A 55,074-nucleotide genomic window follows, 5' to 3' on the forward strand; every position below is an offset into this window, starting at 1 on the left:
CCCGAGGCCCAGGTGGCTTCGAGCAGCACGTCGACGAAGGGCTCGTTGACCGGCCGGTCGCTCGCGAGTTGCAGGAAATAGCCGCCGCTCGGGCGGCGTTGCAGGGTGATGTTGACGCCGCCCAGCGCGGGGCTGAATTCCAGCCCGGCGTTCTTGAACGCCTGCGGCGCGGCGATGTTCGCCTTCAGCGAGGAGATCTCTTCCGGGGTGATCTCCGGAACGTCGATCTCGGCGCGCAGCGGTTCGCCCAGCGCCGATTGCACCTGCACGCGGCCAAGCGCGAGCGCCAATGCATCCGGGGAAGCCAAGCCGAACGTGACCGCTGCCGCCAGGGCCAGCGTAGACAGCCGAAGCTTCGGAAGACTCATCTGTTGCGGCGTCCCCACTGCTCGTTTGAGAGGCAGTCTTGTTCTCTTCATGCGGCCCATTGCCTGAGGCTTAAATCGAAAAAGGACCATAACAGCAACGTCTTAGACTGACAAGCTGAGACACCGCTTAACGTCTGTGGAACGCTTGCACACAGCTTGATGCCGACGTCCTTGTTGTCCCGCGACAACGAGGTGTAACGCGGCGCTACAACCGCGGATGTCAAGAAAAAAGCGCCGCTGGGGCGGCGCCCGGCAGGTCGTCAGGCGTCCAGCAGGATCCGCAACATGCGGCGCAGCGGCTCGGCCGCGCCCCACAGCAGCTGGTCGCCGATGGTGAAGGCGCCGACATACTCGGGACCCATCGCCAGCTTGCGGATGCGGCCCACGGGGATGTCCAGCGTGCCGGTCACGGCCACCGGAGTCAGGCCCTGCAGCGTGGCTTCGCGGGTGTTGGGGACCACTTTCGCCCAGGGGTTGTCGGCCGCGATCATCGCTTCGAGGTCCGCCACCGGCACGTCCTTCTTCAGCTTGAAGGTGAGCGCCTGCGAATGGCAGCGCATCGCGCCCACGCGCACGCAGAAGCCGTCCACCGGGGTGCCGGGAGTGCCGAAGCCCTCGCCCTGGCCCAGGATCTTGTTGGTCTCGGCGCCGGCCTTCCACTCCTCGCGCGAGGTGCCGTTGCCCAGGTCCTTGTCGATCCAGGGGATCAGCGAGCCGCCCAGCGGCACGCCGAAGTTGGCGGTCTCGTCGCCGGACATGGACTGCTGGCGCGCCAGCACCTTGCGGTCGATCTCCAGGATCGCGGACTTGGGATCGTCGAGCAGTGCGCGCACTTCGGCATTCAGCGTGCCGAACTGGGTGAGCAGTTCGCGCATGTGCTGGGCGCCGCCGCCGGACGCGGCCTGGTAGGTCATGCTGGTCATCCACTCGACCAGGCCGGCCTTGTACAGCGCGCCCACGCCCATCAGCATGCAGCTCACGGTGCAGTTGCCGCCGATCCAGTTGCGGCCGCCCTTGCCCAGGGCGTTCCTGATCACGGGCAGGTTGACGGGGTCCAGGATGATGACCGCGTCGTCCTTCATGCGCAGGGTGGAGGCCGCGTCGATCCAGTGGCCGTTCCAGCCCGCCGCGCGCAGCTTGGGGAAGACCTCGGTGGTGTAGTCGCCGCCCTGGGCGGTGATGACGATGTCGCACTTCTTCAGCGCGTCGATGTCGAAGGCGTCCTTGAGCGTCTTCTCGTTCTTCGCCTGCGCCGGGGCCTTGCCGCCGGCGTTGGAGGTGGAGAAGAACACCGGCTCGATGAGGCCGAAGTCGCCTTCGGCCTGCATGCGGTCCATCAGGACCGAGCCGACCATGCCGCGCCAGCCGACGAGGCCGACCAGCGGTTGTTGTCCGTTCGTGAGTTTCATCGGTGCGCGCCTTTCAGTTTGAATCTGGTCCCCCGGCTCGTCTGGGCCGGGGGAGGGCGCGACGAACCGGAGCTTGCTAGCTCTTGGTAATCGTCTTCTTGGTGATGGCAGCCACGACCGCGTCGCCCATTTCGCGGGTGCCGACCTTGCGGGTGCCATCAGAAAAGATGTCCGCCGTCCGCAGGCCCTGCGACAGCACGTCCTTCACCGCGGACTCGATCCGGTCGGCGGCCTGGGGCTGGTTGAGGGAGTAGCGGAGCATCATGGCGGCAGACAGGATTGTAGCCAAAGGATTAGCAAGCCCCTTGCCGGCGATGTCGGGGGCGCTGCCGTGGGACGGCTCGTACAGGCCCTGGCTGGACGCGTTCATGCTGCCGGAGGGCAGCATGCCGATCGATCCGGTGAGCATCGCGGCTTCGTCGGAGAGGATGTCGCCGAACATGTTGCCGGTGACCACCACGTCGAAGGACTTGGGCTGCTTCACCAGCTGCATCGCGGCATTGTCCACGTACATGTGGTCCAGCTTCACGTCGGGGTACTGCTGGCCCACCTCGCTGACGACGTCCTTCCAGAACTGGAAGGTCTCCAGCACGTTCGCCTTGTCGACGCTCGTGACCTTCTTGCTGCGCTTGCGCGCGGCCTGGAAGGCGACGTGCGCGATGCGCTCGATCTCCGGGCGCGTGTAGCGCATCGTGTCGAACGCTTCCTCGGCGCCGGGGAAGTTGCCGTCCGGGGAGGTGCGGCGGCCGCGGGGCTGGCCGAAATAGATGTCGCCGGTGAGCTCGCGGATGATCAGGATGTCCAGGCCCGCCACCAGTTCCGGCTTCAGGCTGGAAGCGTGCGTGAGCTGCTCGTAGCAGATCGCCGGGCGGAAGTTCGCGAACAGGCCCAGGTTCTTGCGCAGGCCCAGGATGGCCTGCTCGGGGCGGAACTGGCGCTCCAGCTTGTCGTACTTCCAGTCGCCCACGGCGCCGAACAGCACGGCGTCGGCCGCCTTGGCGAGCTTCAGCGTGGCCTCGGGCAGCGGGTGGCCGTGCCTGTCGTAAGCCATGCCGCCGACATCGGCGAATTCCAGCTCGAACTTCAGGTCGAGGACCTTCAGGACCTTGACGGCTTCGTCGACGATCTCGGTGCCGATGCCGTCACCGGGGAGGACTGCGATTTTCATGGGGAGCTTCTTCTTATCCGTGGAGGGTGTGGGTCAGCCACGGCTTGGTGGCCAGGCGCTCGGCTTCGTAGGCCTTGATCTTGTCGGCCTGGCGCAGCGTGAGGCCGATGTCGTCGAAGCCGTTCAGCAGGCAGTAGCGGCGGAAGGCCTGCACGTCGAACGGGATCTCCTCGCCCTGCGGCTTGACGATCACCTGGCGCTCGAGGTCCACCGTGAGCTCGTAGCCGGGGAAGGCGGCGACTTCGTCGAACAGCTTCGCCACGGTCTGCTCCGGCAGCGCGATCGGCAGCAGGCCGTTCTTGAAGCAGTTGTTGAAGAAGATGTCGGCGAACGACGGGGCGATCAGGGCGCGGAAGCCGTACTGCTGGATCGCCCATGGCGCGTGTTCGCGCGAGGAGCCGCAGCCGAAGTTCTTGCGCGCGATCAGCACCGAGGCGTTCCTGTAGCGCGGCTGGTTCAGCACGAAGTCGGGATTCGGCTTGCGGGTGGCCGGATCGGAGTCGGCTTCGCCGTGGTCCAGGAAGCGCAACTCGTCGAACAGGTTGTCGCCGAAGCCGGACTTGGTGATCCGCTTGAGGAACTGCTTGGGGATGATCGCGTCGGTGTCGACGTTCTCGCGGTCGATGGGCGCGACGAGGCCCTTGTGGACGACGAATTTTTCCATTACTTCTTCGCCTTCTCTTCGATCTTGTCGCCGACCTTCTGCACGTCCTGGCCGAAGCCGCGCATCGTGTTGCAGCCGGCCAGCAGCAGGGCAAAGGCGACCAGGGTGGCGGTGGTGATGGCTTTCATGGGTTTCTCCTCAGGCGAACTGCCGGACGTCGACGAAATGGCCATGGACCGCGGCGGCGGCCGCCATGGCGGGGCTCACGAGATGCGTGCGGCCGCCGGCACCCTGGCGGCCCTCGAAATTGCGGTTGCTGGTGGAGGCGCAGCGCTCGCCCGGGTCCAGCCGGTCGGCGTTCATCGCCAGGCACATCGAGCAGCCCGGCTCGCGCCATTCGAAGCCCGCGGCCTTGAAGATCTGGTCGAGGCCTTCGCGCTCGGCCTGTTCCTTCACCAGGCCCGAGCCCGGCACCACGAGGGCGGCCTTGATGTTGGGCGCGACCTTGCGCCCCAGCTTCTTCACCACGGCGGCGGCTTCGCGCATGTCCTCGATGCGGCTGTTGGTGCAGGAGCCGATGAACACCTTGTCGACGTAGATGTCGTCCATCGGCTTGCCGGGTTGCAGGCCCATGTAGCTCAGCGCGCGCTCGATCGCGTTGCGCTTGTTGGCGTCCTTCTCCTTGTCGGGATCCGGCACGCGGCCGTCGATGGTGGTGACCATCTCCGGCGAGGTGCCCCAGGTCACCTGCGGCACGATCTGCGCGGCATCGAGTTCGACCACGGTGTCGAACTTCGCATCGGCGTCGGAGAAGAGCGTGCGCCAGTAGGTCACGGCCTGCTCCCACTCCACTCCCTGCGGCGCGAGCGGACGGCCCTTCACGTACTCGGCGGTCTTCTCGTCGGGCGCGACCATGCCCGCGCGCGCGCCGGCCTCGATCGCCATGTTGCACACCGTCATGCGGCCTTCCATCGTCAGGCCGCGGATCGCGGAGCCGGCGAACTCGATGGTGTAGCCGGTGCCGCCGGCGGTGCCGATCCTGCCGATGATGGCCAGCACGACGTCCTTGGCGGTCACGCCGGGAGCGAGCCTGCCCTCGACCTTCACCAGCATGTTCTTCGCCTTCCTGGCGAGCAGGGTCTGCGTGGCCAGCACGTGCTCGACTTCCGAGGTGCCGATGCCGTGCGCCAGCGCGCCGAAGGCGCCGTGCGTGGAGGTGTGCGAGTCGCCGCAGACGACCGTCATGCCGGGCAGCGTCGCGCCGGACTCCGGGCCGATCACGTGCACGATGCCCTGGCGCTTGGACAGGAAGGGGAAATAGGCCGCCGCGCCGAATTCGCCGATGTTCTTGTCCAGCGTGGTGACCTGCTGCTTGGAGATCGGGTCGTCGATGCCGTCGTAGCCGCGCTCCCAGCCGGTGGTGGGCGTGTTGTGGTCGGCGGTGGCGACCACCGAGCTGATGCGCCACACCTTGCGGCCCGCTTCGCGCAGGCCCTCGAACGCCTGCGGGCTGGTCACTTCGTGCACCAGGTGGCGGTCGATGTAGAGGATGGAGGTGCCGTCTTCCTCGGTGTGGATGACGTGCTCGTCCCAGATCTTGTCGTAAAGCGTGCGTCCCATGGGAGATTCCTTTGGTGAAATTCTATGCGGCGAGGAGTTCGCCCTTTTCGGCGCGCTCCCGCAGGTGGTCGACCAGCAGGCGGGCGGTGAGCGGCAGCGTGGAGAAATCGCGCGCGACGAGGCGGATGTCGCGCGTCGCCCAGGCGTCGGTGAGGCGCACGCACTCCAGGTCGCCCACGCCGTGCATCAGCGTGAAGGCGCGGCGCGGCATCACGCCGACCCCCAGGCCGTTGTGGATCATGCGGCACATCGCGTCGAGGCCGGTGACGTGGATGCGCAGGCGGATGCTGCGCCCCGCGGCGGCTGCGGCTTCACGCATCGCGAGGTAGATGGAACTGTTGGAGTGCAGGCCGACGTGGTCGAACTCCAGCGTGTCCTCGAAGGCCACGGCCTCCTGCTTCGCCAGTGCGTGGCCGCGCGGCACGATCAGCACCAGCTCGTCGTGCCGGTAGGCAAGGGTCTGCAGTTCGTGGCCGCCGGCGGAGGACACGTTGCAGATCCCGAGGTCGGCCGCGCCTTCCTGCACGGCGCGCAGCACCTCGGTGGACAGGTGTTCCTCCAGGTCGATCTTCACCTGCGGGTGGTCCTGGCTGAAGGCGCCCAGGTCTTCCGGCAGGAACTGCACGATGGCGGAGATGTTCGCGTGGATGCGCACGTGGCCACGCACGCCGTCGGCGTACTCGGAGAGTTCCGCCTGCATCTTCTCCAGGCTGAACAGGACGGAGCGCGCGTGGTGCAGCAGGCTCTCGCCGGCGGGCGTGAGGTTCACGCCGCGCGTGTGGCGATACAGCAGGGGGGTTTCGAGCGTCGCCTCCAGGTCCGACAGCCGCTTGCTCACCGCGGATGCCGCGATGAACTCGCGTTCGGCGGCGCGGCCGATCGAACCCAGCTCGCAGACAGCCACGAACAGCTGCAGCGAGGTGAGGTCGATCCGGCGGGCGAAGGAACGTTCGGAGGGGCGCATGGGGCACAGGGCATCGCATCCCGCGATGACTTGGGCCCATTTTCCCTCAATGCGGGGTTTGCCGTCATCGCGATCGGCGATGCCCGCTTTCGTCGTTCCCGCGAAGGCGGGAATCCAGGGCATTCAAGGAAAAGCCGCCCGCGGGCGGCTTCCTGGATGCTCTGGGTCCCCGCCTGCGCGGGGATGACGTCAGTCCCGCGCCGCCAGCCAGCGGTTGGTGCGCAGCGCCAGCAGCGTGCAGAGCGCGCCGGACAGCAGGTACAGGCTCACCGCCACCAGCCCGTATTGCGCCGACAGGTACAGCGCCACCAGCGGGGCGAAGGCCGCGCCGATGAGCCAGGCGAGGTCGGTGGTCAGGGCCGAGCCGGTGTAGCGGAAGGCCGGCAGGAAGTTGGAGGCCATCGTTCCGGCGGACTGGCCGTAGGACAGGCCCAGGAGCACGAAGCCCGCCAGGATGAAGGCGTCCTGCCCGAGGTCGCCGCCGCCCAGGAGCCAGGGCGCGCCGAGGCTGAAGATGCCGATGGCGGTGGCGAGGGCGCCCAGGGTGTTGCGGCGGCCGATGCGGTCGGCGATCCAGCCCGAGACGGGCACGGCGACGATGGCCAGCAGGCCGCCCGCGAGCTCCACCCTCAGGAACTGGCCGATCTCCTGCTGCGAGTACAGGTTCACCCAGGACAGCGGGAACACCGTGACCAGGTGGAACAGCGCATAGGAGGCCAGCGCCGCGAAGGCGCCGATCACCACGTTGTGGCCTTGCTGCGTGAACAGTTCGCGCACGTCGCAGGGCTCCAGCTCGTTCGCCTCGAGTTCGCGCTCGTATTCGTGCGTCACCACCAGGCGCAGGCGGGCGAACAGCGCCACCACGTTGATCGCGAAGGCGGCGAAGAAGGGGAAGCGCCAGCCCCAGGCCACGAAGTCGGCGCTGGAGAGGTTGCCCCACAGATAGGCGAACAGGCCGCAGGCGACCAGGAAGCCGATCGGCGCGCCCAGCTGGCCCAGCATGGCGTACCAGCCGCGGCGACGCGGCGGCGCGTTCAGCGCCAGCAGGGAGGGCAGGCCGTCCCAGGAGCCGCCGAGGGCCAGGCCCTGGCCGACGCGGCACAGGGCGAGCAGGGCGATCGCCACGAAGCCGGCGCTGGCGTATCCGGGCAGCAGCGCGATCGTCACGGTGGAACTTCCGAGCAGGAACAGCGACGCGGTCAGCTTGACCCCGCGGCCGAAGCGGCGCTGCACCGCCATGCCCAGGAGCGTGCCCACCGGCCGGACCACGAAGGCCAGGGCCAGCAGGGCGAAGGCGTACAGCGTGCCGTCGAGGCGGGAGGCGTTGGGGAAGAAGACCGCCGGGAACACCAGCACCGAGGCGATGGCGAAGACGAAGAAGTCGAAATACTCCGAGGCCCGGCCGATCACCACGCCGACGGCGATGTCGCCGGGGGCGATGCGCGCTGCTTCGGGAGAGTTGGCTGGGTTGGCGCCGTGGGCGCCGGTCAGGGGGGAGGACAGGGGGTTCAGGGAGGCGGTGGCTGCGTGGGACATCGGACTTCGGGAGCGGGAACGGGGAACCTGCGGGGGAGGGTGGGACAAAATGTCCAATGTTTGACCTGCCTCAATAAGGATACATTCGCGCTCGAAACGCAATCCGCGTTTACCCCAGCGTGTTGTCATCCTGATGCCATTCCCTGCCTTCCGCCATCCGCTCGCCCGCCTGGGCGCACTCGCGGCCCTGGCCCTCCCGCTTTCCGGCTGCAACTGGATCGTCATGAAGCCGCACGGCGACATCGCCGTGCAGCAGGCCGACCTGATCGTCACCTCCACCCTGCTGATGCTGCTGATCATCGTCCCGGTGATCGCGCTGACGCTGTTCTTCGCGTGGAAATACCGCCAGTCCAACACCGAGGCGACCTACACGCCCGACTGGGACCACTCCACGCGGCTGGAACTGGTGATCTGGGGTGCGCCGCTGCTGATCATCATCGCGCTGGGCGCGATCACCTGGATCTCCACCCACAAGCTGGATCCCTACCGGCCCCTGGACCGCATCGACGCCCAGCGCGCCGTGCCCGCGGGCCCGAAACCGCTGGTGGTGAACGTGGTCGCCATGGACTGGAAGTGGCTGTTCCTGTACCCCGAGCAGGGCATCGCCACCGTCAACGAACTGGCCGTGCCGGTGGACAGGCCGGTCGAATTCCGCATGACCGCCTCCACGGTGATGAACACCTTCTACGTACCGGCGATGGCGGGCATGGTGTACGCGATGCCGGGCATGCAGACCGAATTGAACGCGGTGATGAACCGCATCGGCACCTACGAAGGCCTGTCGGCCAACTACAGCGGCGAGGGCTTCTCGGGCATGCGCTTCAAGACGCTGAGCCTGTCGGATGCCGATTTCGCGGGCTGGGTCGAGGGCAACCGCAAGGGCGGCGAGGCGCTGACCCGCGCCACGTACCTGCAACTGGAGAAGCCTTCGCACAAGGATCCGGTGCGCCGCTACGCGAAGGTCGACGAGGGCCTGTACCAGGCGATCCTCAATCGCTGCGTCGACGGCAAGAAGATGTGCATGAACGACATGATGGCCATCGACGCCGCCGGCGGCGGCGGCAAGGGCAACGTGGGCGGCGTGCACCGCGAGTCCACCGCCCGCGGCGAGCGCACGGTCGTGGCCGCCTTCTGCACGCCCGACAACCCCCTGGGCCTGCCGACCACCTCCCCGTCCGCCCTCGCATCGCAGTAAGAACATGACATTGACGGAACTGATCTTCGGCCGCCTCGGCTGGGCGTCCATCCCCTTCCACGAGCCGATCCTGATCGCGACCTTCGCCGGCGTGGTGCTGGGCGGCCTCGTGGTCCTCTTCGGCCTCACGAAGTACCGCCTCTGGGGTCCCCTGTGGCGCGACTGGATCTGCAGCATCGACCACAAGAAGATCGGCATCATGTACATGGTGCTGGGCATCGTGATGCTGCTGCGCGGCTTCGCCGACGCGGTCATGATGCGGATGCACCAGGCCATGGCCTTCGGCGACAACGCCGGCTTCCTGCCGCCGCACCACTACGACCAGATCTTCACGGCGCACGGCGTCATCATGATCTTCTTCGTGGCCATGCCGCTGGTCACGGGCCTCATGAACTACCTCGTGCCGCTGCAGATCGGCGCGCGCGACGTCGCCTTCCCCTTCCTGAACAACTTCAGCTTCTGGATGACCACCGGCGGCGCCGTGCTGGTGATGATGTCGCTGTTCATCGGCGAGTTCGCCACCACCGGCTGGCTGGCCTATCCGCCGCTCTCGGGGATCCTCGCGAGTCCGGGAGTCGGGGTCGACTACTACATCTGGGCCCTGCAGGTCGCGGGCGTGGGCACGACGCTCTCCGGCATCAACCTGATCGTGACCATCGTCAAGATGCGCGCGCCCGGCATGAAGATGATGAAGATGCCGGTGTTCACGTGGACCTCGCTGTGCACGAACGCGCTGATCGTCGCCACCTTCCCGATCCTCACGCTGACGCTGGTGCTGCTCTCGCTGGACCGCTACGCCGGCACCAACTTCTTCACCAACGAGCTCGGTGGCAACCCGATGCTCTACGTGAACCTGATCTGGATCTGGGGCCACCCCGAGGTCTACATCCTGGTGCTGCCGGTGTTCGGCGTGTTCTCGGAGGTGGTCGCCACCTTCAGCCGCAAGCGCCTGTTCGGCTACGCCTCCATGGTGTACGCCACGGTGGTGATCACGATCCTGTCCTACCTGGTGTGGCTGCACCACTTCTTCACCATGGGCTCGGGCGCGAGCGTGAACTCGTTCTTCGGGATCACGACCATGATCATCTCGATCCCGACCGGGGCGAAGATCTTCAACTGGCTGTTCACCATGTACCGCGGCCGCATCCGCTTCGAGGTGCCGATGCTGTGGACGGTGGGCTTCATGATCACCTTCGTGATCGGCGGCATGACCGGCGTGCTGCTGGCGGTGCCGGCGGCCGACTTCGTGCTGCACAACAGCCTGTTCCTGATCGCGCACTTCCACAACGTGATCATCGGCGGCGTGGTGTTCGGCATCTTCGCCGGCATCAACTACTGGTTCCCGAAAGCCTTCGGCTACAAGCTCGACGACTTCTGGGGCCGCGTCTCCTTCTGGTTCTGGCTGGTCGGCTTCTGGGTCGCGTTCACCCCGCTGTACGTCCTGGGCTTCATGGGCGTGACGCGCCGCGTGAGCCACTTCGAGGATCCGTCGCTGCAGATCTGGTTCCAGATCGCCGCCGTGGGCGCGGGCCTGGTGGCGATCGGCATCGCGGCCTTCCTGGTGCAGCTGGTGGTGAGCTACCTCAAGCGCGAGCAGCTGCGCGACGTGACGGGCGACCCGTGGGGCGCGCGCACGCTGGAGTGGTCCACCGCCTCGCCGCCGCCCGACTACAACTTCGCCTTCACGCCGGTGGTGCACGACACCGACGCCTGGCACGACATGAAGCAGCGCGGTGCCCGGCGCCCGACCGCCGGCTTCAAGCCGATCCACATGCCGAAGAACACGGGAGCCGGCTTCATCATCGCGATGATCGCCACGGCGATGGGCTTCGCGCTCGTGTGGCACATGTGGCTGGTGGCCGGCATCGCGTTCGCGGTGATGATCGCCGCCGCCGTGATCCACACCTTCAATTACGACCGCGACTTCCACATCGAGGCCGATGAAGTGACGCGCAGCGAGGACGCGCGCACCCGCGCCCTGGCGGCGGCCTGAGGAAACAATATGTCCACTGCCACGATGACCGCGACCGGCGCCGCGCCGGTGTTCTACGACGACGGCAGCCACCATCCGCAGCAGGGCACCCTGCTGGGCTTCTGGCTGTACCTCATGAGCGACTGCCTGCTGTTCGCGGTGCTGTTCGCCACCTACGCCGTGCTGGGCGGCAGCTATGCCGCCGGCCCTTCGGGCGCCGACCTGTTCGACCTGAAGCTGGTGGCGGTGAACACGGGCCTGCTGCTGTTCTCGTCGATCACCTACGGATTCGCCATGGTCGGCATGCAGCACGGCCGCAAGACGCACCTGCTCGCCTGGCTGGCGATCACCGGCCTGCTGGGGCTGGGCTTCCTGGGCATCGAGCTCTACGAATTCGCGCACCTGATCCACGAAGGTGCCGGCCCGCAGCGCAGCGCCTTCCTTTCCAGCTTCTTCGCGCTGGTGGGCACGCACGGCCTGCACGTCGCCTTCGGCACGCTGTGGCTCGGCGTGCTGATGCTGCAAGTGCGCAAGCTGGGACTCACGCACGAGAACAAGCGCCGCCTCATCTGCCTGTCGATGTTCTGGCACTTCCTGGACGTCGTCTGGATCGGCGTCTTCACCTTCGTCTACCTGATCGGGACCCTGCGATGAGCACCCACGATTCCCACGCCGAAGCGCACCACGACGACCTCGGCTACCACGCGACGGTCAAGGGCTACGCCATCGGATTCGTGCTGTCGGTCGTGCTGACGGCGATCCCGTTCTGGCTGGTGATGACGGGTGCGTTGCCGAAGCAGGCCACCACGTTCATCATCGTGGCCTTCGCCGCGGTGCAGATGGTCGTGCACATGATCTACTTCCTGCACATGAACGCCAAGGCGGAAGGCGGCTGGTCGCTGCTGGCGCTGGTGTTCACCGCGGCGCTGGTGGTCATCATGCTGGCCGGCTCGATCTGGGTCATGTACCACATGAACACGAACATGATGCCGGTGGACGCCCACCAGATGCGCAACATGCCTTGACGGCCATGGATCCGGTGCAAAGCCCGCGACGGCGGGGGCTGATCGCGGTGATGCTCGCCGCCTTCGTCCTCGCCTGCGCGGGCTTCGTCGCATTGGGACTCTGGCAGGTCGAGCGCCTGGGCTGGAAGGAAGCGCTGATCGCGCGCGTGGAGCGCAACGTGAACGCGGCGCCGGCGCCGCTGCCGGTGCCCTCGCAGTGGCCCGCGCTCACGAAGGAGGACGAGTACCGGCGCCTGCAGGCCAGCGGCCGCTATGACTTCGACCGCGAAGTCCTCGTCGCCGCCAATACCGAACTCGGCGCCGGCTTCTGGGTGCTCACGCCACTGCGCACGCGCGAGGGTCCGTGGGTGCTCGTCAACCGCGGCTTCGTCCCGCCGGAGCTGCGCACGCAGGTGCCGCGCGGCGTGCCGGAGCAGTCGGTCACGGGCTTGCTCCGGTTCACGGAGCCGGGCGGCCGGCCGCTGCAGAAAAACGATCCGGCCGCGGGCCGCTGGTATTCGCGGGACGTCGCTGCCATCGCCGCGAAGCAGGGGCTGCAGGGCCCGGTCACTCCCTTCTTCCTCGATGCCCGCGCGGAGCCGGGCGCCCGCGACTGGCCGCGCGCCGGCCTCACCGTGCTGCAGTTCCGCAACCATCACCTCGTGTACGCGCTCACTTGGTTCGCGCTGGCCGCGATAATGGCCGCCGCCATCGCCTACCTGCTGCTGGACGCCCGGCGCGCCCGCCGGCTCGCGAGGGACCCATCCCGTTGCTGACGCAAGCTCCCGATTCCACCCTCCTGCGCGCCGAGGCGGGCACGGCGCCCGATCGCCTGGCCCACCGGCGCAACCTGATGCACCTGGTGGAGCTGCGCTGGATCGCGGTGGCCGGCCAACTGCTGACGATCCTCGCGGTGCAGTACCTGCTGGCCGTGCCGCTGCCGCTGCGCGAGATGCTGACGCTGCTGGCGGTGCTGGCCCTGTTCAACCTGGCGAGCTGGTTGCGCACGCGGCTGGCGCTGCCGGTGGTGAATGCCGAATTGCTGGGCGGCATGCTGGTCGACGTTGCCGTGCTCGCGGGCCAGCTCTATTACTCGGGCGGCGTCACCAATCCCTTCATCTTCCTGTTCCTGCTGCAGGTGGCGGTGGCCACGATCCTGCTGCGGCGTCCCTACGTGTGGGCCATGGTGGCCGCCAGCGTGTTCGCGTTCGGCACGCTGACGATGTGGCACTGGCCGCTGGCCCTGTCGGGCCTGCCGACCTCGGACCTGCCGGTGCACTACGTGGGCGGACTGCTGCTGTGCTTCGTGCTGAACGCGGCGCTGCTGGTGATCTACGTCGGACGCATCTCGCGCAACCTGCGCCAGCGCGACGAGGCGCTCGCCAAGCTGCGCCAGCGCGCCGTGGAGGAGGAGCACATCGTCCGCATGGGCCTGCTCGCCTCCGGCGCGGCGCACGAGCTCGGCACGCCGCTGGCGACGCTGGCCGTCATCCTGGGCGACTGGTCGCGCATGGCGCCCTTCGCCGGCGAGCCCGAGCTGCGAGAGGAGATCGAGGAGATGCAGCGCCAGATCGCCCGCTGCAAGGCCATCGTCTCCGGCATCCTCAGCTCCGCCGGCGAGACCCGCGGCGACCACCCCGAGAAGACCACGCTGCACGGCTTCCTGGACGGCACGCTCGCCGAGTGGCAAAGCACGCGCGCCGCGACGCTCGACTACCGGCGCGAGGGCCCCGACCTGCCCATCATCTCCGACACGGCGCTGCGGCAGATGATCGGCAACATCCTCGACAACGCGCTGGAAGCCGCGCCGGGCGCGCCGCTGCGCGTGCGGGCGGAATGGGACGAGGACACCCTGACCCTGCGCGTCCGCGACCGCGGGCCGGGCTTTCCGGACGCCATGCTGGAGCGCCTGGGCACGCCCTACCAATCGAGCAAGGGGGCCCCGGGCCGCGGATTGGGCCTGTTCCTGTCCGTCAATGTCGCGCGGGCGCTGGGGGGACAGGTCGCGGCGCACAATGTGAACGGGGGCGCCGAAGTGACGATCACGCTGCCGCTGGCCGCCCTCACGCCGGAAGAGGAAGACCGCGACGATGGACGCTGAACGGGACCTGCTGGTCGTCGAGGACGACGACGCGTTCGCGCGCACGCTGCAGCGCTCGTTCGAGCGGCGCGGCTACCGCGTGCTGCGCGCCTCCGGCCTCGAGGGCGCGCGCAAGCTGCTGGAGGAGCATGCGCCGGCTTACGCGGTGGTGGACCTGAAGCTCGCCGCCGGCGACTCGGGCCTGGCCTGCGTGCAGCTGCTGCACGAGCACGACCCGGAGATGGTGATCGTGGTGCTGACGGGCTACGCCAGCATCGCCACCGCGGTGGAGGCCATCAAGCTCGGCGCGCGGCACTACCTGGCCAAGCCGGCCAACACCGACGACATCGAAGCCGCTTTCACCCGCTCCGAAGGCGATGCGGAGGTGGAGCTCACCGAACGGCAGACCAGCATCAAGACGCTGGAGTGGGAGCGCATCCACGAGACGCTCGCCGAGACCGGCTTCAACATCTCCGAGACCGCCCGCCGGCTGGGCATGCACCGGCGCACGCTCGCGCGCAAGCTGGAAAAGCAGCGGGTGAAATGAAGGCGCTCGCGGCGCTGCTGCTGACGCTGGCGGTGGTCGGCGGGGCAGCCGCGCAGGAACGCCGCAATGCCTTCGACGATCCCTTCCTGCCGGTGACCTCCGCGCTCCCCGGCTGCCCGGTGCCGCGCGGGCCCGGCTTCACCGAGGACGAAGTGCGCAAGGAAGCACATGTGCGCGCCCAGCACGGCACCAGCTGCTACCGCGCGGGCCGCTGCCGGCTGCCGAACTCCTATCTCTACGACAAGGAGATCGTCCCGCGCGTTCAGCAGTACCTGCGCATGGACGGACGCTTCGACGACACCAGCGTGTGGATCCTCGGCGAGCGCCGGCTGGTCACGCTCATGGGCTGCGTGAGGACGGCGAAGCAGAAGGAGGAGATGGAGAGGGCGGTGCTGCTGGTGGACGACGTGATGGGCGTCGTGAATCACTTGATGGTGGGGACGGGGGAAAAGCCGAAATACGAGGTGGCCAGGTAACTGCTTAGGGTGGGCAAGCTTCGCTTGCCCACCATCGACGGCCGCGCGGCGGGCAAGCGAAGCTTGCCCACCCTACAAACAACGACCAGGCCAACAAAAAGGCCCGCCGAAGCGGGCCTTCCAGGACGCAAAGCCGGATCAGCGCTTGCCGATCGGCTGCACGTCGCGCTTGGTCGCGCCGACGAACAGCTGGCGCGGACGGCCGATCTTGTACTCGGGGTCGGCGATCATCTCGTTGAGCTGGGCGATCCAGCCGACCGTGCGGGCCAGCGCGAAGATCGCGGTGAACAGCGAGACGGGGATGCCGATCGCGCGCTGCACGATGCCGGAGTAGAAGTCGACGTTCGGGTACAGCTTGCGGGAGACGAAGTATTCGTCCTCCAGCGCCACCTTCTCCAGGGCCATGGCCAGCTTGAACAGCGGGTCGTTCTGCAGGCCCAGTTCCTGCAGCACTTCGTGGCAGGTTTCGCGCATCAGCTTGGCGCGCGGGTCGTAGTTCTTGTACACGCGGTGGCCGAAGCCCATCAGCTTGATGCCGCTGTTCTTGTCCTTCACCTTGGCCACGAACTCGCCGATCTTGGCCACGCCGCCCATCTTCTGGATGTCTTCCAGCATGTTGAGCGCCGCCTCGTTGGCGCCGCCGTGGGCCGGGCCCCAGAGGCAGGCCACGCCCGCCGCGATCGCCGCGAACGGGTTGGTGCCGGAGGAGCCGCACAGGCGCACCGTGGAGGTGGAGGCGTTCTGCTCGTGGTCGGCGTGCAGGATGAAGATGCGGTCCATCGCGCGCACCAGCACGTCGTTGGGCTCGTACTCCTCGCAGGGCGTCGCGAACATCATGCGCATGAAGTTCGACGTGTAGTTCAGCGAGTTCTTCGGGTACACGTAGGGCTGGCCGATCGTGTACTTGTACGCCATGGCCACCAGCGTCGGCATCTTCGCGATCAGGCGGATCGCGGAGATCTCGCGGTGCTCGGGATTGTTGATGTCGGTGCTGTCGTGATAGAAGGCCGACAGGGCGCCCACCAGGCCGGTCATCACGGCCATCGGGTGCGCGTCGCGGCGGAAGCCGCGCAGGAAGAACTGCATCTGCTCGTTGACCATCGTGTGGTTGGTCACGCGCGAGACGAAGTCCGTCTTCTGCTGGGGGTTGGGCAGCTCGCCGTACAGCAGCAGGTAGCAGGTCTCGAGGTAGTCGCAGTTGGTGGCCAGCTGCTCGATCGGGTAGCCGCGGTACAGCAGCTCGCCCTTGTCGCCGTCGATGTAGGTGATGGTGGACTGGCACGACGCCGTCGACATGAAGCCGGGGTCGTACGTGAACATGCCGGTCTGGGCATACAGCTTGCGGATGTCGATCACGTCCGGGCCGATGGTCCCGTTGTAGACCGGCATCTCGACGCTGGGGCCGCCGTTGCTGAACGACAGCGTGGCCTTGTTGTCAGCGAGTTTCATAGGTTGTCCTCGAGTGGTATTTCAATGCCCATGTCCCGTGGATGCGGCCTGCGGCGTGCGCAGCATCCCGAGCACTTGTCTCACGTCCGGCCGATCCAGTGCGCCGACCGGATCCTTGCGCCGCAGCAGCAGGTCCAGCAGGTCGTTGTCGGCCAGGTCCATCAACTCCCCGAGCGCGTTCGCCTGGCCTACGGTCAGGGTCGGCGCGTAGCGGTCGAAGAACTTCTCGATGAAGAGATCGTTCTCGAGCAGGCCGCGGCGGCAGCGCCAGCGCAGCTTGCTGAGGGCCCTCTCGTCGAGCAGTGCTTCGTCCATTGTGTCCTATCGGCTCAGACCGCGCGCCGGACCATCAATTCCTTGATCTTGCCGATGGCCATCGTCGGGTTGAGACCCTTCGGGCAGACGTCGACGCAGTTCATGATGGTGTGGCAGCGGAACAGGCGGTACGGGTCTTCCAGGTTGTCCAGCCGGTCGCCGGTGGCCTGGTCGCGGCTGTCGGCGATGAAGCGGTAGGCCTGCAGCAGGCCGGCGGGACCGACGAACTTGTCGGGGTTCCACCAGAAGCTGGGGCAGCTGGTCGAGCAGCTGGCGCACAGGATGCACTCGTACAGGCCGTTGAGCTCCTCGCGCTCCTCGGGCGACTGCAGGCGCTCCTTCTCGGGCGGGATGCTGTCGTTGACGAGGTAGGGCTTGATCGAGTGGTACTGCTTGAAGAACTGCGTCATGTCCACGATCAGGTCGCGGATGACCGGCAGGCCCGGCAGCGGCTTGAGGACGATCGGGTCCTTCAGCGTGAGCAGGTTGGTCAGGCAGGCCAGCCCGTTCTTGCCGTTGATGTTCATGGCGTCCGAGCCGCACACACCCTCGCGGCAGGAACGGCGGAAGGCGATGGTGGGATCCTGGGCCTTGAGCTTCATCAGGGCGTCGAGCAGCATGCGCTCGTTGCCCTCCAGCTCGATCTCCACCGTCTGCATGTACGGCTTGGCGTCCTTGTCCGGGTCGTAGCGGTAGATGTGGAAGGTGCGCTTTTGCATGGTTGTCCGTGTCCTGAATCTAGGCTGGAATGAAGTCCGCAGAAGTACGTAATCAGAAGGTCCGCACCTTGGGCGGAACGCTGTCCACCGTCAGGGGCTTGAGCTTCACCGCCTTGTAGGCGAGGCGGCTGCCTTCGCTGTACCACAGCGAGTGCTTCATCCAGTTGGCGTCGTCGCGGCCGAGCGGCGAGACCGGGTCGTCCGCCGGGCGCTCGTAGTCGCTCACCGTGTGGGCGCCGCGGCATTCCCTGCGGGCGGCGGCCGACACGATCGTGGCCTGCGCGGCCTCGATCAGGTTCTCGACTTCCAGCGCTTCCACGCGCGCGGTATTGAACACGCGCGACTTGTCCTTCAGGCCGATGGACTCCACGCGCTCGCGGATCGCCGCGATCTTGCGCACGCCTTCGTCCATGCTGGCCTGCGTGCGGAACACGCCCGCGTGCTGCTGCATGGAGGCGCGGATGTCGTTGGCGACGTCCTGCGAGTATTCGCCCGAAGCGGCGTTGTCGAGGCGGTTCAGGCGCTCCAGCGTGCGCTCGGCGGCATCGGCGGGCAGCGGCTTGTGCGCCTTGGTGCGGCTCGCGAACTCGACGATGTGGTTGCCGGCGGCCTTGCCGAACACCAGCAGGTCCAGCAGCGAGTTGGTGCCCAGGCGGTTGGCGCCGTGCACGCTCACGCAGGAGCACTCGCCCACGGCGTACAGGCCGTTGAGCGGGCTGCTGTCGCTGCCGTCCTTCTGGATCACGACCTGGCCGTGGATGTTGGTCGGCACGCCACCCATCTGGTAGTGGATGGTGGGCACCACCGGGATCGGCTCGCGGGTGATGTCGACGTTGGCGAAGTTCACGCCGATCTCGTACACCGAGGGCAGGCGCTTGTGGATGGTCTCGGCGCCCAGGTGGTCGAGCTTGAGCAGCACGTAGTCCTTGTTGGGACCGCAGCCGCGGCCTTCCTTGATCTCCTGGTCCATCGAGCGGGAGACGAAGTCGCGCGGAGCCAGGTCCTTCAGCGTGGGCGCGTAGCGCTCCATGAAGCGCTCGCCGTTGCTGTTCAACAGGATGGCGCCTTCGCCGCGGCAGCCTTCGGTGAGCAGCACGCCCGCGCCGGCCACGCCGGTCGGGTGGAACTGCCAGAACTCCATGTCTTCCAGCGGGATGCCGGCGCGCGCCGCCATGCCCAGGCCGTCACCGGTGTTGATGAAGGCGTTGGTGGAAGCCTGGTAGATGCGGCCCGCGCCGCCGGTGGCCAGCAGCACGGTCTTGGCGTGCAGCACGTGCAGGTCGCCGGTTTCCATCTCCAGCGCGGTCACGCCCACCACGTCGCCCTCGGCGTCGCGGATCAGGTCCAGCGCCATCCACTCCACGAAGAAGCTGGTGCGGGCCTTGACGTTCTGCTGGTACAGCGTGTGCAGCATCGCGTGGCCGGTGCGGTCGGCCGCGGCGCAGGCGCGCTGCACCGGCTTCTCGCCGTAGTTGGCCGTGTGGCCGCCGAAGGGGCGCTGGTAGATCGTGCCGTCGGGGTTGCGGTCGAACGGCATGCCGAAGTGCTCGAGCTCGTACACGACCTTCGGGGCCTCGCGGCACATGTACTCGATCGCGTCCTGGTCGCCGAGCCAGTCGGAGCCCTTGACGGTGTCGTAGAAGTGGTAGTGCCAGTTGTCTTCCGACATGTTGCCCAGCGAGGCGCCGATGCCGCCCTGCGCGGCCACCGTGTGCGAGCGGGTGGGGAAGACCTTGGACAGCACGGCCACGTTCAGGCCGGCCAGGGAGAGTTGCAGCGAGGCGCGCATGCCGGAGCCGCCCGCGCCCACGATGACGACGTCGAACTTGCGCGTCGCGATGTTCTTGGTGGTGTATGCCATGTTCCTTAAACCCTCCAGAGCACCTGGATGGCCCAGCCCGCGCAGCCCAGCAGCCACACGATGACCAGGATCTGCAGCACGAGGCGGATGCCCACGGGCTTGACGTAGTCCATCAGCACGTCGCGCATGCCGACCCACACGTGGTACAGCAGGGCGACGATGGTGGCGAAGGTCAGCGCCTTCATCCACTGCGGATGGAAGATGCCGGCCCAGTTGTCGTAGCCGATCGGGCCGCGCGAGAAGATCACCTGCGCCAGCACCACCAGGGTGAACAGCGCCATGAGGACGGCGGTGACGCGCTGCGCGAGCCAGTCGCGCATGCCGTAGCGGGCGCCGACGACGGTGCGGCGGGAGCCGTAGTTGACTTCCATTTCTTTTTCTCCGGGGATCAGTACAGGCCGAACAGCTTGGCGCCGAGGACGACGGTGAGCAGCAGGCTCGCCGCCAGCGTGAACACCGCGGAGCTGGTGCCCCAGCCCTTGCTCACGGCCTTGTGGCTGACGTCCATCCACACGTGGCGCACGCCGGCGATGAAGTGGTGCAGGTAGGCCCAGATCAGCGCCAGCGCCACCAGCTTCAGGATCACGCCGCCCGCGCCGGCGTTGAACGCGTTGCGGAAGCGCGCGAACGAAATCTCGGACGACACCGAGGTGTCGAACATCCAGATGATCAGGGGCATCAGCACGAACATCAGCACGCCGCTGACGCGGTGCAGGATCGACACCCAGCCCGGGGCGGGCAGCCGGTAGGTGGGCAGGTCCTTGAAGGCGTTGATGTTGCGGAATTCCGGCCGCGGCTTGGCGAGCTCTGTCATGCGGGGTTTCTTTCGGTGGGCAGGCGGAGGGTGCGGGTGATAGGGGACAACCCTAGATTCTATTTCAGCGTGAATGGCGGGCCGACCGAAGCGGTCAGCTCAATTCGTTGCGGTAGTGGTGGCTGTCGGTGCGATAGAGCCCGCGGCGCAGCTCCATCGGCAGGTCGTTGTAGGTGAAGGAGAGCCGCTCCACCGAGAGCAGCGGGGCGCCGTCCGCGACCGCCAGCAGCGTGGCCTGCTGCGCGTCGGCCGCGACGGCGCGGATCTTTTCTTCGGCGCGCACCATGCGCACGCCGAACTCGAGTTCGAACAGGACGTAGGTCGGCCCCTGGTGCTCCGCGAGCTGCTCCGCGGTCAGCCCCTTGAAAGCATTGCCCGGCAGCCAGATGTCTTCCAGGATGGTCGGCACGTCGCCGAAGGAGAGCACGCGGCGCACCTGCACGACCGAGTCGCCGGTGCGCAGCTGCAGTGCGCGCGCGACCTCGGCGCTGGCGCGCACGCGCCGGCATTCGAGGATGCTGCGCTGCGCCGGGCCTTCGTCGCCGCTGTCGGGCACGAGCTTGAGGAAACGGTAGCGCACGTGCTGCTCGGCGTGCGTGGCGACGAAGGTGCCCTTGCCCTGGCGGCGCACCACCAGGTTCTCGGCGGCGAGTTCGTCGATCGCCTTGCGCACGGTGCCCTGGCTCACGCGGAAGCGCGCGGCCAGGTCCATCTCGCTGGGGATCGCCTCGCCCGGCTTCCATTCGCCGGCCTGCAGGCTCTGCAGGATCAGCCCCTTGATCTGCTGGTACAGCGGGCTGAAGGCCGGCGTGGCGGCGGACACCGCGTCGGGCGCGGCGGAGTCGAAGGAGGAGTGGGGCGGGGCCATCGGCGGGCGAGGCGGCAGGGGCCGTCTCGGGTCCGCATCATATCTTATATAAGACATAAGACAAATTGACCCTGCGGGTTTCTCCGAGTACACTCCCGCGCTGTCCCCGCCGGGCCACGCCTTTCGCGCTCGCGCCCCTCGCCGACTCCCATCGCATTCCATTCCATTTCGGAGATTCCCATGAGCAAGAAGCCCGTCCGCGTAGCCGTCACCGGCGCCGCCGGCCAGATCGGTTATGCCCTGCTGTTCCGCATCGCCTCCGGCGAGATGCTGGGCAAGGACCAGCCCGTCATCCTTCAGCTGCTGGAGATTCCCGACGAGAAGGCGCAGAAGGCCCTCAAGGGCGTGATGATGGAACTGGAAGACTGCGCCTTCCCGCTGCTGGCCGGCATGGAGGCGCACAGCGACCCGATGACCGCCTTCAAGGACACCGACTACGCGCTGCTGGTCGGCGCCCGTCCGCGCGGCCCGGGCATGGAGCGCAAGGACCTGCTGTCCGCCAACGCGCAGATCTTCACGGCGCAGGGCAAGGCCCTCGACAAGGTCGCTTCGCGCAACGTCAAGGTGCTGGTGGTCGGCAACCCCGCCAACACCAACGCCTACATCGCGATGAAGAGCGCGCCCAGCCTGCCGCGCGAGAACTTCACCGCCATGCTGCGCCTGGACCACAACCGCGCGCTGTCGCAGGTCGCCGCCAAGACCGGCACCCAGGTCAAGGACATCGAGAAGCTGACCGTGTGGGGCAACCACTCGCCCACCATGTACGCCGACTACCGCTTCGCCACCGTGAACGGCAAGGCCGTGAAGGACCTGATCAACGACCAGGTGTGGAACAAGGACACCTTCCTGCCCACCGTGGGCAAGCGCGGCGCCGCCATCATCGAGGCGCGCGGCCTGTCGTCCGCCGCTTCCGCGGCCAACGCCGCCATCGACCACATGCGCGACTGGGCCCTGGGCACCAACGGCAAGTGGGTCACCATGGGCATCCCGTCCAACGGCGACTACGGCATCCCCAAGGACGTCATGTTCGGCTTCCCGGTCACCACCAAGGACGGCAAGTACGAGGTCGTCAAGGGCCTGGAGATCGACGCGTTCTCGAAGGAGCGCATCGACCTCACGCTGAACGAGCTGCAGGAAGAGCAGGCCGGCGTCGCTCACTTGCTGTGAGCTTGCCTGGTCGGGCGTTGAGCGTTGGGCGTTCAGCGTCCACTCTCAACGCTCAACGCTGAACGCTGAACATGCATCCCAGAGACATCCTCCTCGGCGCCCAGGCGCGCACCGGCACGCTGCCGGTGTGCGACCACTACAGCGGCGTGGAGGCGCGCATGCGCAAGAGCCTGCAGCTCCAGGAGGAGATGGCGCAGGAGTTCGGCGCGTGCGTGTTCGACGTCACGCTCGATTGCGAGGATGGCGCGCCGGTCGGCGGCGAGGCGGAACATGCCGCGCTGGTGGTCGAACTGGCGCTCGGCGCGAAACCGGATGCGCGCGTCGCGGTGCGCGTGCATCCCGTCGACCACCCGGCCTTCGAGCGCGACATCGAGATCATCGCGGGCCGCGCCGGCCAGCGCCTCGTGCACGTCATGCTGCCCAAGGTGGAACGCGCCGAGGACGTCGAACGCGCCGCGCGCGCCCTCGACGCCGCCGGCGCGAAGGACCTCCCGCTGCAGGGCCTGATCGAATCCCCCGCCGCGGTGCACCGCGCCTTCGACATCGCGGGTCACCCGCGCATGCAGTCCCTCAGCTTCGGCCTGATGGACTTCGTGTCGGCGCACGGCGGCGCCATCCCTTCGGAAGGGATGGGCGTGCAGGGCCAGTTCACGCACCCCCTGGTGGTGCGTGCCAAGCTGGAAATATCGTCCGCGTGCCATGCCCACGGCAAGGTGCCGTCGCATGGCGTCGTGACCGAATTCAAGGACAAGGCGGCTTTCCGCGCCGCGGCGTCGCGTGCAGCCAACGAGTTCGGTTACACGCGCATGTGGAGCATCCACCCTGACCAGATCAGGGCGATCGTGGAAGTGTTTGCTCCCAGCGCCAACGAAATTCACAAGGCGTCACAGATTCTTCGCGGTGCCGAGGCGGCGAACTGGGCACCGATCAGCTTCGACGGCAAACTCGAGGACAGGGCGAGCTACCGCTATTACTGGCAGGTGCTGGAGAGGGCACACCGGACCGGCAGGCAGCTCCCCGACGAAGCGCGCGCGTGGTTCGCGCGTCAACCAGTCCGAGGAGAGACGTCTTGAAGAAATTTGCCTTTGCAGTCCTGTTCGCATCCATCGCCGGCGTTGCGCTGGCCCAGGCCCCGGCCCCGGCGCAGCAGCCCGCCGCCAAGCCGGCCAAGTCGAACAAGCCGGAATCCGTGAAGAAGGTGGCGGCGCCGACCAAGCGCCAGGCCATCGAGGAAGCCACCCCCACGACCGAACCCGATCCGCGCATCAAGCTGTCGGAAGCGCAGCTGGCGATCGCCAGGACGGTCTACACCGGCGAGATCCAGTGCGAGCTGGGCGAGAAGGTCTCGATCAAGCCGATGAAGCGCGAAGGTTTCTTCTTCGTGTCCAAGGGCGTGAGCAAGTTCGTCATGCATCCGGAAGAGAGCCGCACCGGCGCGATCCGCCTGGAAGACCCGGTGCGCGGCGCGCTGTGGCTGCAGCTGGCCAACAAGTCGATGCTGATGAACCAGAAGGAAGGCAAGCGCCTCGCCGACGAATGCAAGAGCCCCGAACAGGTGGCCTATGCCAAGAACATGAAGCCGGTGAACCTGCTGGAACCCGGCAAATGAAGCCCCATTGAACGGAGAACCCCATGTTGCAAGCCTACGTTGAACACGTTGCCGAGCGCGCTGCGCTCGGCATCCCCCCGCTGCCGCTGACCGCCAAGCAGACCGCCGACCTGATCGAGCTGATCAAGGCGGCCCCGGCCAAGGAAGAAGCCTTCCTGCTGGACCTGCTGACGAACCGCGTGCCGCCGGGCGTGGACGACGCGGCCAAGGTGAAGGCGAGCTTTCTCGCGGCCGTCGCGCATGGGGACCTTTCCGTCAAGGCGATCTCGAAGGCCAAGGCGACCGAGCTGCTCGGCACCATGGTCGGCGGCTACAACGTCAAGCCGCTGATCGACCTGCTGGACGACGCGGAAGTCGCGCAGGTCGCCGCCGACGGCCTGAAGAAGACGCTGCTGATGTTCGACTACTTCCACGACGTCGCCGAGAAGGCCAAGGCGAACAACGCCTTCGCGAAGCAGGTGATGCAGTCGTGGGCGGACGCCGAGTGGTTCACGAGCCGCCCGGAAGTGCCGCAGAAGATCACCGTCACCGTGTTCAAGGTGCCCGGTGAAACCAACACCGACGACCTGTCGCCCGCCCCGGACGCCTGGTCGCGCCCCGACATCCCGCTGCACACGCTGGCGATGCTGAAGAACAGCCGCCCGGGTGCCGCGTTCAAGCCGGAGGAAGAGGGCAAGCGCGGCCCGATCGCCTTCGTCGAGGAACTGAAGAAGAAGGGCCACCAGGTCGCCTACGTCGGCGACGTGGTCGGCACCGGCTCTTCCCGCAAGTCCGCCACCAACAGCGTGATCTGGGCCACCGGCCAGGACATCCCCTTCGTGCCGAACAAGCGCTTCGGCGGCATCACGCTCGGCGGCAAGATCGCCCCGATCTTCTACAACACGCAGGAAGACTCCGGCGCGCTGCCCATCGAAGTGGAAGTGGGCAAGCTGGAGATGGGCGACGTGATCGACGTGCTGCCCTACGAAGGCACGATCGAGAAGGACGGCAAGGTCATCGAGCGCTTCGCGCTCAAGTCCGACGTGCTGCTGGACGAAGTGCGCGCCGGCGGCCGCATCAACCTGATCATCGGCCGCGCGCTGACCGCCAGTGCGCGCCAGTTCCTTGGCCTCGGCGCCTCCACCACCTTCCGCCTGCCCAAGCCCCCGGTCGATTCCGGCAAGGGCTTCACGCTGGCGCAGAAGATGGTCGGCCGCGCCTGCGGCCTGCCGGAAGGCCAGGGCATCCGTCCCGGCACGTATTGCGAGCCGCGCCAGACCACCGTGGGCAGCCAGGACACCACCGGCACCATGACGCGCGACGAACTGAAGGACCTGGCCTGCCTGGGCTTCAGCGCCGACATGGTGATGCAGTCCTTCTGCCACACCGCGGCCTATCCGAAGCCCGTGGACGTGAAGACGCACCGCGAGCTGCCCGCGTTCATGAGCAACCGCGGCGGCGTGTCGCTGCGCCCGGGCGACGGCGTGATCCACAGCTGGCTCAACCGCCTGCTGCTGCCCGACACCGTGGGCACCGGCGGCGACAGCCACACCCGCTTCCCGATCGGCATCAGCTTCCCGGCCGGCTCCGGCCTGGTGGCCTTCGCGGCCGCCACCGGCGTGATGCCGCTGGACATGCCCGAGTCGGTGCTGGTGCGCTTCAGCGGCAAGATGCAGCCCGGCATCACGCTGCGCGACCTGGTGCACGCGATCCCCTACTTCGCGATCCAGCAAGGCCTGCTGACCGTCGCGAAGGAGAACAAGAAGAACATCTTCTCCGGCCGCATCCTCGAGATCGAGGGCCTGCCGGACCTGAAGGTGGAACAGGCCTTCGAACTGTCCGATGCCTCCGCCGAGCGTTCCGCCGCCGGTTGCACGGTGAAGCTGAACGACGCGCCCGTGCGCGAGTACCTGCAGTCGAACGTCGTCCTGATGAAGAACATGATCGCGCAGGGCTACGCCGACAAGCGTTCGCTGGAGCGCCGCATCCAGGCCGTCGAAGGCTGGCTCGCCAAGCCGAACCTGCTGGCCGCCGACAAGGACGCCGAGTACGCCGCCGTGATCGAGATCGACATGGGCAAGATCACCGAGCCGCTGCTGTGCTGCCCGAACGATCCGGACGACGTGAAGCCGCTGTCGGCCGTGCAGAACACGAAGATCGACGAGGCCTTCATCGGTTCGTGCATGACCAACATCGGCCACTTCCGCGCGGCGTCCACGCTGCTGGAAGGCAAGCGCGACATCCCGGTCAAGCTGTGGGTCGCCCCGCCGACCAAGATGGACCAGGAGCAGCTGACCAAGGAAGGCCACTACGCCAACTTCGGCAGTGCCGGCGCGCGCACCGAGATGCCCGGCTGCTCGCTGTGCATGGGCAACCAGGCGCAGGTGAAGGAAGGCGCGACGGTCGTGTCGACCTCCACCCGCAACTTCCCGAACCGCCTGGGCAAGAACACGCAGGTGTTCCTGTCCTCCGCGGAGCTGGCTGCGATCGCGTCCAAGCTGGGTCGCCTGCCGACGGTGGCGGAGTACCAGGCCGACATGGGCGTGATCAACGCCAACGGCGCCAAGGTCTACCGCTACATGAACTTCGACCAGATCGAGGAATACGCGGAGACGGCCAGGGAAGTGACGGTCTGACGACCGCGGCTGCATGAAGAAAGCGGCCCGCGGGCCGCTTTCTTCATTGGCGCCGGAGATCGCGGCGCGGCGCGGGCGGCGCGCCCATGACCGTGGTGGCCGGGCTGGCGGAGGTTGCCGCACTCGCAGCGACGCCGGAGCCGCCCGTGCCGTCGCCGGTCCCCGCGCCGGTGCCGCCGGCCGAGCCACCGCCGCTCGCCACGCCAACGCCACTGGCACCGTTGCCGCCCGCGCTACCGCTGCCGCCATTGCCGCCGCTGCCACTCCCGCCGCCCCCGATGCCCAGGCCGAGCGCCGCCCCGAGATCGGCGCTGATGGCCGCATTGCTGCCTGAAGGCGAGGCGAGGTTGCTGCCGGCCGTCGCGCCGACGCCGGTGGCGCTGCCCCGGCTTCCGAACGAAAGGCTTGCGGCGGCATTCGTGCCGGCGGCCGTACCAGCCCCTGTGCCCGCGCCGACACCGGCGCCCACACCGGCGCTGGCACTGGTGCCGCCCGCGCCGACGCCTGCGCCGACACCCGCGCCGACGCCGCCGACGCCCGCACCGGCCCCTGCGCCCGCGCCGACACCACCGCCGCCCGCGCCCACGCCGGCCCCGACACCCGCGCCGACACCGCCGACACCGCCGACGCCCGCCCCGGCACCGGCGCCCGCGCCGAGCGCATGGGCGGACGAGGCCAGGACCGCACCGGCGGCGAGTGCCGCGAGCAAGCGCGCGGTGGACCTGTTTTTCTTCGTGTTCATGCAACTGCTCCTGTCGTTGAAAGAGGAGCATGGTCGGCGGCGCACCGTTCGGGAAAGGTGGCACGGGCGCCTACGCGCGCGTGCGTCGGCGCTGGCGCCGCGCTGCGTGTAACACGCCCGATGCCGTGGCTGGGCCAACGGAATTACGAACGAGGTTTCCAGATCCGGCCGCGCGCACGGTCCGAGGCGTCACAGGGTGTGAGCGAAGGGTCGCCGTTTTTCAATCGTGACAGCGGCGCGTTCCGTTCAATTTTTCATGCTTTCGCCGCTTGCCCGCCCGCGCGCGGCCTTCCGTGCTCCGGAAATGGGAGCGGCACCCGCGCGCATGCACTAGCCGTTAGCATGCGCCACGGCCTTCAAAGGTAAAACCCAATGTTTCGTTCCTTCTTCCTGAACCGCCGCTGGTTCGCCTGGTCCATCCTGGGGACCATCCTGATCCTTGCCTCGGTGTGGTACCGCGTGCAACTCGACGTGCGGATCAACGAGTGGTTCGGCAGCTTCTACGACCTGCTGCAGAACGCGCTGTCCAAGCCGGGCAGCATCACGCTGCCGCAGTACTGGAAGGAGATGTCCACCTTCCTGAGCATCGCGATGATCTACATCACGGTGGCGGTGCTGCTGGAATTCTTCGTCAAGCACTACGTGTTCCGCTGGCGGACGGCGATGAACGACTACTACATGCAGTTCTGGCCGCGCCTGCGCGCCGTCGAGGGCGCGGCGCAGCGGGTGCAGGAAGACACCATGCGCTTCGCCAGCATCATGGAAGGCCTGGGTGTCGAGCTGGTGCGCAGCGTGATGACGCTGGCGGCCTTCCTGCCCATCCTGTGGACGCTGTCGGAGAAGATCACTGCACTGCCCGTGATCGGCTCCATCCCGCACTCCCTCGTCTGGGTCTCGATCTTCTGGTCGGTGTTCGGGACGGTGCTGCTCGCCGTCACGGGCATCCTGCTGCCGGGCCTTCAGTTCCAGAACCAGCGCCGGGAAGCAGCCTACCGCAAGGAGCTGGTGTACGGGGAAGACGACGCCAGCCGCGCCCAGCAGCCGGTCGTGACCGCGCTGTTCCAGGAAGTGCGCCGCAATTACTTCAGGCTGTTCTTCCACTACCTGTACTTCGACGTCGCGAAGTGGACGTACCTGCAGGCCAGCGTGCTGGTCTCGTATGTCGCGATGGGGCCGACCGTGGTGGCTGGCGTCATCACCCTGGGCGTGTTCCAGCAGATCGCGCGGGCGTTCGACAAGGTCACCGAATCGTTCCAGTACCTCGTGATGAGCTGGAGCACGATCGTGGAGCTGCTGTCGGTCTACAAGCGGCTGCGGGCGTTCGAGAGCCGCATCCATGAGGACGCGGACGCGGCCCCGCCGGACGATGGGTTGGTGCCGTTGAATCCGTGAGGTGGAGGCGGCGATCGGCGGGGTTCGGTGCTTCGCACGCTCACCGCCGCCCTACAAATTCGCGAACGTCCGGTGTTCGTAGGTCGGGGTGAGCGGCGAAGCCGAACCCCGACGCCTCACCCCGACAACTTGCGCAATGCTTCGCCGGTGGCCGCGTCCGCCGGAAAGAACGTCTCCAGCGCCAGCTCCTGCAGCGTCACGTCCACGGGTGTGCCGAAGATCGTCGTGGTGCTGATGAGGCTCAGCACCCCCGCCTCGGTGCGCAGCCGGAACGGCATCGCGATTCCCAGCACTTCGCCTTCCAGCCGCGTGGCGTCCGCATCCTCGCCCGCCGGATAGCCGCGCAGCTCCTGCAGCAGCGCCTGCAGGTCGCTGTCGGCGGTCGCCTGGATCTGCTGCCGCAGCCGCTCGAACAGATGGTGCCGCCACTGCCCCAGGTTGACGATCCGCGGCGCCAGGCCTTGCGGATGCAGGCTCAGCCGCAGCACGTTCACCGGCGGCTGCAGCAGTGCGGCGTCCACGCCGGCCAGCAGCGGCAGGACCGTCGCGTTATGCGCGAGCAGGTTCCAGTGCCGGTCGACGGCCAGCGCGGGGTAGGGCTCGTGGCTGCGCAGGATCAGCTGCACGGCTTCGCGCGCGGTCGCCAGCGCGGGGTCGTCCAGCGGCCGCTCGCGGTACATGGGCGCGTAGCCGGCGGCGACCAGCAGCGCATTGCGTTCGCGCAGCGGCACGTCCAGCCGCTCCGCCAGCCGCAGCACCATTTCGCGGCTAGGCAGCGACCGGCCGGTCTCCACGAAGCTCAGGTGCCGGGTGGAGATGTCCGCCTCGCTTGCGAGGTCCAGCTGGCTCATGCGCCGGCGTAGCCGCCATGCGCGCAGATGCTCGCCGAACGGACGGACGCGGGATGAAACAGGCGGGGACGCGGTCAGGGCGAGGTCCATGCCGGCATCCTAGAACGGATGAGACGGTACTTCCATGACCTCCGAGGTCATGGAATCCAACGCCGAAGCGTCTCCGGCAGCGTTCCTGTCATACTGTCAGCTCGACAATAAAACATCGCCGTCATTGTCTTCGCGCTTCGAGTACCGGCCGGATATCGACGGACTTCGCGCCATAGCGGTCCTGGCCGTGATTGGATTCCACGCGTTCCCGGAAGCCGTGCGAGGCGGCTTCGTCGGCGTCGATGTGTTCTTCGTGATTTCCGGTTACCTGATTTCCGGAATCATCCTGAAGTCGCTGGATGAGCGCTCCTTCAGCCTTTCAGGGTTCTATTCCCGCCGGATCAGGCGGATCTTTCCTGCGTTGATCCTTGTCCTCTCGGCCTGCCTGATCGCGGGGTGGACCTTCCTGTTTGCCGACGAATACAAGCACCTCGGCTTGCATGCCGCCGGCGGGTCCGTGTTCGCTTCCAACTTCCTTTTGTGGAGCGAGGCCGGCTATTTCGACCAGGCTTCCACCACGAAGCCGCTGCTCCACCTCTGGTCGCTCGGGATCGAGGAACAGTTCTATCTGGCTTGGCCCCTGCTGCTCCTCGTCCTCTACCGGATCGGTTCGCGCTGCGTTCCGTGGGCGATTGCCGGCATCGCCTTCTCTTCCTTCCTTGCCGGCGCGATCACCGTCGATTCGAATCCGGTGGCAGCCTTCTACTCTCCGGCGCCCCGGCTCTGGGAGTTCCTTGCCGGCACCGCCCTGGCGGCCAGGTCCGATCGCATCGATCGCTTCTTCGGAACGCGGTCGCGCAATTTGCGGTCGGCCGTCGGCATTGCGTTCATCGCCACGGCCATCTTCGTCTTCGACACGGAGTACGCTTTCCCGGGCTGGTGGGCGTTGCTGCCGGTCGGGGGCGCATTCCTCGTCATCTCTGCCGGCGCCGGGCAGGGAGCGAACAGGACCCTCCTGTCCACACCCCTCCTCGTCGGCATCGGCCTGATCAGCTATCCGCTGTACCTCTGGCACTGGCCGCTGATTTCCTTCGCGTACATCGCCGAATCCGGTCATCCCGGCGTCGTCTTGCGGAGCATGGCCGTCGCGGCAAGCTTGTTCGCGGCCTGGCTGACCTATCGATTCGTCGAAACGCCAGTCCGCCACGGGCCGAATCCAAGGGTTCCGCTTCGCCTGGTCGCATTGGTTCTGACGGTTGGAGGTGCGGGCTTCCTGGTCAGCCATCTGGACGGAATCCCGACTCGCGGATCCCTTCAAGCGCAACATTTCGACCTGGAGAAGATCGGCAAGGAGCGACTCGCCTCCATGCGAGCCGGGTTCTGCCATTTCCATTTGCCCGAAGACACCTTGGCGCGGCGCGCGATCGGTGACTGTCTGGCCCTGGACGATCACCGGAAGAACATCCTGATCGTGGGGGATTCGCACGCATTCGACCTGAGGACGAGCCTGAGCCAAGCGTACCCGGAGGTCAATTTTCTCCAGGTGACGGGGTCGGGTTGCACTCCGATCGAATCGCTCTACACGGACCGGACGGATCGCTGTGGAGACATCGTCCGTCACGTCAAGTACGGCTACAAGGATCTCACCGCACTCGACGGAGTCATCCTGTCGGCCAAATGGTCCCGCAATTTCAGGTTGCTGGCCGAGGACATCGCGCATTTCCGGTCGCTCGGCGTCCGCGTCGCGGTCTTCGGGCCCACGTTCGAGTTCACGGGCGACGTGCCGAAGATCCTTGCCCGCCAGCCGTCGCACAAGCCCAATGTCATGCTGGTCTCCTATCTGCGCGAAAGCCCGCTCAAGTTGGACTCCGAAATGGAGAACTTCTTCAAGAGCATCGGCGTGAGCTACGTTTCCAAGATCAGGAACCTCTGCGCCGACGGCATCTGCCCTGCGCTGGACGACACCCGGCAACTGCTGGTCATCGACTACGGCCACTGGAGCGTGGAGGGCGCGAAACACTATGGAAGCCTGTTTCGAAAGCACCGCGTGCTGGAAAAATGGCTGCAAGCCGCCGACGACTGATCCGGTTCGCCGGTGCGCCCTCCGCTCCTCCAGGGTTGGGCGGGCGCGCAACCCGGCATCTTGTATGCTGGCGGGTCCGGCGCAGCCGCGCCGATGCTGCACAGAACGAGCCCAGACCTTCCGATGACCCGCGTTTTCAACTTCAGCCCCGGCCCCGCCACGCTCCCCGAACCCGTCCTGCGCAAGGCGGCCGAGGAGATGCTGGACTGGCATGGCTCCGGCATGTCGGTGATGGAGATGAGCCACCGCGGCAAGGAGTTCATGTCCATCTTCGCCGAGACGGAAGCGACGCTGCGCGAACTGCTGGCCATCCCTTCCGGCTACAAGGTGCTGTTCATGCAGGGCGGCGCGATCGGCGAGAACGCCATCGTGCCCATGAACCTGATCGGCGCCACCGGCCGCGCGGACTACGCGCTCACCGGCGACTGGTCGAAGAAGTCGTACAAGGAAGCGAAGAACTTCGGCCAGGCGAACGTCGCCGCGACGGCCGAAGGCGCCAAGTTCACCGCCATCCCGAAGCAGTCCGAGTGGAAGCTCGATCCCGGCGCCGCCTACGTGCACATCTGCTCCAACGAGACCATCGGCGGCGCGCAGTTCCACTGGACGCCCGACACCGGCAAGGTGCCGCTGGTGGCCGACATGTCCTCGGACATCCTGTCGCGCCCGATCGACGTCTCCAAGTACGGCCTGATCTATGCCGGCGCGCAGAAGAACATGGGCCCCTCGGGCCTCACCGTGGTCATCGTGCGCGAGGACCTGCTCGGCCATGCGCTTCCGATCACGCCCTCGGCCTTCAACTACAAGGTCCAGGGCGACAACGACTCGATGTACAACACGCCGCCGACCTATGCGATCTACATCATGGGCCTGGTGCTGCACCACGTGAAGCAGATGGGCGGCATGAAGGCGGTGCACGAGCACAACCTGGCCAAGGCGCGTATCCTCTACGACTTCCTGGATTCCAGCAGCTTCTACCGCAATCCCATCGCGAAGGAGGACCGCTCGATCATGAACGTGCCGTTCTGGCTGAAGGACGCCGCGCTCGACGAAGCCTTCCTCAAGGGCGCGCAGCAGCGCGGCATGATCCAGCTGAAGGGCCACCGCTCGGTGGGCGGCATGCGCGCCTCGATCTACAACGCGATGCCGATCGAGGGCGTGCAGGCGCTGGTGAAGTACATGAAGGAGTTCGAAATCCAGCATGGCTAGCGGTCCTGCCTTCGAGGTGTTGGTGTTGAACCAGATCTCGAAGGTCGGTCTGGACCGGCTGCCTGCCGGCCGTTACCGCACGGGCAAGGACTTCCCCGCGCCCGACGCCATCCTGGTCCGCTCCGCGGACCTGCACGGGATGGAGATCCCGCACTCCGTCGCCGCCATCGCCCGCGCGGGCGCCGGCACCAACAACATCCCCGTGAAGGCCATGAGCGCGCGCGGCGTGCCGGTCTTCACCGCGCCCGGCGGCAATGCCAACGCCGTGAAGGAGCTGGTGCTCGCCGGCATGCTGCTGGCCGCGCGCAACCTCTGGGGCGCGCAGCGCTTCGTGCAGGGGCTCGACGCGCAGCAGCCCGGCCTGGACAAGGCGATCGAGGATGGCAAGAAGTCCTTCGCCGGTTTCGAGCTGTGCAACCAGACGCTGGGCGTGATCGGCCTGGGCAAGGTCGGCTGCCTGGTGGCGGATGCCGCGATCAAGCTGGGCATGCACGTGCTGGGCTACGACCCGGAGATCACCGTCGAAGCGGCCTGGAGCCTGCCCTCGCAGGTGCAGCGGGCCACCAGCGTGGAAGACGTGCTGAAGCACGCGCGGCTCGTATCGCTGCACGTGCCGCTGGTGGATGCCACGCGGCACCTGGTGCACGCGCAGAACCTGCGGCTGATGAAGCACGACGGCGTGCTGCTGAACTTCTCGCGCGAAGGCGTGGCCGACGATGCCGCCGTGGTCGCCGCGCTCGAAGCCGGCCGCCTCGGCGCCTACGTCTGCGACTTCCCGCACCCCGGCATCCTGGGCCACCCCAAGGTGATCGCGCTGCCGCACCTCGGCGCCTCGACGCGCGAGGCCGAGGACAACTGCGCGATCATGGTGGTGGACCAGCTGCGCGCCTTCCTCGAGGACGGCCACGTGCGCAACGCCGTCAACTTCCCGCAGGTGGACATGGGCCGCGAGTCGCCCTACCGCCTGGCCATCGCCAACGCCAACGTGCCCAACATGGTGGGCCAGATCTCCACCGCGATGGCGAAGGCCGGCCTCAACATCCACAACATGGTCAACAAGTCGCGCGGCGAGATGGCCTACACCCTCGTCGACGTGGACAGCGCGGTGGCCGGGCCGGTGCTCGCGGCCATCCGCGCCATCGACGGCGTGCTGTCGGTGCGTTACCTCCCCGTCAGCCCCTGAGCCACCGGGCCGGCGCGTTGGCGGCACAATGCCGCAAAGCAACAACGAGAGGTCGGAATGACGAACGCCTTCGCCCATACCCTCCAGAGCTTCAAGGCCGGCATCGGCCGCAGCGGCAGGTTCTACTCCCTGCCGGAGCTCGCGAAATCCTTCCCCAACGTCCGCCGCCTGCCGATGTCCCTGCGCATCGTGCTCGAGTCGGTGCTGCGCCACTGCGACGGCCGCAAGGTCACGGCCGAGCACGTCGAACAGCTCGCCAACTGGCAGCCCAAGGCCGAGCGCACCACCGAGATCCCGTTCACGGTCGCGCGGGTGGTGCTGCAGGACTTCACCGGCGTGCCGCTGCTGGCCGACTTGGCCGCCATGCGCAGCGCGGCGCAGCGGCTCGGCAAGGACGTCAACCGCATCGAGCCGCTGGTGCCCGTCGACCTGGTGGTGGACCACTCGATCATGGTCGACCACTACGGCAAGAAGGACGCCATCGACCTCAACATGAAACTGGAGTTCCAGCGCAACCGCGAGCGCTACCAGTTCATGAAGTGGGGCATGCAGGCCTTCGACACCTTCGGCGTGGTGCCGCCCGGCTTCGGCATCGTGCACCAGGTCAACCTCGAATACCTGGCGCGCGGCATCCACCAGGGCGAGGACGGCGTCTGCTACTTCGACTCGCTGGTGGGCACCGACAGCCACACGACCATGATCAACGGCGTGGGCGTGGTCGGCTGGGGCGTGGGCGGCATCGAGGGCGAGGCCGCGATGCTGGGCCAGCCGGTGTACTTCCTCACCCCCGACGTGGTCGGCTTCGAATTCACCGGCCGCCTGCGCGAAGGCTGCACCGCCACCGACCTCGTGCTGACCGTCACCGAGCTGCTGCGCAAGCACAAGGTGGTGGGCAAGTTCGTCGAGTTCTTCGGCGAAGGCACGCGGAGCCTGGCGGTGCCGGACCGCGCGACGCTGGGCAACATGGCGCCCGAGTACGGCGCCACCATGGGCTTCTTCCCGGTGGACGAGCGCACCATCGACTACTTCGAAGGCACCGGCCGCAGCCGCGACGAGGTGAAGTTCCTCGAGGCCTACTTCAAGGCGCAGGAGATGTTCGGCGTGCCGATGCCGGGCGACGTGGACTACTCGCAGGTGATCAGCCTCGACCTGGGGACGGTCACGCCCAGCCTGTCGGGCCCCAAGCGCCCGCAGGACCGCATCGAGATCGGCAAGGTGGCGAACACCTTCACCACGCTGTTCTCCAAGCCGGTGGCGGAGAACGGCTTCAACAAGGCGCCCGAACTGCTGCACACGCGGCACCTGGTCCACCGGCCCGGCGTGGAAGAGGGCGTGCGCACGCCGGAGAATCCGCCCGCGCCGATCGCCGCGCCGCGCTTCGAGGTGGAGATGGAGGCCAACAAGCCGACGCTCGCGGCTTCGCACGCCATGTCGGTGCCGCACGTGGAAGTGGGCAACGTCACCATCGGCAACGGCGACATACTGATCGCGGCCATCACGAGCTGCACCAACACCTCCAACCCCGGGGTGATGCTGGCGGCGGGCCTGCTGGCGAAGAAGGCAGCGGAGAAGGGGCTGCGGGTGAAGCCGCACGTCAAGACCTCGCTGGCGCCCGGCTCCCGCATCGTCACCGAGTACCTGCGCGAGGCGAAGCTGCTGCCCTACCTGGAGCAGCTGGGTTTCACGCTGGCGGGCTACGGCTGCACGACCTGCATCGGCAACTCGGGCGACCTCACGCCGGAGATCAACGAGGCGATCGGCCAGAGCGACCTGGTGTGTGCCGCGGTGCTTTCGGGCAACCGCAACTTCGAGGCGCGCATCCACCCGAACATCAAGGCCAACTTCCTGGCCAGCCCGCCGCTGGTGGTGGCGTACGCGATCGCGGGCACCGTGCTGAAGGACCTGATGACGGAGCCGGTGGGGCAGGGCAAGGACGGCAAGGACGTCTGGCTGGGAGACATCTGGCCCACCAGCGACGAGGTCCACAAGCTGATGCGCCACGCGATGAATGCCAAGGCCTTCCGCGAGAACTACGACAAGGTGAAGAAGGAGCCGGGCGCGCTCTGGCAGGACATCGAGGGCGCATCCGGTGAGACCTACGACTGGCCGAAGAGCACCTACATCGCCGAGCCGCCCTTCTTCGAGGGCTTCACGATGGACGTGCCCGGTGGCGACAGCGCCGGCACGGCGGCAGGCGAGCCGGTCGCGATCCGCGACGCGCGCATCATGGCGCTGTTCGGCGACTCGATCACCACCGACCACATCTCGCCCGCCGGCTCGATCAAGGACACCTCGCCCGCCGGCAAGTGGCTGCTGGAGCACGGCGTGACGAAGCCCGACTTCAACAGCTACGGCTCGCGCCGCGGCAACCACGAGGTGATGATGCGCGGCACCTTCGCCAACGTACGCATCAAGAACCTGATGTTGCCGCCGGGCGCGGACGGCTCGCGCGAGGAAGGCGGTGTCACGCTGTTCCGCGACGGCGATGCCCAGCCGAAGAAGATGTCGATCTACGACGCGGCGATGAAGTACATGGCCGAAGGGCGCTCCACCGTGGTGCTGGCCGGCGAGGAATACGGCACCGGGTCCTCGCGCGACTGGGCCGCCAAGGGCACGCAGCTGCTCGGCATCAAGGCGGTGGTGGCGCGCAGCTTCGAGCGCATCCACCGCAGCAACCTGGTGGGCATGGGCGTGCTGCCGCTGCAGTTCCAGGGCGACACCAGCTGGCAGTCGCTGGGCCTCACGGGCGAGGAGCTGATCGACATCGAAGCCGACCCGCAGCTGCGGCCGCAAAGCCAGGCAGCGATGATCATCCGCCGCCCGGATCCCGGATCGGAGTCCGGGACGGGCTTCTCCACGCAGGAAGTGAAGCTGACGCTGCGCATCGACACGCCGATCGAGGTGGACTACTACCGGCACGGCGGGATCCTTCCTTATGTCTTGCGCCAGCTCCTCGCTTAAGTGACACGCGAGCTCCTGGTCGCGGGCGGAGGCATCGGGGGCCTCGCCGCGGCGCTGGCCGCGCGGCATGCGGGCTGGGAGGCGCGCCTGTTCGAGCAGGCGGAGGCCTTCTCGGAAGTCGGCGCCGGCGTCCAGCTCGGGCCCAACGCCACCCGCATCCTGCGCGAATGGGATTTGCTGCAAGGCGAGTTCGCGCGGCAGCTGGTCGCGCCGGCGCGCCTGCGCGTGCGCGATGGCGCCGACGGCGGCGAGCTCGGCACGCTCGCACTCGGCGACGCGATGGAGCGGCGCTACGGCGCTCCCTATCTCACGGTGCACCGCGCGGACCTGCACGCGGCGCTGCTCGCGGCCGTGCAGGAGGACGGCACGCGCCTGCATCCGGGCTGCCGCGTCGAGGCCCTCGAACAGAAGGAAGCGGGCGTCGCGGTGCGCACCACCCGCGCGCGCGGCGTCGAAGGCGAGGCGCTGGTCGCGGCCGACGGCGTGTGGAGCGCCCTGCGCGCACAGGTGGTCGACGACGGCGCGCCGCAGTGGACGGGGCACCTCGCGTATCGCGCGTTGGCGCGGCAGGCGGACCTGCCGCAACGCCTGCGCAGCGACGAGGTGACGGTCTGGCTCGCGCCCCGCATGCACCTCGTCACCTATCCCGTGCGCGGTGGCGACTGGCTCAACGCCGTGTGCGTCGTGCAGGGCACCCAGCCGGGCGACCCGCGCGACTGGGACCAGGCGGCCACGCAGGCGCAGCTCGATGCCGCGCTCGGCCCCGTATGCAGCGCGGCACGCGAACGAATCGCGTCCATGCCGTCCTGGCGCTTCTGGGTGCTGCACGATCGTCCGCCCGTGAAGGGGCCCGAGGCGATGGCGCGCGGGCGGGTGGCCCTGCTCGGCGACGCCGCGCATCCCATGCGGCCCTACTTCGCGCAGGGCGCCGGCATGGCGATCGAGGATGCGCGCGAGCTGCAGCGCGTGCTGGCGGTGGCGGACGATCGCTACGTGGACGTGCCGACGGCGCTGAAGCGCTACGCCCTCAATCGCTGGGAGCGCGTGGCGCGCGTGCAGTCGCTGTCGCGCCGCAACGGCACGATCTTCCATGCCACCGGGCCGCTGCGCATGGCGCGCAATGCGGCCATGCGCACGCTCGGCGAACGCCTGCTGGACCAGCGCTGGCTGTACGGCCGCTGATCACGTCTCCGTCGCCAGCGGAGGCCGTTCGGGCTCCGCCGCGTTGACGCGCATCCACTCGATGAAGTCCGCCACCTCCGCGCGCTGCAGGTGCCGTGGCGGGCACACGAGGAAGTGCGCCTGCACCTTCAGGCACCAGCGCTCGTCGAACAGCTTGCGCAGGCGTCCCTGCTGCAGGTGGCCCGCGGCAATGGAGGCGCTGTCGAAAGCCACGCCCAATCCCTGCACCGCCGCATCGAGCGCCATCGAGGTCCGGTCGAAGCGGTAGGCGTACTGGCCCGGAGCGAACTGCACGCGCCGGCTGCGGAACCAGTCGGGCCACTGCGCGACGTTCACCGCCGACTGGATCAGCGGAACGCGCAGCAGGTCCTCCGGCTTCTCGATGCCGTGCCGCGCGACGAACTCCGGGCTGGCCAGCGGCTGGATGCGCTCCTCGAACACCGGCTGCACGTGCAGGTGCGGCCAGTTCGGCACGCCGTAGCGGATCTCGATGTCGACCTGGCCGCTGGCGAAGTCCGCCGGCGTCGCCGAGGACGACAGCGTCAGCGCGATGCCCGCGTGGCTGCGCACGAAATCGGCCAGCCGCGGCATCAGCCACAGGCTCGCGAAGCTGGGGCTCGCATGGATGTGGAGCACGTTGCGCACGCCCTTGCGCGCGTTGTCGGTCGCGGCGCCGATCGCGTCGAGCGCGGACGACACGCGCGCCATGTATTCGCGGCCCGCTTCGGTCAGCGCGATGTTGCGCGCGGTGCGCTCGAACAGGCGCACGTCCAGCAGCTGTTCGAGCTTCGCGATCTGGTGGCTCACCGCCGACGGCGTGAGGTGCAGCTCGCCCGCCGCCGCGCTGAAGCTCATGCGGCGCGCGGCCGCTTCGAAGGCGAGCAGGCAGCTCAGGGGGGGAAAGGACGATCTCACAGGGTTAACCCTTTATGAACGGGATTCACTCATTGCTGAAGAACTGTCGTTTGTCTTCAAGCGTCCCGGTCTCCATAGTTACCCCCACTCCGACCCACCCACGTCACTTCAAGGAACCGAACCATGCTGCTCGCAGACCGCGTCGCCCTCATCACCGGAGGCGCCGGCCCCAACGGACTGGGCTTCGCCACCGCGCGCGCGCTGGCGTCGCAAGGCGCCCGCGTCGTCATCACCGACCTCGAGGCCGCGCGCCCGGCCGAGGCCGCCGCCCGCCTCGGCCCGCAGCACGCCGGCCTGGTGGCCAACGTCACCGTCAAGGCGGAAGTCGAGGCCGCGGTCGCCCGCGTGCTCGAACAGTTCGGCCGCATCGACATCCTCGTGAACAACGCCGGCATCACGCAGCCGCGCAAGACGGTGGACATCAGCGACTCCGATTACGACGCGGTGCTCGACGTGAGCCTGCGCGGCACGCTGCTGTGCTCGCAAGCCGTGATCCCCGCGATGCAGAAGCGCCGCAGCGGCTCGATCATCTGCATCTCCTCCGTCTCCGCGCAGCGCGGCGGCGGCATCCTCGGCGGCCCGCACTACTCCGCCGCCAAGGCCGGCGTGCTGGGACTGGCGCGCGCGATGGCGCGCGAGCTGGGACCCGACGGCATCCGCGTCAACTGCATCGCGCCCGGACTCATCCTCTCCGACATCAACAAGGACAAGATGACCGACGAGCGCAGGGCGGAGATCGCGCAGACGATCCCGCTCGCCCGCATCGGCGTGCCCGCCGACGTCGCCGGCGCCTGCCTGTTCCTCGCCAGCGATCTCTCCGGCTACTGCACCGGCATCACGCTCGACGTGAACGGCGGCATGTTGATCCACTGAGTTCCTCTTTTTCCCTTCCTTCCACGACAACAGGAGACAAGCCCATGAAGCGCAGAAACATCGCCTTGCTGCTCGCCACGCTGCTCGCCACCGGCGGCGGCGCCATCGCGCAGGCCCCGACCAAGCTCACGCTCGGCCACGGCGCCGCGCCCGGCAATCCGCGCCACGAAGCGGCCGTGCTGTTCGCCGACCGGGTGAAGGCCAGGACCAACGGCCGCATCGAGATCCAGGTCGCGCATTCCGCGCAGCTGGGCGACGACGCCGCGATGATCACGGCGCTGCGTTCCGGCACGCTGGATATCTCCGCCAACAGCCAGGGCGCGATCGCCAACGTGGTGCCCGAGTACTCGGTGCTGGGCCTGCCCTTCCTGTTCGCCGACGCGCAGAAGGCCTGGACGATGCTCGACGGCCCGGTCGGCGAGGACCTCGCCAAGCGCACCGCGTCCAAGGGCATGGTGGTGCTGGGCTACTGGGACAACGGCATCCGCCACGTCACCAACAGCAAGCGCTCCGTCAAGGCGCCGGCGGACATGAAGGGCCTGAAGATCCGCACCCCGCCCGACACGATGACGGTGGACATCATGCAGGCGCTGGGCGCCGACACGCAGCAGATCAAGTTCGCCGAACTGTACGTCGCGCTGCAGCAGGGCGTGGTCGACGGCCAGGAGAACCCGTTGGCCAACATCGCGTCGGCCAAGCTCTACGAAGTGCAGAAGCACCTCACGCTCACCGGCCACAAGTACGAGGTGACGCCCTTCGTGATCAGCAAGCGCACCTGGGACCGCCTGGGCGCGGCCGACCAGAAGGTCTTCACCGAAGCCGCCGCCGAAGCCACGCAGATGCAGCGCAAGCTGTCGAAGGAAGCCGACGAGAAGCTGGTCGCGGAACTGAAGGGCAAGGGCGTGCAGATCGACACGGTGGACCGCAAGGCCTTCGTGGACGCGACCAAGCCGGTGTACACGAAGTGGAGCACGGGCCCCTCGGGCGACTTCGTCAAGCGCGTCCTCCAGCAGGCGCAGTGACGGGAAGCGGCCATGGCCTTGCTCAAGTGGATCGACCGCGGCATCGCCGCGGGCTGCCGGTGGGTGCTGTACCTCACGCTCGGCGTGGTGTTCGCCATCCTCACGGCGAACGTCGTCCTGCGCTACGTCGCGGGGACCAGCCTGGCGTCCGCCTCGGAACTGCCGGAACTGCTGTTCCCCTGGATGATCATGGCGGGCGTGGTGCTCGCGGCCCAGCACGGGTCGCACATCGCGGTCGTGATCCTCACGCAGAAGCTGGGCGCCGCGCGCCGCTGGGTGCTCGCGGGCGGCTCGCTGGTGGTGGCGATCCTTTACGCAAGCCTGGCCGTCGCCGCGTGGCCCGTGCTGCAGATCGCGGCCGACGAACGCACGCCGATCCTGCAGGTGCCGGGATCGGTCAGCGTCGGCTGCCTGGTGCTGGGCTTCGCGGTGCTGAGCCTCGCGACGCTGTGCAAGCTGCCCGAGGTCTGGGCCGGCTCCGAAGTCCCCCACGGCCACGCGGACCCCGACGTCGCCGCCGCCCACCAGGGAGCCTGACATGACCGGCCTCATCATCGTGCTGTTCATCGGCACCGCGCTCCTGTCGATCCCGATCGCGCACGCGCTCGTCCTCGCCTCCGTCGGCGGCCTGCTCCTGATCGACCGGGTGCCGGTGCACCTGGCGATCGAGCAGATGCTCGCGCAGACGCAGAGCTTCCCGCTGATCGCGATCCCCTTCTTCATGATGACGGGGGCGCTGATGGTCAGCGGCAAGCTCGGCCAGAGCCTCGTCAACCTGCTGTCGATGATGATCGGCCGCGTGCACGGCGGGCCGGCCCAGGTGGGCGTGCTGTCGTCCACCATCTTCGGCGGCGTGTCCGGCTCCGCGGTGGCCGATGCCTCCGCGATCGGCTCGATGCTGATTCCCTGGCTGAAGAAGATCGGCTATCCGGCGCCGTTCGCGGCCGGCACGCTGGCCGCTGCCGCCACCATCGACATCCTGATCCCGCCGTCGATCCCGATGATCGTCTATGCGCTGGTCTCGGGCGCATCGATCGGTGCGCTGTTCGTCGCCGGCATCCTCCCGGGCCTCTTGATGTGCGCGGGCTTCATGGCCGTGTGCTACGTGCAGGGCCGCCGCCGCAACTTCCCGCGCGACACCACGCCCTTCGAATGGGCCGCCTTCTGGAAGCAGCTGGCGCATGCGGGCCCGGCGCTGCTGATGCCCGTGCTGATCATCGTCTTCCTGCGCTTCGGCATCGCGACGCCCACCGAGGTGAGCGTGATGTCCACGCTGTACGCGCTGCTGGTCGCCGGCGTCGTGTACCGCGACCTGACCTGGGCCAAGCTGCGCCAGGCGGCGATCGAGGCGGGCATCTCCACCGGCGTCGTGCTGCTGATCATCATGGCCTCGAGCGTGGTGGGCTGGATCGTCACCTACGAGCAGCTGCCCGCGGAATTCACGCGCTATGCCAAGGAAGTGCTGCAGTCGCCCTGGCTGATCATCCTCGCGATGAACCTGATCATGCTGGCCACCGGCATGTTCATCGACCTGCCCGCGGCGGTGCTGCTGCTCACGCCCATGTTCGTCCCGCTGGCCCAGGCCGTCGGAATGGACAACGTGCAGCTCGGCATCATGATGATCGTCAACCTCTCGATCGGGCTGTACCACCCGCCGATCGGCACCACGCTGTTCATCACGAGTTCGATCGCCAAGGTGCGCATCGGCGACGTGGTGAAGGAACTGATCCCCTTCTACGTCGTCGCGATCGGCCTCTTGCTGGCCTTCGCCTACCTCCCCTGGCTCACGCTGCGCTGAGCCTCTCCAACAAGGATCTCCATGTCCGAGCTATCGACACTCGCGGAGCGTGCCTGGCGCATCCGCCGCTACGCCCTGCGCATGGGCGAGGTGCAGGGCCAGGGCTACATCGGCCAGGCCCTGGGCTACGCCGACGTGCTGGCCGTCGCCTACGGCCACGCGCTGAAGTACCGCGCCGACGACCCGCAGTGGGAAGGCCGCGACCGCTTCCTGCTTTCGCACGGCCACTACGCCATCGCCTTCTACGCCGCGCTGATCGAGGCGGGCATCATTCCCGAGTCCGAACTCGAGACCTACGGCAGCGACGACAGCCGGCTGCCGATGTCGGGGATGGCCACCTACACACCGGGCATGGAGATGTCGGGCGGCTCGCTGGGGCAGGGCCTCGCGATCGCGGTGGGCATCGCGCTGGGTCTGCGGCAGAAGCGCAATCCCGCCTTCGTCTACAACTCGATGTCCGACGGCGAGCTCGACGAGGGGTCGACCTGGGAAGCGGCGATGGCCGCGTCGCATCACGGCCTGGGCAACCTGGTCTGCATCGTCGACATCAACAACCAGCAGGCCGACGGTCCGTCGGGCCATGTGATGGGCTTCGAGCCGCTGGCCGACAAGTGGGCGGCCTTCGGCTGGCACGTGCAGCGCGTCGACGGCAACGACCTGCCGTCGGTGCTCGCGGCCTTCGATGCCGCGCGCACCCTGCGTGACGCGAAACCGCGCGTGATCCTCGCCGACACCCTCATGGGCAAGGGCGTGCCCTTCCTCGAACAGCGCGAGAAGAACCACTTCATCCGCGTCGACCCGCCCGAATGGCAGCAGGCCATCGCCCACCTCGACCAGACCCGCAGCGAAGGAGTTGCGCGATGAGCACCGCCACGGAAAAGAAGCCGCGCCTCACGACGTCGGCGATGATCGCCTCCATCGCGTCGGAAGGGCAGCGCGTGAAGGCCGCCCCCTTCGGCAAGGCGCTGGCGGAACTGGCGCGCGAGCGCAGCGACATCGTCGGCCTGACCGCCGACCTCGCCAAGTACACCGACCTGCACCTGTTCGCGCAGGCGCACCCGGACCGCTTCTTCCAGATGGGGATGGCCGAACAGGTGCTGGTGGCCGCCGCGGGCGGCCTGGCCAAGGAGGGCTTCACGCCCTTCGCCACCACCTACGCCGTGTTCGGCACGCGCCGTGCCTTCGACTTCATCCACCAGGTGGTCGCCGAGGAGAACCTCAACGTCAAGCTGTGCTGCGCGCTGCCGGGCCTCACCACCGGCTACGGTCCCAGCCACCAGGCCTGCGAGGACCTCGCGCTGATGCGTTCCATCCCGAACATGATGGTGATCGATCCCTGCGACGCGCTGGAGATCGAGCAAGCCGTGCCCGCGATCGCGGCGCACCAGGGTCCCGTCTACATGCGCCTGCTGCGCGGCCAGGTGCCGCTGGTGCTGGACGAATACGACTACCGCTTCGAACCGGGCAAGGCCAAGCTGCTGCGCGATGGCAAGGACGTCCTGCTGGTTTCCTCCGGCCTGCTCACGATGCGTTCGCTCGAAGTCGCGAAGGCGCTGGCCGCCGACAGCATCGACGTCGGCGTGCTGCACGTGCCGACCATCAAGCCGCTGGACACGGCCACCATCCTGCGCGAGGCGCAGCGGCCGGGCCGGCTGGTCGTCGTCGCCGAGAACCACAGCGTGATCGGCGGCCTCGGCGAGGCGGTGGCCACCGCGCTGCTGGAAGAGGGCGTCGCGCCGCGCTTCCGCCGCATCGCGCTGCCCGACGCCTTCCTCGATGCCGGCGCGCTGCCGACGCTGCACGACCGCTACGGCATTTCCACCGATGCCATGAGCGCGACGCTCAGGAAGTGGCTGCGCTGACATGGGCAAGCACGAACTCTCGCCGCTGGCCAACGCGATCCGCTTCCTCTCCATCGACGCCATCGTCCGCGCCGGGGAAGGGCACCAGGGCGTGCCCTTGGGTATGGCCGAGATCGCGACGGCGCTGTTCATGCGGCACCTGAAGTTCAACCCCGCCGATCCCGCGTGGCCCGACCGCGACCGCTTCGTGCTGTCCAACGGCCACGGATCGATGCTGCTGTATTCGGTGCTGCACCTCACCGGCTACGCGGGCTTTCCGATCGAGGAGCTGCAGCGCTTCCGCGAGCTGGGCTCGCACTGCGAAGGCCATCCCGAAATCGATCCGGCCAACGGCATCGAAGTGACCACCGGTCCGCTCGGGCAAGGCATCGCCAACGCGCTGGGCATGGCCGTCGCCGAGGCCTGCCTGCAGGCGCGCTTCGGCCCCGAGCTGGTGAACCACTACACCTATGCCTTCGTCGGCGACGGCTGCCTGCAGGAGGGCGTGGGCCAGGAGATGATCTCGCTGGCCGGGCACCTGCGGCTGGGACGGCTGGTCCTGTTCTGGGACGACAACCGCATCACCGACGACGGCAGCACCGAACTGTCGATCAGCGAAGACGTGGCGCAGCGCTTCCGCGTGGCCGGCTGGCACGTCGCCGAAGTGGACGGCCACGATCTCGAGGCGGTGTCGCAGGCCATCACCGCGGCGCGCTGGGACACGCGTCCCTCGCTGATCGCCTGCCGCACCGTGATCGCGCGCGGCATCGAGCGCCTGCAGGGACAGCGCGGCGGCCACAGCGGACGATTGCATCCGGCCGACGCCGATGCGGCGCGCAAGCTGCTGGACTGGCCGCATGCGCCTTTCGAGGTGCCGCGGGACATCGCGCAGGCGTGGCGCGATGCCGGCCGGCGCAGCCAGGACGAGTACGAAGCGTGGCAGTCCCGCGTGGCGGCACTGCCGGCGGCGCAGCGCGCCGAGTTCCGTCGCGTGCTGGCGGGCGAACTGCCGGCGGGCTGGCGGGGGGTGCTGGAGGAATACAAGCGCCGCGCCGTCGACGCCGAACCGCCCCCCGGTGGCATCCTGGTCTCCGCCGAGATCAACGACCTGCTCACCGAGGTGCTGCCGGAGCGCATGGTCGCCTGCGCCGACCTCGAGGCGCCGATGAACCACAAGCGGCGGCTGAAGGCCTTCACCGCCGACGAGCGCGGCGGCGCGTACGTCCACTGCGGCGTGCGCGAGCACGTGATGGGCTCCATGGCCAATGGCATGGCGGCGCACGGCGGCGTCATCCCCTTGAGCCTCACCTACCTGGCGTTCTCCGACTACGAGCGGCCCGCCATGCGCATGGCGGCGCTCATGGGACTGCCGGTGAAGTTCGTGTTCAGCCACGACTCGATCGGCATCGGACGCAACGGGCCCACGCACCAGCCGGTGGAGATCCTGGCTTCGCTGCGCGCGATGCCCAACATGCTGGTGCTGCGGCCGGCGGATGCGGTGGAGGCCGCGGAATGCTGGGAGGTCGCGCTGGAACATCGCGAAGGCCCGTCGACCCTGGTGTTCGCGCGGCAGACGCTGCCGGCGGTGCGGCGGTCGCACGTGGCCGAGAACCTGTCGCGCCGCGGCGCCTACGTGCTGGCGGAAGCCGTCGGCGGTTCGCGCGCCGTGACGCTGCTTGCGACCGGATCGGAAGTGGCACTGGCGGTGGAGGCGCGCACGCGCCTGCAGGAAGAGGGCATCCCGACCGCCGTCGTCTCGATGCCCAGCTGGGAGTTGTTCGATCGGCAGGATGCGGCGTACCGCGCTTCGGTGCTGCCGCCGGGCGGCGTGCGCGTCGGCGTGGAGGCCGCGCTGCGCTTCGGCTGGGACCGCTACCTGGGTGAGCGCGGCGGCTTCGTCGGCATGACGGGGTTCGGTGCCTCGGGGCCGGCGGAAGCGCTGTACGAGAAGTTCGGGATCACGCCGAAGGCGATCGTGGGGGAGGCGAAGCGCTTGCTGGCTGCGGCGTGAATGGTGGGCAAGCGAAGCTTGCCCACCCTACGGCGCATACGACATCCGGGCCTGCGTTCCCTCGTAGGGTGGGCAGCTCCGCTGCCCACCATCCCCTTCAGAGGTCCGTCCGCAACTGCCAGATCTCCGGAAACAACACCACGTCCAGCATCTTGCGCAGGTAGCTCACCCCGCCCGTGCCGCCGGTGCCGCGCTTGAAGCCGATGACGCGTTCGACGGTGGTGACGTGGCGAAAGCGCCAGAGGCGGAAGGCGTCTTCCAGGTCGGTGAGTTCCTCGCCGAGCTGGTAGAGGTCCCACTGCTGCTGCGGGTTGCGGTAGACGGTGAGCCAGGCTTGTTCCACCTGCTTGTTTGCGGCGTACGGCTGGGTCCAGTCGCGTTCGACATGCGATGCCGGCACGGCCAGGCCGCGCCGCGCCAGCAGCCGCAGCGCTTCGTCGTACAGCGACGGCGCCTCGTAGGCCGCACGCACGATCGCCAGCCGCTCGGCGTGGTGCTCGTGCGGCTTCAGCATTTCCGCGTTCTTGTTGCCCAGGCGGAACTCGATGCAGCGGTACTGCCAGCTCTGGAAGCCGCTGGAGCTCGCGAGGTAGGGCCGGATCGCGCTGTATTCGGGCGGCGTCATGGTCGCCAGCACGTCCCAGGCGTGCACCAGCTGCTCCATGATGCGCGAGACGCGCGCCAGCATCTTGAAGGCCGGCGGCAGTTGGTCGCGCGCGAGGCAGTCGATCGCCGCCGACAGCTCGTGCAGCATCAGCTTCATCCAGAGCTCGCTGGTCTGGTGCTGCACGATGAACAGCATCTCGTTGTGATCCGGAGAGAGCGGCTTCTGCGCGTTCAGGATCGCATCGAGCTGCAGGTAGTCGCCGTAGCTCATCTCGCGGCTGAAATCCAGCTGCGGCTTCTCGGCGTGGACGATGTCCTCGGGTTTGCGGCCCATGGTTCAGGTCACCGCTTGCTGCCGGTGGAATTCGGGCCGCTTCCATTCGCCTTCGGCGAGCACCTGGCGCAGGTGTTCGACGGCGTGCCAGACGTCCTCGAAGCGCAGGTAGAGCGGCGTGAAGCCGAAGCGCAGGATGTCGGGGATGCCCGCGCGGAAGTCGCCGATGACTCCGCGTGCGACAAGGGCCTGCACGATCGCGTAGGCGCCTTGCTCGCGCGTGAGGCACACCTGCGAGCCGCGTTGCGCGTGCGCGCGGGGCGTGGCGAGACCCAGGCCGTGGCCGGCGCAGCGTTCTTCCACCAGCGCGATGAACAGGTCGGTGAGCGCGAGCGACTTGCGCCGCAGCGCCTGCATGCCGCCGTGCGGTTGCGCCGCGAGCACCGTGTCGAGGCCGCATTCCAATGCCGTCATGCTCAGGATCGGCTGCGTGCCGCACAGGTAGCGTGCGATGCCCGCGGCCGGCCGGTAGTCGGGCGTGAAGGCGAAGGGCGCCGCATGGCTCCACCAGCCGGAGAGCGGTTGCCAGAAGCGGTCCGCGTGGCGCGGGTGCACCCACACGAAGGCCGGCGCGCCCGGGCCGCCATTGAGGTACTTGTAGCCGCAGCCGATCGCGAAGTCGGCGTCGGCGCCGCGCAGGTCGACTTCGACGGCGCCGGCGCTGTGCGCGAGGTCCCAGATCACGAGCGCGCCCGCCGCGTGCGCGGCGCGCGTGACCGCCGCCATGTCGTGCATCGCGCCGGTGCGGTAGTTGACGTGCGTGAGCATCAGCACGGCGCTGCGTTCGTCCAGCGCGTCCGCGATCCCTTCCGCTTCCACGAGCTTCAGCTCCAGTCCGCGTTCGCGGCAGAGACCTTCGGCGATGTAGAGATCGGTGGGGAAGTTGCTGCGCTCGCTGAGGACGACGCGACGCTGCGGCGCGTCGGCGGCGGCGATGGACAAGGCGGCGCTCAGCACCTTGAACAGGTTGATCGAGGTGCTGTCGGTCGCGACGACTTCACCCGCGCCGGCGCCAATCAGCGTGGCGATCCTGTCGCCCAGGCGGCCGGGCATCTCGTACCAGCCGGCGGTGTTCCAGGAGCGGATCAGGCCCCCGCCCCATTCCTCGCGCACGGCGCGGGCCACGCGATCCGGCGCGGCTTTCGGCAGCGGGCCCAGCGAGTTGCCATCGAGGTAGATCACGCCTTCGGGCAGCGTGAACAGATCGCGCAGGCCATGCAGCGGGTCCTGCGCATCCAGCGCACGGCAGTCCTGCAGGGTGGTCATGGCAACTCCCTGAGGACCGCACGCACCGGGGAGGCGTCGGCCGTCATGTGCTTCAGGGGCAGGGCGATCAGCTCGTAGTCGCCTTCCGGCACGTCGTCGAGCACGAGGTTCTCCAGCACGCGCAACCCGAGCCGGCGGATCGCCTGGTGGCTCTCCAGCGACTTGCTCTCGGCGGGATCGATGCTGGCCGTGTCGATGCCGACCAGCCGCACGCCGGCATCGGCCAGCCGTTCGATGGTCTGCGGCGCGAAGGCGGCGAGCTGCGGATCCCAGCGGTCCACGGGTGCGCGCATGTAGGTGCGCACCAGCACGCGCGGCGGCAGGTCGGGCAGCGCATGCGCGAGGTGCTGCCATTCGACGAGAGGGCCGCGGGCGATCGCGTGGATCACGCGGCAGCGTCCGAGATAAGGATCGAGATCGAGCGTGCCGACGGCGGCACCTTGCGGGTCGTAGTGCAGCGGGGCGTCGGCATGCGCGCCCACGTGCGGCGACAGCGTCAGCGTGCTGACGTTGACGGGGCAGCCGGGCGCGATCGTCGCGGCCCACTGCTGCCGGTAGGGCGTGTCGCCGGGAAAGACCGGCGCGCCCGCCTGCACCGGCGGAGAGATGTCCCAGAGGCGTCGCATGCGGCGCAGTGTGCGCCGCGTGCGCAGGGCGTGGTGTCGGTTGGTTCCAACAGCCCGCGAAATCCCTTCAGGCTTGAAGGATCGCGGAATCCAGGGGCGGCAGGCCGTGCCGGGCGCGCGCTCTCTCGCAGCCGTCACTGCCGGGCTCGAGTTCGCGGCAGGGGCCCGGCCGCCACTCGTAGATGCCGCAGGCGGCGCGCTCGCCGATCCTGCCGGTCAGCGCGGCGCAGCGGGTCGGCACGTGGTCGGTGCCGCGCATGCGCCAGGTGCTGTCGGTCACCTCCACGGCCAGGCCGGAAGGCACGTGGCCGCCCATGTCCTCCATCTCGTAAACGGAGAAGTCGACGCGGAAGGCGGCGCAGCAGGCGCCGCAGCGCAGGCAGGGGTGGTCGCTGGAAACTTGTGACATAGGAACGTCAACCCGAGGCGTGGCGGCCGCGTTGCGGCAGGACTGTATATGAATACAGTGCAACGCCACTTCCCTCAGGAGGATTCAATGGAACTGCAGATCGCGCGCCAGATTATCGACACCCTGGCCCAGGGCATCCATCCGGTCACCGGCGAAGCCATGCCGGAAGACAGCCCGTACAACGCGCCGCCGGTGATCCGGGCGCTCCACGCCATCTCCCGCGCGCTGGAAGGCGCCGTCGCGACGCCGGCTGCCGCGCCCGAGCCGGCGCGCCGCCGCGCTCCGCCGCCCAATGCGGGCAAGGCGTGGACGGGCCAGGAAGACGCCGCGCTGGAGACCGCGTTCGACGCCGGCATCCCGCTCAAGCAGGTCGCGCAGGAACTGGGCCGCACGCCGTTCGCGGTGGAGCAAAGGCTGGTGAAGCTGGGGAAGATCGAGGCGCCGGCGGGGGGAGGGCGGTATGGGGCGAGCGCGGCGAAGAATTAGGGCATTCGTCATTCCCGCGCAGGCGGGAACCCGGAAGAAAGCGGTGCAAGGCGCCGCTCTCCGGAGGCCCTGGGTCACCGCCTGCGCGGGGATGACGAATCAGTCGGTCACCCGTCCCAGCAGCAGGAATTCCATCAGCGCCTTCTGCACGTGCATGCGGTTCTCCGCCTCGTCCCACACCACGGACTGCGGGCCGTCGATGACCTCGGCCTCGACTTCCTCGCCGCGGTGCGCGGGCAGGCAGTGCATGAACAGGGCGTCGGGCCTGGCCACGCGCATCATGTCGGTGTCCACGCACCAGTCGGCAAAGGCCTGGCGGCGCTGCTCGTTCTCGGCTTCGAAGCCCATGCTGGTCCACACGTCGGTGGTCACGAGGTCGGCGCCGCGGCAGGCTTCCATCGGGTCCTTGAACACGCGGTAGCTGTCGCCGCTGCGGATGCCCGCGATGTCCTGGTCCACCTCGTAGCCGCTGGGCGTGCTCACGTGCACGGTGAAGCCCAGCAGCTCCGCGGCCTGCAGCCAGGTGTTGGCCATGTTGTTGCCGTCACCGACCCACGCCACCACGCGGCCCCTGATGGAGCCGCGGCGCTCGATGAAGGTGAAGATGTCCGCCAGGATCTGGCAGGGGTGGAATTCGTTGGTCAGGCCGTTGATCACCGGCACGCGCGAGTGCTCGGCGAAGCGCTCGATCTTGTCCTGGCCGAAGGTGCGGATCATCACGAGGTCCACCATGCGGCTGATCACGCGCGCGCTGTCCTCGATCGGCTCGGCGCGACCGAGCTGGCTGTCGCCGGTGGTGAGGTGCACCACCGAGCCGCCCAGCTGGTACATGCCGGCTTCGAAGCTCACGCGGGTGCGCGTCGACGCCTTCTCGAAGATCATCGCCAGCGTGCGGTCCGACAGCGGGTGGTACTTCTCGTAGGCCTTGAACTTGCGCTTGATCACCGCGGCACGCTGGAAGATCCACTCGTGCTCCTCGGTGCTGAAGTCGCTGAACTGCAGGAAATGCCGGATCGCCATGGTGTCGTCGCTCATTCCGCCAGGAACTGCCTGACCAGCGGCGCGAGGATCGCCACCACGTCGTCGGCCTGCTGCTCGGTCATGATCAGCGGCGGCAGCAGGCGCACCACGGTGTCCGCGGTCACGCTGATCAGCAGTCCCGCTTCGGCCGCGCGCTGCGTGAGCACGCCGCAAGGCTTGGTCAGCTCCATGCCGATCATCAGGCCCTGGCCGCGGATCTCGCGCACTTCCTTCAGGCCGCCGAGTTCGCGGGCCAGGCCGCCCTTGAGGTGCGCGCCCACGCGGGCCGCGTTTTCCAGCAGGCCGTCCTCTTCCATGATGCGGATGGTCTCGACGCCGGCGCGCATCGCGAGCGGGTTGCCGCCGAAGGTCGTGCCGTGGTTGCCGGGCTGGAACACGTCGGCCGCGCGCGGCCCCGCCACCACCGCGGCGATCGGCACGCCCGAGCCGAGGCCCTTGGCCAGCGGCATCACGTCGGGCACGATGCCGGCCCACTGGTGCGCGAACCACTTGCCGGTGCGGCCCATGCCGCACTGCACCTCGTCGATCATCAGCAGCCAGTTCTTCTGGTCGCACAGCTCGCGCACCTTCTGCAGGTAGTCGATGCGCATCTGGTTGATGCCGCCTTCGCCCTGGATGGTCTCGAAGAACACGGCCACGACGTTCCTGTTGCCGTCGGTGGCGGCCTTCAGCGCGTCGATGTCGTTGAGCGGCACGCGGATGAAGCCTTCCACCAGCGGCTCGAAGCCCTTCTGCACCTTCTCGTTGCCGGTGGCGGACAGGGTGGCGATGCTGCGGCCGTGGAAGGCCTTCTCGTAGACCACGATTTCCGGCCGCTCGATGCCGCGGTCGTGGCCCCACTTGCGCGCCAGCTTGATCGCGCCCTCGTTGGCCTCCAGGCCGGTCGAGCCGAAGAACACGTTCTTCATGCCGGAGAGCTCGACCAGCTTGGCCGCGAGCTTCTCCTGGTTGGGCACGTGGTAGTAGTTGCTGCCGTGGATGATCTTGCCGAGCTGGTCCTGCAGCGCCGGCACCAGCCTGGGGTGGTTGTGGCCGAGCGTGTTCACGGCGATGCCGGCCAGCGCGTCGAGGTAGCGCTTGCCGTTGACGTCCCAGACGTAACACCCGTCGCCGTGCGACAGCGCGATCGGCAGCCGCCCGTAGGTGTTCATGGTGTGGGGCGACGCCGCCTCGATGTGGGCCATGGCCAGCTTTCCTCTTCGCTTGGGCACAAATGAAATCGGCTCAACCAGGTGAGCCGCTGGAGCACGATTGTAGGCACACGCATTGCGTGCTTTGTTTGAGAATTCCGCATCACACCGATGCGGCGACGACAGCCCGCCGACAGCTACGCCGGGTTCAATCGGGACTTAACTCTTATATAAGATATAATACTTGTGCGGTGCAGCAAGGCCGCCCTGCCGACCCGCGCGAGACAGCACCCATGGTTTCCAGCCACGCCAAAGAAGTGTTCATCTGGGGCATCACCCAGGAGGGACGCACCTTCCGCCCGAGCGACTGGGCCGAGCGGCTGGCGGGCGTCATGAGTTCCTTCCGACCGGGCGGGGCACAGCCCGGGAGCCACCTGAGCTACTCGCCCTGGTGCGTGCCGATGGTGTGCGCCGGCGTCAAATGCGTGGTGGTCAACCGCGACCTGCGCAACCACGAGCCGATGGCCTGGGACTTCGTGCTGAACTTCGCGAAGGACAATGAACTGCAGGTGAGCGAGGCTTGCCTGCTGCCGGAGCAGGCGAAGTAACCCGTCATCCCCGCGGAGGCGGGGATCCAGAGCATTGCAGGAAGCCGCCGCTGGCGGCTTTCTTTTTGGGAGCCCTGGATTCCCGCCTGCGCGGGAATGACGGGGAGGGCGGCGGGAATGACGCGGGCATGAAAAAACCGCCCGAAGGCGGTTTCCCATTTGCTTTGCTGGCAGCGCACCCGGTTCAAACGGCGCGGACCTCGCGGCCCGCGGGCTGACCCGACGTTAGGTCTTAGGCGGCCGCGGCCTGGAGGCCTTTGACCTTGGCCGAGAGGCGGCTCTTGTCGCGCGCGGCCTTGTTCTTGTGGAAGATGCCCTTGTCGGCCACCGTGTCCACGATCGCCTGGGCCTTGGCGAAGAGTTCGGTCGCCTTGGCCTTGTCACCCGCGGCGACCGCCTTCTCGACGTTCTTCACCGCGGTACGGTATTTGGAGCGCAGGGACGTGTTCGCTGCGTTCAGCTTGACGTCCTGGCGGGCGCGCTTGCGGCCCGACGCCAGGCGCGGGTTCTTTTTCTTGGGTTTTCCAGAAGCCATGTGTATGTTCCTTCAGTGTCTGAGGATGTTGCCAGCAAAGCCCGCGATTATAGCCCGCTGTCTTTTCCCCTGCCGCCGCGAGGCCCGCGCGCGAACCGCAGGGCTACACTCGCGCCGGTGAGCCTGTTCAAAGCCGCCTCGACCGTCTCCGCCCTGACCCTCGCCTCCCGCATCACGGGCCTCGTGCGCGACGTGATGTTCGCCTCCTTCTTCGGGGTCTCCGCGCTGACCGACGCGTTCTACGTCGCCTTCCGCATCCCGAACCTGTTCCGCCGCATCTTCGGGGAGGGCGCCTTCAGCCAGGCCTTCGTGCCGGTGCTGGCCAGCGTGCGCACCACCGACGGTGACGCCGGCGCCAGGAACCTGGTCGACCACGTCTCCACCGTGCTGCTCTGGACGCTGGTGCTGCTGTGCATCCTGGGCGTCGCCGGCGCGCCGCTGCTGGTCTGGGCCCTGGCCAGCGGCCTGCGCCACAACCCGCACGCCTACGACGCCGCCGTGCTCATGACGCGCTGGATGTTCCCCTACATCGGCTTCATGTCGCTGGTGGCGCTGGCGGGCGGGATCCTGAACACCTGGAAGAAGTTCGCGGTCCCCGCCGCCTCGCCGGTGCTGCTGAACCTGGCCATGATCGCCTCCATCGGCCTGGCCGCGCCCTGGTTCCAGCGCCTGGGCATCGAGCCGATCTACTCGCAGGCGATCGGGGTCATGGTGGGCGGCGTCCTGCAGCTCGCCATCCAGATCCCGGCGCTGCGCCGCATCGGCATGTGGCCGCGCCTGGGCATCGCGCTGTCCAGCCTGCGTGCCGCCTGGAGCGACCCGTCCACCCGCAAGATCCTGGGCCTGATGCTGCCGGCGCTGCTGGGCGTCAGCGTGGCGCAGATCTCCCTTCTCATCAACACGCAGATCGCCTCCTACCTGCCCGCGGGCAGCGTCAGCTGGCTCAACAACGCCGACCGGCTGATGGAATTTCCGACCGCGCTGCTGGGCGTGGCGCTGGGTGTCGTGCTGATGCCGCAACTCGCGGCCGCGCGCGCCAGCCAGGACGAGGAGCGCTATTCCGGCATGCTGGACTGGGGCCTGCGCCTGGTCGTGCTGCTCGCGATCCCGAGTTCGGTGGCCCTGCTGGTGTTCGCGGCGCCGCTGGTGGCGACGCTGTTCCACTACGGCGCCTTCAAGGACGGCGACGTCGGCCAGGTCGCCTTCGCGCTGGCCGGCTACGGCACCGGACTGCTGGGGCTGGTGGCGATCAAGGTGCTGGCGCCCGGCTACTACGCCAGCCACGACATGAAGACGCCGATGAAGATCGCGGTCGTGGCGCTGGTCGTCACGCAACTCCTGAACGTCGCCCTCGTGCCCTTCCTGAAGCACGCAGGCCTGGCGCTGTCGATCGGCCTCGGGGCGCTGGTCAACGCGGGCAGCCTGCTGGTGGGCCTGCTGCGCCGGGGCACCTACAAGCCGCGACCGGGCTGGCTGCTGTTCGGCCTGCAGGTGATCGCGGCGTCGGCCCTCCTCGCCGTGTTCCTCACCTGGGCGGCCCATGCCTTCCCGTGGACCGCGTGGCGCATCGAGCCCTGGAAGCG

At 67.9% G+C, this 55,074-nt stretch carries 53 protein-coding genes; 28 read left to right on the forward strand and 25 right to left on the reverse strand.

The window, feature by feature from the left end; all coding sequences use genetic code 11:
- The 8 genes from VF522_RS00125 to VF522_RS00160 form a co-directional block, all read right to left on the reverse strand.
- Positions 1-428, reverse strand: a 428-nt coding sequence (locus VF522_RS00125; protein WP_414709401.1) for a type IV pilus assembly protein FimV, incomplete at its 3' end; no start/stop codon positions are given.
- 200 nt (positions 429-628) lie between these two features.
- Complete coding sequence (asd, locus tag VF522_RS00130; protein ID WP_330906159.1) at positions 629-1,777, reverse strand: aspartate-semialdehyde dehydrogenase; 1,149 nt, start codon at positions 1,775-1,777, stop codon at positions 629-631.
- A 76-nt stretch (positions 1,778-1,853) separates the two neighbouring features.
- The gene (gene leuB / locus VF522_RS00135; protein ID WP_330906160.1) at positions 1,854-2,945 is read right to left on the reverse strand and encodes a 3-isopropylmalate dehydrogenase; all 1,092 of its coding nucleotides are present in this window, start codon (positions 2,943-2,945) and stop codon (positions 1,854-1,856) included.
- A 13-nt stretch (positions 2,946-2,958) separates the two neighbouring features.
- Positions 2,959-3,609: a 3-isopropylmalate dehydratase small subunit gene (gene leuD, locus VF522_RS00140; RefSeq protein ID WP_330906161.1), complete on the reverse strand. Its 651-nt coding sequence runs from the start codon at positions 3,607-3,609 to the stop codon at positions 2,959-2,961.
- Positions 3,609-3,737 carry an entericidin A/B family lipoprotein gene (locus VF522_RS00145; RefSeq protein ID WP_330906162.1) on the reverse strand — a complete coding sequence of 43 codons (129 nt, stop codon included), beginning with the start codon at positions 3,735-3,737 and terminating at the stop codon, positions 3,609-3,611. The genes leuD and VF522_RS00145 overlap by 1 nt, the downstream gene beginning before the upstream one ends.
- Positions 3,738-3,747: 10 nt before the next feature.
- Positions 3,748-5,169 carry a 3-isopropylmalate dehydratase large subunit gene (leuC, locus tag VF522_RS00150; RefSeq protein WP_330906163.1) on the reverse strand — a complete coding sequence of 474 codons (1,422 nt, stop codon included), beginning with the start codon at positions 5,167-5,169 and terminating at the stop codon, positions 3,748-3,750.
- A 22-nt stretch (positions 5,170-5,191) separates the two neighbouring features.
- A complete protein-coding gene (locus tag VF522_RS00155; RefSeq protein ID WP_330906164.1) occupies positions 5,192-6,133 on the reverse strand; it encodes a LysR substrate-binding domain-containing protein in 942 nt (313 codons plus the stop codon).
- 189 nt (positions 6,134-6,322) lie between these two features.
- Entirely contained in the window at positions 6,323-7,669 is a 1,347-nt protein-coding gene (locus VF522_RS00160; RefSeq protein ID WP_330906165.1) for an MFS transporter, read from the reverse strand.
- A gap of 133 nt (positions 7,670-7,802) precedes the next feature.
- On the opposite strand from VF522_RS00160, the gene cyoA reads away from it, so the two are divergent.
- Genes cyoA through VF522_RS00200 form a run of 8 tightly spaced genes read left to right on the forward strand, consistent with a single transcriptional unit; the run spans position 7,803 to position 14,943 of the window.
- Positions 7,803-8,864, forward strand: coding sequence for a ubiquinol oxidase subunit II (gene cyoA / locus VF522_RS00165; RefSeq protein ID WP_330906166.1), 1,062 nt, complete (start codon positions 7,803-7,805; stop codon positions 8,862-8,864).
- A 4-nt stretch (positions 8,865-8,868) separates the two neighbouring features.
- Positions 8,869-10,857, forward strand: coding sequence for a cytochrome o ubiquinol oxidase subunit I (gene cyoB / locus VF522_RS00170; protein ID WP_330906167.1), 1,989 nt, complete (start codon positions 8,869-8,871; stop codon positions 10,855-10,857).
- Positions 10,858-10,866: 9 nt separating this feature from the next.
- A complete protein-coding gene (gene cyoC / locus VF522_RS00175) occupies positions 10,867-11,490 on the forward strand; it encodes a cytochrome o ubiquinol oxidase subunit III (RefSeq protein ID WP_330906168.1) in 624 nt (207 codons plus the stop codon).
- The gene (gene cyoD, locus VF522_RS00180; RefSeq protein ID WP_330906169.1) at positions 11,487-11,861 is read left to right on the forward strand and encodes a cytochrome o ubiquinol oxidase subunit IV; all 375 of its coding nucleotides are present in this window, start codon (positions 11,487-11,489) and stop codon (positions 11,859-11,861) included. Before cyoC ends, cyoD begins: the two co-directional genes overlap by 4 nt.
- Positions 11,862-11,866: 5 nt before the next feature.
- Positions 11,867-12,616 (forward strand): SURF1 family protein, encoded by a 750-nt coding sequence (locus tag VF522_RS00185; protein ID WP_330906170.1) that lies wholly within the window; start codon positions 11,867-11,869, stop codon positions 12,614-12,616.
- Entirely contained in the window at positions 12,610-13,941 is a 1,332-nt protein-coding gene (locus VF522_RS00190; protein WP_330906171.1) for an ATP-binding protein, read from the forward strand. Before VF522_RS00185 ends, VF522_RS00190 begins: the two co-directional genes overlap by 7 nt.
- A complete protein-coding gene (locus VF522_RS00195; RefSeq protein ID WP_330906172.1) occupies positions 13,931-14,467 on the forward strand; it encodes a response regulator transcription factor in 537 nt (178 codons plus the stop codon). The genes VF522_RS00190 and VF522_RS00195 overlap by 11 nt, the downstream gene beginning before the upstream one ends.
- The gene (locus VF522_RS00200) at positions 14,464-14,943 is read left to right on the forward strand and encodes a BON domain-containing protein (RefSeq protein WP_330906173.1); all 480 of its coding nucleotides are present in this window, start codon (positions 14,464-14,466) and stop codon (positions 14,941-14,943) included. Before VF522_RS00195 ends, VF522_RS00200 begins: the two co-directional genes overlap by 4 nt.
- A 138-nt stretch (positions 14,944-15,081) precedes the next feature.
- Here the strand turns inward: VF522_RS00200 and gltA are convergent, their stop codons facing one another.
- The 7 genes from gltA to VF522_RS00235 all read right to left on the reverse strand — a co-directional run bounded on the left by gltA (position 15,082) and on the right by VF522_RS00235 (position 20,969).
- On the reverse strand, positions 15,082-16,392 hold the full coding sequence (gene gltA, locus VF522_RS00205) for a citrate synthase (protein ID WP_330906174.1): 1,311 nt from the start codon (positions 16,390-16,392) through the stop codon (positions 15,082-15,084).
- A gap of 21 nt (positions 16,393-16,413) precedes the next feature.
- Positions 16,414-16,707 (reverse strand): succinate dehydrogenase assembly factor 2, encoded by a 294-nt coding sequence (locus tag VF522_RS00210; RefSeq protein ID WP_330906175.1) that lies wholly within the window; start codon positions 16,705-16,707, stop codon positions 16,414-16,416.
- Positions 16,708-16,721: 14 nt separating this feature from the next.
- Positions 16,722-17,426 carry a succinate dehydrogenase iron-sulfur subunit gene (locus VF522_RS00215; RefSeq protein WP_330906176.1) on the reverse strand — a complete coding sequence of 235 codons (705 nt, stop codon included), beginning with the start codon at positions 17,424-17,426 and terminating at the stop codon, positions 16,722-16,724.
- Positions 17,427-17,478: 52 nt separating this feature from the next.
- Positions 17,479-19,287 (reverse strand): succinate dehydrogenase flavoprotein subunit, encoded by a 1,809-nt coding sequence (gene sdhA, locus VF522_RS00220; protein WP_330906177.1) that lies wholly within the window; start codon positions 19,285-19,287, stop codon positions 17,479-17,481.
- Between the two features lie 5 nt (positions 19,288-19,292).
- Complete coding sequence (gene sdhD, locus VF522_RS00225; RefSeq protein ID WP_330906178.1) at positions 19,293-19,658, reverse strand: succinate dehydrogenase, hydrophobic membrane anchor protein; 366 nt, start codon at positions 19,656-19,658, stop codon at positions 19,293-19,295.
- Positions 19,659-19,675: 17 nt separating this feature from the next.
- The gene (gene sdhC, locus VF522_RS00230; protein ID WP_330906179.1) at positions 19,676-20,101 is read right to left on the reverse strand and encodes a succinate dehydrogenase, cytochrome b556 subunit; all 426 of its coding nucleotides are present in this window, start codon (positions 20,099-20,101) and stop codon (positions 19,676-19,678) included.
- Positions 20,102-20,195: 94 nt separating this feature from the next.
- On the reverse strand, positions 20,196-20,969 hold the full coding sequence (locus tag VF522_RS00235; RefSeq protein WP_330906180.1) for a GntR family transcriptional regulator: 774 nt from the start codon (positions 20,967-20,969) through the stop codon (positions 20,196-20,198).
- A 180-nt stretch (positions 20,970-21,149) separates the two neighbouring features.
- Here VF522_RS00235 and VF522_RS00240 point away from each other — a divergent pair, with 180 nt between their 5' ends.
- The 4 genes from VF522_RS00240 to VF522_RS00255 all read left to right on the forward strand — a co-directional run bounded on the left by VF522_RS00240 (position 21,150) and on the right by VF522_RS00255 (position 26,360).
- On the forward strand, positions 21,150-22,136 hold the full coding sequence (locus VF522_RS00240) for a malate dehydrogenase (protein WP_330906181.1): 987 nt from the start codon (positions 21,150-21,152) through the stop codon (positions 22,134-22,136).
- A 71-nt stretch (positions 22,137-22,207) separates the two neighbouring features.
- The gene (locus VF522_RS00245; protein WP_330906182.1) at positions 22,208-23,209 is read left to right on the forward strand and encodes an HpcH/HpaI aldolase/citrate lyase family protein; all 1,002 of its coding nucleotides are present in this window, start codon (positions 22,208-22,210) and stop codon (positions 23,207-23,209) included.
- Complete coding sequence (locus tag VF522_RS00250) at positions 23,206-23,745, forward strand: hypothetical protein (protein ID WP_330906183.1); 540 nt, start codon at positions 23,206-23,208, stop codon at positions 23,743-23,745. The genes VF522_RS00245 and VF522_RS00250 overlap by 4 nt, the downstream gene beginning before the upstream one ends.
- A gap of 23 nt (positions 23,746-23,768) precedes the next feature.
- Positions 23,769-26,360: a bifunctional aconitate hydratase 2/2-methylisocitrate dehydratase gene (locus VF522_RS00255; RefSeq protein ID WP_330906184.1), complete on the forward strand. Its 2,592-nt coding sequence runs from the start codon at positions 23,769-23,771 to the stop codon at positions 26,358-26,360.
- A gap of 43 nt (positions 26,361-26,403) precedes the next feature.
- Here VF522_RS00255 and VF522_RS00260 read toward each other — a convergent pair whose 3' ends face one another.
- The gene (locus VF522_RS00260) at positions 26,404-27,102 is read right to left on the reverse strand and encodes a hypothetical protein (RefSeq protein WP_330906185.1); all 699 of its coding nucleotides are present in this window, start codon (positions 27,100-27,102) and stop codon (positions 26,404-26,406) included.
- Positions 27,103-27,474: 372 nt separating this feature from the next.
- Between VF522_RS00260 and sbmA the strand changes: the two genes are divergently transcribed.
- A complete protein-coding gene (sbmA, locus tag VF522_RS00265) occupies positions 27,475-28,494 on the forward strand; it encodes a peptide antibiotic transporter SbmA (protein ID WP_330906186.1) in 1,020 nt (339 codons plus the stop codon).
- 116 nt (positions 28,495-28,610) lie between these two features.
- Here sbmA and VF522_RS00270 read toward each other — a convergent pair whose 3' ends face one another.
- The gene (locus tag VF522_RS00270; RefSeq protein WP_330906187.1) at positions 28,611-29,435 is read right to left on the reverse strand and encodes a helix-turn-helix transcriptional regulator; all 825 of its coding nucleotides are present in this window, start codon (positions 29,433-29,435) and stop codon (positions 28,611-28,613) included.
- 34 nt (positions 29,436-29,469) lie between these two features.
- Between VF522_RS00270 and VF522_RS00275 the strand changes: the two genes are divergently transcribed.
- From VF522_RS00275 to VF522_RS00295, 5 genes are all read left to right on the forward strand, one after another.
- A complete protein-coding gene (locus VF522_RS00275) occupies positions 29,470-31,458 on the forward strand; it encodes an acyltransferase family protein (RefSeq protein ID WP_330906188.1) in 1,989 nt (662 codons plus the stop codon).
- Positions 31,459-31,581: 123 nt separating this feature from the next.
- Entirely contained in the window at positions 31,582-32,664 is a 1,083-nt protein-coding gene (gene serC, locus VF522_RS00280) for a 3-phosphoserine/phosphohydroxythreonine transaminase (protein WP_330906189.1), read from the forward strand.
- On the forward strand, positions 32,657-33,847 hold the full coding sequence (locus tag VF522_RS00285; protein WP_330906190.1) for a phosphoglycerate dehydrogenase: 1,191 nt from the start codon (positions 32,657-32,659) through the stop codon (positions 33,845-33,847). Before serC ends, VF522_RS00285 begins: the two co-directional genes overlap by 8 nt.
- Before the next feature lie 57 nt (positions 33,848-33,904).
- Positions 33,905-36,808: an aconitate hydratase gene (locus tag VF522_RS00290; RefSeq protein WP_330906191.1), complete on the forward strand. Its 2,904-nt coding sequence runs from the start codon at positions 33,905-33,907 to the stop codon at positions 36,806-36,808.
- A complete protein-coding gene (locus tag VF522_RS00295) occupies positions 36,809-37,990 on the forward strand; it encodes an FAD-dependent monooxygenase (RefSeq protein WP_330906192.1) in 1,182 nt (393 codons plus the stop codon). It abuts the gene before it with no gap.
- Here the strand turns inward: VF522_RS00295 and VF522_RS00300 are convergent, their stop codons facing one another.
- The gene (locus VF522_RS00300) at positions 37,991-38,905 is read right to left on the reverse strand and encodes a LysR substrate-binding domain-containing protein (RefSeq protein ID WP_330906193.1); all 915 of its coding nucleotides are present in this window, start codon (positions 38,903-38,905) and stop codon (positions 37,991-37,993) included.
- A gap of 123 nt (positions 38,906-39,028) precedes the next feature.
- On the opposite strand from VF522_RS00300, the gene VF522_RS00305 reads away from it, so the two are divergent.
- The 7 genes from VF522_RS00305 to tkt are packed head-to-tail and all read left to right on the forward strand — an operon-like array spanning position 39,029 to position 46,450.
- Positions 39,029-39,778 carry a glucose 1-dehydrogenase gene (locus tag VF522_RS00305; RefSeq protein ID WP_330906194.1) on the forward strand — a complete coding sequence of 250 codons (750 nt, stop codon included), beginning with the start codon at positions 39,029-39,031 and terminating at the stop codon, positions 39,776-39,778.
- 44 nt (positions 39,779-39,822) lie between these two features.
- Positions 39,823-40,800 carry a TRAP transporter substrate-binding protein gene (locus tag VF522_RS00310; protein ID WP_330906195.1) on the forward strand — a complete coding sequence of 326 codons (978 nt, stop codon included), beginning with the start codon at positions 39,823-39,825 and terminating at the stop codon, positions 40,798-40,800.
- Between the two features lie 12 nt (positions 40,801-40,812).
- Complete coding sequence (locus VF522_RS00315; RefSeq protein WP_330906196.1) at positions 40,813-41,337, forward strand: TRAP transporter small permease; 525 nt, start codon at positions 40,813-40,815, stop codon at positions 41,335-41,337.
- Between the two features lies 1 nt (position 41,338).
- Complete coding sequence (locus tag VF522_RS00320; protein WP_330906197.1) at positions 41,339-42,598, forward strand: TRAP transporter large permease; 1,260 nt, start codon at positions 41,339-41,341, stop codon at positions 42,596-42,598.
- A 21-nt stretch (positions 42,599-42,619) separates the two neighbouring features.
- Positions 42,620-43,462 carry a transketolase gene (locus tag VF522_RS00325; protein ID WP_330906198.1) on the forward strand — a complete coding sequence of 281 codons (843 nt, stop codon included), beginning with the start codon at positions 42,620-42,622 and terminating at the stop codon, positions 43,460-43,462.
- Positions 43,459-44,460 carry a transketolase family protein gene (locus VF522_RS00330; protein ID WP_330906199.1) on the forward strand — a complete coding sequence of 334 codons (1,002 nt, stop codon included), beginning with the start codon at positions 43,459-43,461 and terminating at the stop codon, positions 44,458-44,460. Before VF522_RS00325 ends, VF522_RS00330 begins: the two co-directional genes overlap by 4 nt.
- Position 44,461: 1 nt before the next feature.
- On the forward strand, positions 44,462-46,450 hold the full coding sequence (gene tkt, locus VF522_RS00335; RefSeq protein ID WP_330906200.1) for a transketolase: 1,989 nt from the start codon (positions 44,462-44,464) through the stop codon (positions 46,448-46,450).
- A gap of 97 nt (positions 46,451-46,547) precedes the next feature.
- Here the strand turns inward: tkt and kynA are convergent, their stop codons facing one another.
- The 4 genes from kynA to VF522_RS00355 all read right to left on the reverse strand — a co-directional run bounded on the left by kynA (position 46,548) and on the right by VF522_RS00355 (position 49,691).
- Entirely contained in the window at positions 46,548-47,390 is an 843-nt protein-coding gene (gene kynA / locus VF522_RS00340) for a tryptophan 2,3-dioxygenase (protein WP_330906201.1), read from the reverse strand.
- 3 nt (positions 47,391-47,393) lie between these two features.
- Entirely contained in the window at positions 47,394-48,656 is a 1,263-nt protein-coding gene (gene kynU, locus VF522_RS00345; RefSeq protein ID WP_330906202.1) for a kynureninase, read from the reverse strand.
- Positions 48,653-49,282, reverse strand: coding sequence for an arylformamidase (gene kynB, locus VF522_RS00350; RefSeq protein WP_330906203.1), 630 nt, complete (start codon positions 49,280-49,282; stop codon positions 48,653-48,655). Before kynB ends, kynU begins: the two co-directional genes overlap by 4 nt.
- A 67-nt stretch (positions 49,283-49,349) precedes the next feature.
- Entirely contained in the window at positions 49,350-49,691 is a 342-nt protein-coding gene (locus VF522_RS00355) for a YkgJ family cysteine cluster protein (protein WP_330906204.1), read from the reverse strand.
- An 87-nt stretch (positions 49,692-49,778) separates the two neighbouring features.
- On the opposite strand from VF522_RS00355, the gene VF522_RS00360 reads away from it, so the two are divergent.
- On the forward strand, positions 49,779-50,177 hold the full coding sequence (locus VF522_RS00360) for a hypothetical protein (RefSeq protein WP_330906205.1): 399 nt from the start codon (positions 49,779-49,781) through the stop codon (positions 50,175-50,177).
- Positions 50,178-50,276: 99 nt separating this feature from the next.
- Here VF522_RS00360 and argF read toward each other — a convergent pair whose 3' ends face one another.
- Together argF and VF522_RS00370 are read right to left on the reverse strand one after the other, a co-directional pair.
- Positions 50,277-51,212: an ornithine carbamoyltransferase gene (gene argF / locus VF522_RS00365; RefSeq protein WP_330906206.1), complete on the reverse strand. Its 936-nt coding sequence runs from the start codon at positions 51,210-51,212 to the stop codon at positions 50,277-50,279.
- The gene (locus tag VF522_RS00370) at positions 51,209-52,402 is read right to left on the reverse strand and encodes an aspartate aminotransferase family protein (RefSeq protein ID WP_330906207.1); all 1,194 of its coding nucleotides are present in this window, start codon (positions 52,400-52,402) and stop codon (positions 51,209-51,211) included. The genes argF and VF522_RS00370 overlap by 4 nt, the downstream gene beginning before the upstream one ends.
- 239 nt (positions 52,403-52,641) lie before the next feature.
- Between VF522_RS00370 and VF522_RS00375 the strand changes: the two genes are divergently transcribed.
- Positions 52,642-52,956 (forward strand): DUF3579 domain-containing protein, encoded by a 315-nt coding sequence (locus tag VF522_RS00375; RefSeq protein ID WP_330906208.1) that lies wholly within the window; start codon positions 52,642-52,644, stop codon positions 52,954-52,956.
- A gap of 232 nt (positions 52,957-53,188) precedes the next feature.
- Here VF522_RS00375 and rpsT read toward each other — a convergent pair whose 3' ends face one another.
- Entirely contained in the window at positions 53,189-53,491 is a 303-nt protein-coding gene (gene rpsT, locus VF522_RS00380; RefSeq protein ID WP_330906209.1) for a 30S ribosomal protein S20, read from the reverse strand.
- Between the two features lie 117 nt (positions 53,492-53,608).
- Here rpsT and murJ point away from each other — a divergent pair.
- The coding region (gene murJ, locus VF522_RS00385) for a murein biosynthesis integral membrane protein MurJ (RefSeq protein WP_330906210.1) at positions 53,609-55,074 on the forward strand (1,466 nt) is incomplete at its 3' end.

The organism is Ramlibacter sp., assembly GCF_036383835.1.
Classification (GTDB): Bacteria; Pseudomonadota; Gammaproteobacteria; order Burkholderiales; family Burkholderiaceae_C; genus Ramlibacter.

Bases quoted from the DNA above. Each gene is read 5' to 3' on its own strand.
- asd (WP_330906159.1), bottom strand. From the start codon at position 1,777: ATGAAACTCACGAACGGACAACAACCGCTGGTCGGCCTCGTCGGCTGG.
- leuB (WP_330906160.1), bottom strand. From the start codon at position 2,945: ATGAAAATCGCAGTCCTCCCCGGTGACGGCATCGGCACCGAGATCGTC.
- leuD (WP_330906161.1), bottom strand. From the start codon at position 3,609: ATGGAAAAATTCGTCGTCCACAAGGGCCTCGTCGCGCCCATCGACCGC.
- VF522_RS00145 (WP_330906162.1), bottom strand. From the start codon at position 3,737: ATGAAAGCCATCACCACCGCCACCCTGGTCGCCTTTGCCCTGCTGCTG.
- leuC (WP_330906163.1), bottom strand. From the start codon at position 5,169: ATGGGACGCACGCTTTACGACAAGATCTGGGACGAGCACGTCATCCAC.
- VF522_RS00155 (WP_330906164.1), bottom strand. From the start codon at position 6,133: ATGCGCCCCTCCGAACGTTCCTTCGCCCGCCGGATCGACCTCACCTCG.
- VF522_RS00160 (WP_330906165.1), bottom strand. From the start codon at position 7,669: ATGTCCCACGCAGCCACCGCCTCCCTGAACCCCCTGTCCTCCCCCCTG.
- cyoA (WP_330906166.1), top strand. From the start codon at position 7,803: ATGCCATTCCCTGCCTTCCGCCATCCGCTCGCCCGCCTGGGCGCACTC.
- cyoB (WP_330906167.1), top strand. From the start codon at position 8,869: ATGACATTGACGGAACTGATCTTCGGCCGCCTCGGCTGGGCGTCCATC.
- cyoC (WP_330906168.1), top strand. From the start codon at position 10,867: ATGTCCACTGCCACGATGACCGCGACCGGCGCCGCGCCGGTGTTCTAC.
- cyoD (WP_330906169.1), top strand. From the start codon at position 11,487: ATGAGCACCCACGATTCCCACGCCGAAGCGCACCACGACGACCTCGGC.
- VF522_RS00185 (WP_330906170.1), top strand. From the start codon at position 11,867: ATGGATCCGGTGCAAAGCCCGCGACGGCGGGGGCTGATCGCGGTGATG.
- VF522_RS00195 (WP_330906172.1), top strand. From the start codon at position 13,931: ATGGACGCTGAACGGGACCTGCTGGTCGTCGAGGACGACGACGCGTTC.
- VF522_RS00200 (WP_330906173.1), top strand. From the start codon at position 14,464: ATGAAGGCGCTCGCGGCGCTGCTGCTGACGCTGGCGGTGGTCGGCGGG.
- gltA (WP_330906174.1), bottom strand. From the start codon at position 16,392: ATGAAACTCGCTGACAACAAGGCCACGCTGTCGTTCAGCAACGGCGGC.
- VF522_RS00210 (WP_330906175.1), bottom strand. From the start codon at position 16,707: ATGGACGAAGCACTGCTCGACGAGAGGGCCCTCAGCAAGCTGCGCTGG.
- VF522_RS00215 (WP_330906176.1), bottom strand. From the start codon at position 17,426: ATGCAAAAGCGCACCTTCCACATCTACCGCTACGACCCGGACAAGGAC.
- sdhA (WP_330906177.1), bottom strand. From the start codon at position 19,287: ATGGCATACACCACCAAGAACATCGCGACGCGCAAGTTCGACGTCGTC.
- sdhD (WP_330906178.1), bottom strand. From the start codon at position 19,658: ATGGAAGTCAACTACGGCTCCCGCCGCACCGTCGTCGGCGCCCGCTAC.
- sdhC (WP_330906179.1), bottom strand. From the start codon at position 20,101: ATGACAGAGCTCGCCAAGCCGCGGCCGGAATTCCGCAACATCAACGCC.
- VF522_RS00235 (WP_330906180.1), bottom strand. From the start codon at position 20,969: ATGGCCCCGCCCCACTCCTCCTTCGACTCCGCCGCGCCCGACGCGGTG.
- VF522_RS00240 (WP_330906181.1), top strand. From the start codon at position 21,150: ATGAGCAAGAAGCCCGTCCGCGTAGCCGTCACCGGCGCCGCCGGCCAG.
- VF522_RS00245 (WP_330906182.1), top strand. From the start codon at position 22,208: ATGCATCCCAGAGACATCCTCCTCGGCGCCCAGGCGCGCACCGGCACG.
- VF522_RS00255 (WP_330906184.1), top strand. From the start codon at position 23,769: ATGTTGCAAGCCTACGTTGAACACGTTGCCGAGCGCGCTGCGCTCGGC.
- VF522_RS00260 (WP_330906185.1), bottom strand. From the start codon at position 27,102: ATGAACACGAAGAAAAACAGGTCCACCGCGCGCTTGCTCGCGGCACTC.
- sbmA (WP_330906186.1), top strand. From the start codon at position 27,475: ATGTTTCGTTCCTTCTTCCTGAACCGCCGCTGGTTCGCCTGGTCCATC.
- VF522_RS00270 (WP_330906187.1), bottom strand. From the start codon at position 29,435: ATGGACCTCGCCCTGACCGCGTCCCCGCCTGTTTCATCCCGCGTCCGT.
- VF522_RS00275 (WP_330906188.1), top strand. From the start codon at position 29,470: ATGACCTCCGAGGTCATGGAATCCAACGCCGAAGCGTCTCCGGCAGCG.
- serC (WP_330906189.1), top strand. From the start codon at position 31,582: ATGACCCGCGTTTTCAACTTCAGCCCCGGCCCCGCCACGCTCCCCGAA.
- VF522_RS00285 (WP_330906190.1), top strand. From the start codon at position 32,657: ATGGCTAGCGGTCCTGCCTTCGAGGTGTTGGTGTTGAACCAGATCTCG.
- VF522_RS00290 (WP_330906191.1), top strand. From the start codon at position 33,905: ATGACGAACGCCTTCGCCCATACCCTCCAGAGCTTCAAGGCCGGCATC.
- VF522_RS00305 (WP_330906194.1), top strand. From the start codon at position 39,029: ATGCTGCTCGCAGACCGCGTCGCCCTCATCACCGGAGGCGCCGGCCCC.
- VF522_RS00310 (WP_330906195.1), top strand. From the start codon at position 39,823: ATGAAGCGCAGAAACATCGCCTTGCTGCTCGCCACGCTGCTCGCCACC.
- VF522_RS00315 (WP_330906196.1), top strand. From the start codon at position 40,813: ATGGCCTTGCTCAAGTGGATCGACCGCGGCATCGCCGCGGGCTGCCGG.
- VF522_RS00320 (WP_330906197.1), top strand. From the start codon at position 41,339: ATGACCGGCCTCATCATCGTGCTGTTCATCGGCACCGCGCTCCTGTCG.
- VF522_RS00325 (WP_330906198.1), top strand. From the start codon at position 42,620: ATGTCCGAGCTATCGACACTCGCGGAGCGTGCCTGGCGCATCCGCCGC.
- VF522_RS00330 (WP_330906199.1), top strand. From the start codon at position 43,459: ATGAGCACCGCCACGGAAAAGAAGCCGCGCCTCACGACGTCGGCGATG.
- tkt (WP_330906200.1), top strand. From the start codon at position 44,462: ATGGGCAAGCACGAACTCTCGCCGCTGGCCAACGCGATCCGCTTCCTC.
- kynA (WP_330906201.1), bottom strand. From the start codon at position 47,390: ATGGGCCGCAAACCCGAGGACATCGTCCACGCCGAGAAGCCGCAGCTG.
- kynU (WP_330906202.1), bottom strand. From the start codon at position 48,656: ATGACCACCCTGCAGGACTGCCGTGCGCTGGATGCGCAGGACCCGCTG.
- kynB (WP_330906203.1), bottom strand. From the start codon at position 49,282: ATGCGACGCCTCTGGGACATCTCTCCGCCGGTGCAGGCGGGCGCGCCG.
- VF522_RS00355 (WP_330906204.1), bottom strand. From the start codon at position 49,691: ATGTCACAAGTTTCCAGCGACCACCCCTGCCTGCGCTGCGGCGCCTGC.
- VF522_RS00360 (WP_330906205.1), top strand. From the start codon at position 49,779: ATGGAACTGCAGATCGCGCGCCAGATTATCGACACCCTGGCCCAGGGC.
- argF (WP_330906206.1), bottom strand. From the start codon at position 51,212: ATGAGCGACGACACCATGGCGATCCGGCATTTCCTGCAGTTCAGCGAC.
- VF522_RS00370 (WP_330906207.1), bottom strand. From the start codon at position 52,402: ATGGCCCACATCGAGGCGGCGTCGCCCCACACCATGAACACCTACGGG.
- VF522_RS00375 (WP_330906208.1), top strand. From the start codon at position 52,642: ATGGTTTCCAGCCACGCCAAAGAAGTGTTCATCTGGGGCATCACCCAG.
- rpsT (WP_330906209.1), bottom strand. From the start codon at position 53,491: ATGGCTTCTGGAAAACCCAAGAAAAAGAACCCGCGCCTGGCGTCGGGC.